Raw genomic sequence first — 55,190 nt, 5'->3', positions numbered from 1 at the left:
AGCGCGCCTGGAGCGTGGTGGCCGGATTGGCCGCCAGGAAGGCCGCGACCTTCTGTGGGTCGGGCTGGCCGGTCGCCGGGTCCGGACGCCGGGCCACAAGTCCGGCCACCATCGCCTCCGGCGTCGGCGCGCCGAAGATGGGGGCGGAGATATTCGCCATGTCCCAGATGTCGCCAGCCTGCGTCTCGAAGCGGATGGACAGGCTGCGCGTCGTCCGGCCGGTATCGGGCCCGGCCGGATTGCCGACCCCGACGCCGAAGCGGATGATCGTCGGCACGCGCTGCCCGTTGAAGACGGGCGCCACGGAAAAGCGGGCCCCCTCGGGCGTCGCGACGAAATGGCCGGCGGCGCAGGTGCCCTTGGCGTGGCTCGGGCGGCTGGTGCGGATCGGGCCGAGCACGCCTTCGAAGGCCTCGATGATGGCCTCGGCGGAGGGTGGCTCGGCACGGGCCTGCGGGCTGACGGCCAAGGCCGTTCCCAGCAGCGCCATGAAGGCGCAGGCGGCCGGCGCGACTCTCTGGAGCGAAGCTTTCATGGCAGGTTCCTCGGCAGCTTTTGCGGCGACGATCCGTTGCGTCGCCGCTGGGCCCGAGCATCCTTGGCGCAAACCCGGCTTGCAAGAACTTCTGTCGAGTCAGCCGGCCGGGAGGGCGGTCAGCCCGTCAGACGTGGAAACTCTCGCCGCAGCCGCAGCGGCCCTTCTCGTTCGGATTGGTGAAGGTGAAGCCGGCGGACATGGCCTTCACCTCGTAATCCATCACCGTGCCGATCAGGAACAGCGTCGCCTTGCGGTCGACCACCACGGTGACGCCCTTGTCGGTCACCACCTCATCCCCCGACCCCGGCCCGTCGACCCAGGACAGGTCATAGGCCATGCCGGAGCAGCCCTTGGTCTTCACCGCAATGCGCAAGGTCTTGCCGGCCTCGCCGGTGGCGTAGAGCCCGCGCAGCCGCTCCGCGGCGGCATCGGACAGCCCCATCAGCGGCGGCAGGGCGCGGCGTGGGCGGGCTTGGGTGGTTGTGCTCATCGCATGGCCTCCCTCAATACATGTTCAGCGCGAGGCGCGCGTCTTCGCTCATCCGGCTCTGGTCCCAGGGCGGATCCCAGACAACCTCGACCGTCACATCCGTCACGCCCGGCACGGCCCGCACCGCCTCCTCCGCCTGCACCGGCAGTTCCTGTGCCGAGGGGCAGGAGGGGGTGGTGAGCGTCATCTCCACCTTGACGTGCCCATCATCGCCGATCTCGACCGCATAGATCAGGCCGAGTTCGTAGATATCGACGGGGATCTCGGGGTCGAAGACCGTCTTGAGGACGGAAATCACGGCATCCTCGTTCACCCGCACCGGCGGCTCCGTGCCACCCTCGGGCGTCCAACTGCCATGCACCGGCGCATTCGGGGTCTCACTCACTGCTCGCCTCCTTCGCGCCGCCATCCAGCGCCGCGTTCAGCGTGTGCCAGGCCAGCGTCGCGCATTTCACGCGGCTCGGGAAGTCATGCACGCCGGAGAGCGGCGCCAGGCGCTCCATGTCCTCCGCGATGTCGCCGCCGCAGTCGGGGCAGACGCCCGTCATGGCCAGGGCGCGGAAATTCTCGCCCATCTTGCGCGCCTGGTCCTGCGTCTTGCCCTTGATCGTGTCCGTCATCAGCGAGGCGCTGGCCATGGAGATGGCGCAGCCGCGGCCCTGGAAGGCGGCCTCCTCGATATGGCCATCCTCGGCCAGCCTGACGAACAATTCCATGCGGTCGCCGCACATGGGGTTGTCGCCGCGCGCCGTGCGGTTGGCGTCCTCCAGCCGCTTGAAGTTCCGCGGCTTGCGGCCGTGGTCCAGGATGACCTCCTGGTACAGGTCGCGCAGATCGTCGAACAGGCCGCCGCTCATCGGAAGAACTCCCGCGCCTGGCCCAGCGCATCGGCCAGCAGATCGACCTCCGCCGGCGTGGTGTAGAGGCCGAAGGAGGCACGGCAGGTGCTCTCGACGTTGAAGCGCTGATGCAGCGGCTCGGCGCAATGGCGGCCGGAGCGCACGGCGATGCCGGCGCGATCCAGCAGCGTCGCCACGTCATGCGCATGGGCTGTGTCGATCGCGAAGGCGAAGACGCCGCCACGATCCTGCGCGCGGCCGAGCAGGGTCACGCCCTCGATCTGGGGCAGGCGGGCCATGGCGCGATCGACCAGCGCACGCTCATGCGCCTCGATCGCCGGCATGCCGATGGCCTCGACATAGTCGATCGCGGCGTGCAGGCCGATCGCTTCGATGATCGGCGGCGTGCCGGCCTCGAACTTCGCCGGATAGGGCGCCCAGACGGAGCGTTCGAAGGAGACTTCGGCGATCATGTCGCCGCCGCCGAGGAAGGGCGGCATCACCTCCTGCAGCGCGCCCTTGGCGTAGAGCACGCCGATGCCGGTCGGCCCGTACAGCTTGTGCCCGGTGAAGACATAGAAATCCGCGTCGATCTCGCGCACATCGACGCGCCGATGCACCGCCGCCTGGCTGCCATCGAACAGCACCTTCGCGCCGGCCTCATGCGCCATGCGCGCGATCTGCGCGGCAGGCGTGACGGTGCCGAGGACGTTGGACATGTGCGTGACCGCCACCAACCCGACCTTGCCGTCCGCCAGCTTGGCGGCGAGGTCATCCAGGTCCAGCTCGCCGCTGTCCGTGATCCGGCACACGCGCAGCTCGATGCCCACGGCGTCGCGCGCCATCTGCCAGGGCACGATATTCGCGTGGTGCTCCATCTCGGAAATCACCACCGCCTGCCCCGGCTTCATCACGCCGCGCCCATAGCTGTGCGCCACCAGGTTGATGGCGTTCGTGCTGCTGCCGGTGAAGACGATTTCCCGGGTATCACCAGCATTCAGGAAACGCGCCACGGCGCCGCGGGCGGCCTCATAGGCCTCGGTCGCCTGCTCGCTCATGTGGTAGGCGCCGCGATGGACATTGGCATAGGCCGTCTCCATCATCCGCACCATGGCGCCGATCACCTGCCGCGGCTTCTGGGCGGAGGCGCCGCTGTCGAGGAAGGTGAAGGCCTTGCCGCGCACCTTCTCCGACAGGATGGGGAAATCCGCGCGGATCGCGTCCAGATTCAGCGGCGGCGCCATGTGCCCGTCCATCACGCGGCCTCGATCCCACCCTGGATGCCCTGGCGCTGCCACCAGCCGGCGACGGCGCCCGTCAGTGCCTCGCGGATATGCTCATCCGCCACGGCCTCCACCGCCTCCGTCAGGAAGGCCTCGACCAGGATGGCCTTGGCCTGCTCCGCCGGAATGCCGCGGGAGCGCAGGAAGAAGATCTGCTCCGCATCCAGCTCCCCCACCGTAGCGCCGTGGCTGCACTTCACGTCGTCGGCGTAGATTTCCAGCTGCGGCTTGCTGTCGATCTCGGCTTCCGGCGAGAGCAGCAGCGCCTGGTTCATCTGGTAGCCATCGGTCTTCTGGGCGATCTGCCGCACCAGGATCTTGCCCTGGAACACGCCGCGCGACTTGCCCGAGAGCACCGTCTTGTAGGTCTGGCGGGAGGAACAGTCGGGCGCCGCATGGTCCAGCGCGGTCGTCGTATCCGCATGCTGCCCATCGGCCAGCAGCTGCACGCCGTTCATGTGGCACTCGGCCTTGGGGCCGCAGAGCGCGACATGGATCTCGTTGCGCGCCAGGCGGCTGCCCGCATTCATGGTGAAGTTGTCGTAGGTGCCGCCTTCCTGCACGCGGGCATAGACGGTGGACAGGAAGAAGGCCTCGCGCCCTTCCTGCTGCAGCCGGCCATGGTTCATCCGCGCGCCAGCGGCCACCTCGATCTCGAAGACCGGGTTGTGCAGGTAGCGCGCGCGCACCGGCCCGGCCGCCGTCTCGATCAGCGTCAGCGAGGCACCCTCGCCCAGCCGCACCAGGTGGCGCGGATGGAAGGCGGGCGCGCGCTCGCTCTCGGTGGCGAAGGAGACGAGATGCAGCACGCCGGCTGCCACGCCGTCCGGCACCGTCACCACCAGCCCATCCTCGAAGAGCATGCCGTTCAGCGCGGCTAGCGCCTGCTCCTCCGGCCGCACCAGCGCGCCGAGGCGCGTCTCCAGCGTCGGCAGCGCCCAGGCTAGGTTCTCGACCGTGTAGGACAGCCCCTCGAGGTTCGAGAGATCCGCGCGGAAGCGTCCATCGATGAAGACCGCGCGCGGGCCGGTCGCCGGCGGCAGGGCCAGCGCATCGTCCACGCCCGTCAGCGGCTCTCCGAAGACGCTGGTGTTGACAGCCGCGAGGTCCGTGTACTTCCACGCCTCAACGCGCCGTGTCGGAAAGCCCTGCGCCCGGAAGGCGGCGGCGCTGCGGTCACGCAGCGCCTCCACCCAGGGCAGCGACGCGCCGGGCAACCGCCCGCGCAGCCCCTCATGCCGCCCCAGGAAGGCGGCGGGCCCGGTGCCGTTCATCGCTGTCATGCCGCGGCCGCCTGGATCGCGCCGTAGCCGGAGGCTTCCAGCTCCTGCGCCAGCTCCGGCCCACCCGACTTCACGATGCGGCCGGCGGACAGGACATGCACCCGGTCCGGCACGATGTGATTCAGCAGCCGCTGGTAGTGCGTGATGACCAGCGCGGAGAAGGCCGGCCCGCGCAGGCTGTTCACCGTATCCGAGACCAGCTTCAGCGCATCGATGTCGAGGCCGCTATCGGTCTCGTCCAGCAGCGCCAGCTTCGGCGAGAGCAGCGCCATCTGCAGCATCTCGTTGCGCTTCTTCTCGCCGCCGGAGAAGCCGACATTCACCGGCCGCTTCAGCATGTCGTCCGGCATGTTCAGCACCTTCATGCGGGCGCGCGCCAGCTTGAGGAACTGGATGGCGTCGATCTCCGCCTCGCCCTTCGCACGGCGCACCGCGTTCAGCGCCGTGCGCAGGAAGTTGGCATTGCCCACGCCCGGCAGTTCCACCGGCGCCTGGAAGGCGAGGAACACACCGGCCACCGCACGCTCCTCCGGCTCCATCGCCAGCAGGTCGAGGTCACCGAAGGTCACGGAACCCTCCGTCACCTCGTAACCCTCGCGGCCCGCGAGCACGTAGCTGAGCGTGGACTTGCCCGAGCCGTTTGGCCCCATGATGGCGTGGATCTCACCCGCCGGGATGGTCAGGTTCAGCCCGTTCAGGATCTGCTTGCCGTCGATGCTGGCGTGCAGGTTTTCAATTTTCAGCATGATTTAGCCCACCGAACCTTCGAGACTGATCTGCAGCAGCTTCTGCGCTTCCACGGCGAATTCCATCGGCAGCTCCTTCAGCACCTCGCGGCAGAAGCCGTTGACGATCATGCCAACCGCATCTTCCTGCGACAGGCCGCGGGAGCGGCAGTAGAAGAGCTGGTCCTCCGCAATCCGGCTTGTGGTCGCCTCATGCTCCACCTTCGCCGTCATGCAGCGGTTCTCGATATACGGCACGGTATGCGCGCCGCACTGGTCGCCAATCAGCAGGCTGTCGCACTGCGTGAAGTTGCGCGCGCCGGACGCCTTCGGGCTGATCTTCACCAGGCCGCGATAGGTGTTCTGCCCACGCCCCGCGCTGATGCCCTTGCTCACGATCGTGCTGCGCGTGCGCTGGCCGATGTGGAACATCTTCGTGCCGGTATCGGCCTGCTGGCGGTTGTTGGTGATCGCCACCGAATAGAACTCGCCGACGCTGTCATCGCCGATCAGCAGGCAGGACGGGTACTTCCAGGTGATCGCGCTGCCGGTCTCCACCTGCGTCCAGGACACCTTGCTGCGCTTGCCGCGGCAGGCCGCGCGCTTGGTGACGAAGTTGTAGATGCCGCCCTTCCCCTCGGCATCGCCGGGGTACCAGTTCTGCACCGTGCTGTACTTGATGGACGCGTCATCCAGCGCCACCAGCTCGACCACCGCCGCGTGCAGCTGGTTCTCGTCGCGCATCGGCGCCGTGCAGCCCTCGAGGTAGCTGACCGTGCTGCCCTCATCCGCGATGATCAGCGTGCGCTCGAACTGCCCCGTGCTCTTCGCATTGATGCGGAAGTAGGTGGATAGCTCCATCGGGCAGCGAACGCCCTTCGGGATATAAACAAAACTGCCATCGGTGAAGACGGCGCTGTTCAGCGCGGCGTAGTAGTTGTCGCCCTGCGGCACCACCGAACCGAGATACTCCCGCACCAGCTCGGGATGCGTGTGCACCGCCTCGCTGATCGCGCAGAAGATGATCCCGTCCTTCGCCAGCCGCTCCTTGTAGGAGGTGGCGACGGAGACGCTGTCGAAGACCGCATCCACCGCGATCGGCATGCGCCCGCCTTCGGAGGGGCTGTCACCCGCGCCCTCGACGCCGGCCAGGATCGCCTGCTCCTTCAGCGGAATGCCGAGCTTGGCATAGGTCTTCAGCAGCTCGGGATCGACCTCGTCCAGCGACTTCGGGCCCTGCTTCGGCGCGGCGTAGTAGTAGGCGTCCTGGAAGTCGATCGGCGGATGCGACACGGCGGCCCAATGCGGAACCTCCATGGTCAGCCAGTGCCGATAGGCCTTCAGCCGCCATTCCAGCAGCCAGGCCGGCTCCTTCTTCTTCGCGCTGATGAAGCGCACGATGTCCTCGCTGAGCCCCTTGGGCGCGAAGTCCATCTCGATATCGGTCTCGAAGCCCCACTTGTACCCGCCGTCGGCGACGGACTGGACGGCTTCGATGGTCTCGGTGACGGCGGCCATATCGGCTGATCCTACTCGGCGACGAGAACGGGCTGCAGGGCGGCAGCGCGGCGGGGAACGGGCGGGGAGGCGATCTCGCTGACCATGATGGCCGAGAGTGCGCCGCGGATGGCGGAATTGACCGGGTCCCAGCGGCCGCGCACGGGGCAGGTCTGCTCCGCCTCGCACAGCCCGAACCCGCCATCGACGCAGGCGGTCAGCGCGATCGGGCCATCAATGGCCACGATCACCTCCGACAGGCCGAGCGAGGACAGCGGCCGCAGCAGCCGGTAGCCGCCGCGCGCGCCGCGCAACCCCTCGACAATCCCGGCCTGGGACAGCATCTTCAGCACCTTGGCGACCGTGGGCTCGGCGATGCCGGTGCCGGCGGCCAGGCCTGGCGCGGTCTGCACCCCGCCTTCCGCCTCAAGGCGCGAAAGCACCACCACGGCGTAGTCGGTGAATTTCGAGACCCGCAGCACGAGGCGGAAGCTCCCTCTACCGTGTTCAAAGGGGACCCAATGGGTCCGGATTGCAGATGCGCTCGCCCCCCCTTGGAGTCAAGGTATGGGCGGCTTGCGGCCAGGGGATTCGGGCGGCACCATCCCGCGCCAAACCTGGGATACCAACACCATGCCGATGCTGCAGACCGATGACGGGGTGAGCCTGCATTACGAGGAGGCCGGCAGCGGCACGCCGATGGTCTTCGTGCATGAATATGCCGGCGACCATCGCAGCTGGGAGGCGCAGATGCGCTTCTTCTCCCGCCGCTATCGCTGCGTCACCTATGCCGCGCGGGGCTATACCCCCTCCGAGGTGCCGAGCGACCCGGCGAAGTACAGCCAGGACCGCGCGACGGATGACATCGCGGCCGTCATCAACGGCCTCGGCCTCGGCCCGACGCATGTGGTGGGCCTGTCCATGGGCGGCTTCGCCACGCTGCATATGGGCCTGCGCCACCCCGGCCTCGCCCGCAGCCTGGTCGCCGCCGGCGTCGGCTATGGCGCCGCCCCGGGCAAGACCGCGCAGTTCCATGCCGAGACGGACGCCGCCATCGCCCGCATCCGGGCGGAGGGCATGGACAAGTTCGGCAAGACCTACAGCCGTGGCCCCACCCGCCTGGTCTTCGAGGAGAAGGACCCGCGCGGCTATGCCGAATTCCAGGCCCAGCTCTGCGAGCACAGCACGGAGGGCTCCGCGCTCACCATGAACGGCGTGCAGCGCCGCCGCCCCAGCCTGTTTGACCTCGAGGCGCAGTTCCGCGCCATGACGGTGCCCACGCTGGTGATCGCCGGCGACGAGGACGACCCCACGCTGGAAGCCAGCCTCTATCTGAAGCGCACCATCAAGAGCAGCGCGCTGCTGGTGATGCCGAAATGCGGCCACACCATGAACCTGGAGGACCCGGACGCCTTCAACCGCGCGGTGCTGGATTTCGTGACCCAGGTGGATTGTGGCCGCTGGACCAACCGGATCCCGGCCAGCCTGGCGGGCGGCATCATCGCGGCGTCGGAGAAGTAGCGGCCAGGAAGGCCAGCACCTTCGCGTTGAAGGCCTCGGGCTCCTCCCAGGCGATGGCGTGCCCCGCCTCCGGCAGCACGTCCCACTGATGGGCCCGCAGATGCGCCGCCCAGAGCTTCATCAGCGCGGGCGGCGCGTAGAGGTCGGCGCCCGCCGCCAGTACCAGCGACGGGCAGGCGATGGTGGCGATCTTGGCGTAGGTATTCGGCGTGCGCAGCGGCTGCGGCACGGCGTCCTTCTGGCGCGCATGGTGCTCGATCTCCACCCAGCGCGCCGTGCCCTCGGGGTCCGTGCCGCGATAGGTCGGGCCGACCTCCCGCAGCACGCCGGGCTGGCGCTGGAAGTCGGGGGTCGCGATGCGGGTGAAGAAGGCCTGGATCTCCGGCTCCATCACCTGGCCGTAGCTGGCGCCGACCACCAGGCTGCGGACCCGCCCCGGCTGCCAGGCGGCATAGTCCAGCGCCACGAAGCCGCCGCCGGCGACGCCGAGCAGGTGGAAGGGCGGCAGGTCGAGATGCGCCGCCAGCGCCTCCAGATCCTCCGCCACGCTGCCCGGCTGCGGGCCGCTGGTGGGGTCCGGGATGCTGCGGCCCCAGCCGCGGCGGTCGAAGGTGATCACGCGATAGCCGGCGGCGGCGAAGGCCGGCACCTGCTTCTCCCACACCTCGCCGGTGCCGGTATTGGGGTGCAGCAGCACCAGCGGCGGCCCCTCCCCGCCCGTATCCGTGACCCAGAGCGCGACGCCCGGCAGCGCGACGCGCCGACCCGCCTCGTAGAACCCCTCTTGGCCCATGCCCTGCCTCCCCCGCCTCGCCGCGCTTCTATGGCCGGTGGCGCGGCGGCGGAAGCCCGCTGCAAATCGGGTCTTGGGATTCCGGACGCCCGGGTGCAGCCTCTGCCGCACAAGTCGCATGCAAGCGACGGGACGGAGGACACCATGAGCATCACACTCGGACGACGCGGGCTGATGGCGCTGCTGCCGGCGCTGGGTGCCAGCCAGGCCCTGGCCCAGGGCAGCTGGCCCCGCGCCGGCGTGCGCTTCATCTTCCCCTTCACCCCCGGATCGGCCGTGGATGTGGTGGCCCGCCTGGTGGCGCAAGATCTTTCCGCCCGGCTCGGCCAGCCCTTCATCGTCGAAAGCCGCACCGGCGCGGGCGGCAGCATCGGCACGGAGGTCGCGGCCCGCGCCCGGCCGGATGGCGAGACCTTCCTGGTCGGCTCCCCCGGCAATATGGCGATCGGCCCGGCGATGATGCCGAACCTGACCTATGACGTGGCGCGGGATTTCGTCGCCGTCAGCCACCTCGCCACCTTCCCGCAGGTGCTGGTGGTCTCGCCCAGCCTGCCGGTGCGCAACCTGGCGGAGTTGGTGGCCTATTCGAAGGCCAATCCCGGTCGGCTCAACTATGCCTCCTCCGGCGTCGGGGCGACCAACCACCTGGCGATGGAGATGCTGCGCGCGGCCACCGGCCTCACCGCCACCCATGTCCCCTATCGCGGCGGGCTGGTCACGCTGCAGGCCATCCTGTCGAATGACGTGCAGATGTGCATCGAGGGAATCCTGACCCTGCCGCCCTTCCTGGCCGACAACCGCCTGCGCGCCATCGCGGTGACCGGCGCCGAACGCTCCGCCCTGATGCCCGATGTGCCCGCGGTGGCGGAGACGGTGCCGGGCTTCGATGCCGGTGCCTGGGTCATGCTCTTTGCTCCCGCCGGCACCCCGGCCCCGATCGTCGAGCGGCTGTCGGCGGAGGTCGCTGTTTCCCTGGCCAAGCCCGAAATCCGCGCCCGGCTGGCCGAGCTCGGCGCCACCGTCACCGGCGCCACGCCGGAACAGGCGGCGACCATCCACCGGCAGGAGCTGACGAAATGGCGCCGCGCGGTCGAGGCTTCGGGCGCGGTGGCCGGCTGAATGTCCCTGCTGTTCAGCCCGATCACTTTGGCCGGCCGCAGCCTGCGCAACCGCATCACCTTCGGCGCCATGAGCAGCCGGATGCCGCGGGAGGGGGCGGTGACGCCGGTGATGGTGGCGCATCTTACGGCGCGGGCCGCCGGCGGCGCCGGCATGGTGGTGACGGAGGCGCTGGCCGCCTGCCGCTCCGCCGCCGTGCCCGCCCGCGTCGCTGCCTGGGACGAGGCGCAGCTGCCCGGCCTGGCGCGGCTGGCGGAGGCGGTGGAGGGGAAGGGCGCGGCGCTGGTCGGCCAGCTCTGGCATGCCGGCAATGCGCATCGGGATGCCCGGGCGCTGAACGCCGTGGGGCCCTCCGCCGTGGTCGATGCGGCATCCTGGACCGTGCCGCGGGCGCTGACCTCGGCCGAGGTGGAGGGGCTGGTCGAGGAATATGCCGACAGCGCCCATCGGCTGCAGCGCGCGGGGTTCTCGGGGGTGGAGATCTCGGCGGCGCACGGCTTCCTGCCGCTGCAATTCCTCTCGCCGGTGACCAACCAGCGGCAGGACCGCTGGGGCGGCGACGCCCAGGGCCGCAGCGCCTTCCTGCGCGCCATTCTCGCCGCGGTCCGCGCCCGCTGCGGCGCCGGTTTCATCCTGGGCGTGAAGCTGCCGGCGGATGACGGCGTGCCGGGCTCGATCGACCCGGCAGAGGCGGCGCGGCTGACCGCCTGCGTGGTGGCGGAGACGCCGCCGGACTACCTGTGTTTCAGCCAGGGCAGCCACGGCCCCAGCCTCTGGATGCACGCGCCGGACATGCATGAGGCGCCCATGCCGTTCCGGGGCGCCTGGGCGCCGCTGCGGGCGGCGGCGGGCGGGGTGAAGCTGGCTGCTGTGGGGCGCATCACGGCGCCGGAGATGGCCGCGGCTTTGCTGGACTCCGGCGATGCGGACCTCGTCATGCTCACCCGCCCGCTGCTGGCCGATCCGGACTGGCCAGAGAAGGCGCGCAGCGGGCGTGTCGAAAAAATCCGGCCCTGCATCTATTGCAATGCCTGCTGGGGCGAGATCGACCGCGGCAATACCATCGCCTGCAGCGTCAATCCCCGCGCCGGCACGCTCGCCGATGCCGAGCCGCCGCCGGCCCCCGCCGCCCAGCCAAGGCATGTGGTCGTGGTGGGCGACGGCGTGGCCGGGCTGCAGGCGGCGGCGGTGGCGGCGGAGCGCGGGCATCGGGTGACGCTGCTCGGCCGTGGCGCGGAGCCGAGCGGCGCGGCACGTCTGCATGCGCGCCTGCCGGGCTGCGCCGATGTCGGCGCGTTCCTCGACCATCTGGTGGCCCGCGCGGCCGCCGCCGGCGTGGCGCGGACCCGTGGCGAGACGGCCGAGGATGTGCTGGCCCTGGCGCCGGACCAGGTGGTGCTGGCCACCGGCGCCGCCATGGTGCCGCTGCGCCACAACTGCCCCGGCGCGCTGGACCTGCGCAGCGCCCTGGCGGGGCTGATGGCGGAGGACCGGCGCCCGGGCGGCCTGGCCGTGCTCTTCGACCACGACCACACCGCCGCCACCTACGCCGCCGCCGAATTCCTGCTGGACCGCTTCGACCGGCTGCTGCTGCTGACGCCGCGGGATGCCATCGCCCGCGATGTGCCGGCGCTCTATGCCCAGGGCGTGCACCGGCGGCTTGCCGCCTTCGGCGCGCGGGTGGAGGTGCTGATCCACCGCGAACCCGCCGGGCTGGAGGGCGATGTGCTGCGCATCCGCCACCTGCTGACCGGCGCCGAGACCACCCGCGAAGGGGTCGCCCTGCTGGCCTATGCCACGCCGCGCCGCCCGGGGGCGGAGGCGCTGGAGGCGGCGCTGCAGGCCGCCGGCCTGCCCGTGCTGCGCGCCGGGGATGCGGTGGCGCCGCGGCTGATGATGTCCGCCGTGCGCGACGGGCAATGGGTGGGAGAGGCGGTGTAGCGCCACCCGCCCCGCTTGACCGGGATCAATGCCCGCGGCGGCGGACCGGGCCAGCCTGCCGGCGCATCATCCGCGCCGGAGGTTCCCATGCCCGCCCCCCTGCTGCGCCGCGCCATCCCTGCCCTGATGCTGTTCGCCGGGCCGCTGCAGGCGCAGGGCCTGCCGGGCGATCCGCTGGCGGGGCAGAGGCTGGCGCGGGAATGGTGCGGCGAGTGCCACCTGGCGGCGCCGGGCGCCGCCTCCGATGCCGTGCCCAGCTTCCGCGCCATCGCCGCCCGCCCCGGCACCACCGCCGCCACGCTGCGCGCCGCGCTGCAGGCGCCGCATGCGCCGATGCCACCGCTCGGCCTGTCGCGCGCGCAGATCGACGACCTGGTCGCCTTTATCCTGTCGCCGCCTTGACCTGTCGCAAGGCGCCGGCCTTCGCCCCGCCGCAGCATCCATCGCGGGCAGGGAGGAGGACCAGAAGATGCAGGATCGTCGACTGGACGAGATCATCCGGGACCAGAAGCCGCTCATGCTGGGGCCGCAGGCCACGCTGGCCGAGGCCTGCCGCGCCATGCACCAACGCCGCGTCGGCGCCGTGCTGGTGGTGGAGGAGGGGGACCGGCTGCAGGGCATCTTCACCGGCCGGGACGCGGTGCGCTGCCTGGCCGAGGGCCGCGACCCCCAGGCCACCCGCCTGCACCAGGTGATGACATGCCGGCCGGAGACGCTGGCGCCCCGGCAGCGGGCGATCGAGGCGCTGCGCCTGCTGGACAATGGCGGCTTCCGCCACCTGCCGGTCTGCGAGGACGGCCAGGTGCGCGGCATCGTCTCGCGCTACGATTTCCGCGCCATGGAGCACGCCCGGCTGGACGAGGAGACGGGCTTCTTCGAGAGGCTGCGCTAAAGCACTATCCGATAACACTGAATCAGTGTTCTCGGATTTCGTGCTTTAGAAACAATAACTCCTAGAGCACGAGATCCGTCCGAGAGGACGGATCGTGCTCTAGGGCCAAGGCCCTCAGAGACCGGTTGAGAATGCCGGCGGCTGAGGGACCGCAGGCGATTTTTCGTCCCTGCAAGGCGGGCGGCTTGCCGCCCAACCTGGCAGGGGCGGAAAAGCGCCGCGGAACCGACCCGTCCGGCATTCTCAAACGGTCTCTCAGTGCAGGGTTTGCGGCCCCAGGCTGGACGGGGTGGCCAGGGCGCAGGGCGGCGCCAGGGCCGGGGCAGGCAGCATGGCGCCGGCCCGCTGCAGCGCCGCGCCAAAGTCCCGCGCCGCGGCCAGCGCCGGCATCAGCGCGGGCTCGGGCAGCCAGTCCATCAGCACATCCAGCGCGGCGAAGGACTGGCCGGCCTGCACCGCCGCGGTCAGCTGCAGCAGGGCGGCCTCGTCCGGGCTCAGGCCGGGGCAGCGGCAGCAGCGCACATCCAGGCTGCGCCGTGCGGAATGCGCGAGCAGCCGCATGAGCCGGTCGAAGGCCTCCGCCCCCTCCGCCACCACGCCGCCCAGCGCCAGGTAGCGGCGCCAGTCCGGATGCCGGCCGGCGGGGGCCAGCAGCGGCGCGACCCAGGCCCGCAGGGCGCCGGCCACCAGCAGTTCCGCCGCTCCCAGCTCCTGCATCGGCCGCTCGCCCGGGGCCGGCAGCAGGTGGTCGCATTCGTAGCCGGGCATCGCGCCCCCCTTTATTGCGAATGATTCGCAAAATCATATGGCGAGCCACCCCGCTTTGTCGATGCCCGGCCGGGGCGGCTAGTCTGCCCGCATGATGGCGCTGCGCAGATCACCCTCCGCCCCCGGATGGCGCCCGCGAAGCTGGCTTTGGCGCCTGCTGCTGGTCCTTCTGCTGGCACCGCCGGCCCTGATCCTGGCCTATCGCGTCATCCCGCCCCCGGTGACGCCCCTGATGCTGATCCGCGCCACCCAGGGCCATGGCCTGCAGCGCGACTGGGTGGCGCTGGACCGCATCGCCCCCGCCCTCGCCCGGGCCGTCATCGCCTCGGAGGACAATCTCTTCTGCCGCCAGACGCTGGGCTTCGACTTCGGCGCGCTGCGGGCGGAGCTGCAGGAATGGTGGGAAGGGGACCGGCCGCGCGGGGCCAGCACCATCACCATGCAGACGGCCAAGAACCTGCTGCTCTGGCCGGGCCGCGACCCCTTCCGCAAGCTGGTGGAGGCCTGGCTGACGCCGCAGGTCGCGCTGCTCTGGCCGCGACAGCGGGTGATGGAGGTCTATCTGAATATCGTCGAATTCGGCCCGGGCATTTATGGCGCGGAGGCCGCCGCCCGCGCCTTCTTCGACAAGCCTGCCGCCCGCCTGACGCAGCGCGAGGCGGCCCTGCTGGCCGCGGTCCTGCCCAGCCCGCTGAACTGGTCCGCCGCCGCCCCTTCCCCAGCCACGGCGCGGCGGGCGGCGAATATCGAACGCCGCATCGGCCAGCTCGGCCCGCTGCTCGACTGCCTTGCCGAAAGCTGAGACAGAACCGCTGAGGGAACGAGGCGCCCCCGCGGCCCCCGCGCTGGACAATCCCGCCGGTTCGGGCCAAGAGGCGCGCTGACCTGAACGCCTTCTCGGCCCGGAGCCTGTTCCCCATGACGTCCCCGGTTTTCGACCGCATCGCCGATATCATCGCCGAGAACAGCGAAGTGCAGCGCGAGGCCATCACGCCGGAAGCGCATGTCATCAACGACCTGGGCATCGACAGCCTGGACTTCCTCGACATCGTCTTCGCCATCGACAAGGCCTTTGGAATCAAGGTGCCGGTCGAAAGCTGGACCCAGGAAGTGAATGCCGGCACCGCGCCCGCGGAGAAGTACTTCGTCATGGGCAACCTGGCCCAGCGGATCGAGGAGCTGGTGGCGGCGAAGCAGGCCAAGGCCTGACCAAGGACTGACGGGGCGCGCGCCATGCGGCTGGAATATTTCCAGATGGTCGATCGCGTGGTGACGCTGGGCGCGGACCACATCACGGTCGAAAGCCAGGTGCCGGAGGCCAGCCCGGTTTTCGAGGGCCATTTTCCCGGCCATCCCATCGTCCCCGGCGTGCTGCTGGTGGAGACCATGGCCCAGACCGCCGGCTGGCTGCTGCTGGCGATCGAGAAGCTGGAACGCATGCCCTTCCTGCTGAAGGTCAATGGCGCCAATTTCCGCGGCTTCGTCAGCCCCGGCGCGAAGCTGGTGGTGGAGGCGAAGCGCAGCCATGACGGATCCGGCTATGCGGTGGCCGAGGCGCGCATCCTGTCCGAGGGCAAGCGCATCGCCGATGCCGAGATCACCTTTCGGATCATGCCCTTCCCCGCCGAGGCGCTGCGCGCGGCCATGACGGAGACGGCGCAACGCATCGGCCTGCCCGGTTTTTCTGGGCCAGGTCACAGCTGATGGAGATCTGGATCACCGGCATCGGCCTGGTCTCGGCGGCCGGCGAGGGCCGCGCCGCGCATCTGGCCGCACTTGCCGCGAGCACCCCGGCGCCGGTGGATGCCGAAAGCCACGCCCCCTTCCCGCTGCATCCCGCCCCGGCGCTGGAGCTCGACCGGCAGATCCCGAAGAAGGGCGACCAGCGGCAGATGGAGCCCTGGCAGCGCCTCGGCACCTACGCCGCCGGCCTGGCGCTGGACGATGCCGGCGCCCGCGCCCTGGTCGCCGAGATGGACCTCATCGTCGCCGCCGGCGGTGGCGAGCGGGACATGGCGCTGGATGAAAGCGTGCTGGCGGCACTCGCCGCCCTGCCGCCGGCCGAGGCCGCCTTGCAGCTGAACGCCCTGCTGGCCGGCGGGCTGCGGCCGACGCTGTTCCTGGCGCAACTCTCCAACCTGCTGGCGGGCAATATCTCGATCGTCCATGGCGTGACGGGCGCGTCGCGCACCTTCATGGGGGAGGAACAGGCCGGGGCGGATGCGGTGCGCATCGCGGCCGCGCGGCTGGCCGAAGGCCGCGGCCAGGCCGCCCTGGTCGGCGGCGCCTTCGTCGCCGCGCGCTGGGATTTGATGGTGCTCTACCACTCGGCCGGGCTGCTGCGGCAGGGCGGCTTTGCGCCCGTCTTTGCCCGGGACGAGGCGCCGGGCGCGATTCCCGGCACGCTCGGCGCCTTCCTGGTGCTGGAGACGGCCGACAGCGCCCGGGCCCGAGGCGCCCGGGGGCTCGCGCGGGTGATGGGCGTGGCCTGCGAACAGGCGCGGCGCGACCAGGCCGATGGCAGCGCCGCCGCCGCCCGCCGCGCCTTGGACCGGCTGGCGCTGCCGGAGGGGCCGCTGGCGGTGCTCTCGGGCGCCACCGGCGGCGCCGTCCCCACCGCGGCCGAGCGCGAATTTTTGGCGGGTCTCGCCCGGGACGTCACGCTGCGCGCCGCCGGCAGCCGGCTCGGCTGGGGGGTGGAGGCAAGCTTCCCGGCCAGCCTGGCGCTCGGCGCGCTGATGCTGTCCGAAGGCGTGCTGCCGCCGTCGCTGGAGGCGGCCGAGGCGCCCTTCGAGGCGCCGCCGACCGACCTGCTGGTGACCGGCTTCGGCGCCTGGCGCGGCGAGGCGCTCGCGCATCTGCAGGCCATTCCGGCGGAGGAGCAGCCGTGACGGACGTTGATTCGCGCGGCCGCCCCATCGTCGCGGTGACCGGCATCGGCCTGGTCACCCCGCTCGGCTTCGGTGTCGCGAAAAACTGGGCGGCGCTGCTGGCCGGCACCTCCGGCATCCGCCGCATCACCCGCTTCCCCACCAACGACCTGCGCACCACCATCGCCGGCACGGTCGACCTGCCCGAGGAAGCCGAGGGCCGGGTGCTGACCGCCACGCCGCGCGTCACCCGCATGGCGACCCTGGCCGCGGAGGAGGCGCTGGCAGAGGCCGGCCTGGAAGGCGGCGCCTTCCCCGGCCCGCTGATGCTCGGCATGCCGCCGGTCGAGGTGGAGTGGCCGCACCGCTTCGAACTCGCCCGCCGCGTGGCACCGGACGCGGCCACCTATCCCGCGCTGACGCTGGCCGCGACCGGCTGGTCCGAACTCTATGAGACCGCCGCCTTCCAGACCGTCGGCGAGACGCTGGCTGCCCGCTTCGGCACGCGCGGCTCCCCCGTCGCCGTCACCACCGCCTGCGCCACCGGTGCGTCGGCCATCCAGCTCGGCGTCGAGGCGATCCAGCGTGGCGAGACGGAGGCCGCGCTGGCCATCGGCGCGGATGGCACGGTGCAGCCGGAGGCGCTGATCCGCTTCTCCCTGCTCTCCGCCCTGTCGACCCGCAACGACGATCCCACCGGCGCCTCCCGCCCCTTCGAGAAGAACCGCGGCGGCTTCGTGATGAGCGAGGGCGCCGCCTGCCTGGTCCTCGAAAGCCTGTCGCACGCCCGCGCCCGCGGCGCCCGTATCCTCGGCCTGGTGCGCGGCGCCGGCGAGAAGTCGGACAGTTTCCACCGCACCCGCTCCAACCCCGATGGCAGCGCGGTGATCCGCGCCATGCGCAACGCGATCGAGGATGCGGGGCTGACGCCCGCCGATATCTCCTACGTCAATGCGCACGGCACCGGCACGCCGGAGAACGACAAGATGGAGAACCTGGCCATGCGCGCCGTCTTCGGGGACGCCGCGCCGCCGATCTCCTCCAACAAGTCGATGATCGGCCATACGCTATCCGCCTCCGGCGCCATCGAGGCCGCCTTCAGCCTGCTGGCGATCCGCGACCAGATGCTGCCGCCGACCATCAACCATGTGGAGCCGGACCCGGCCATCACGCTCGACGTGGTGCCGAACGTGGCCCGCGCCGCGAAGGTCGAGAACGTGCTGTCCAACAGTTTTGGGTTCGGCGGCCAGAACGTCTGTCTTGTCCTCAGTGGAGCACCCAACTGATGCGCGCCCTGCGCCTGCATGGCGACCGCGACCTGCGGCTGGAAGAGATCGACGCGCCGCCGCCGCCCGCCGAGGGCGAGGTGCAGCTGCGCATCCGCGCCGTCTCCCTGAACCACATCGATGTCTGGGGCTGGCGCGGCATGGCCTTCGCCCAGCGCACGCTGCCGCTGGCGGTGGGCGCGGAGGCCTCGGGCGAAGTCGTCGCGGTGGGTGCCGGCGTCACCGGCTGGAAGGCGGGCGACCGCGCCGTGCCCTATGGCGCCCGCACCTGCGGGCATTGCGCCGCCTGCCGCGAAGGCCGCGACAATTTCTGCGAGAACGTTTCAGGCGTCGCCGGCTTCCATATCGACGGTTTCGCCCGCGAGCTCGCCAATGTGCCCGCGCGGCTGCTGGTGCGCGTGCCCGATTCCGTGCCCTTCGAGGAAGCGGCCTGCGCCACCGTCACCTTCGGCACGGTCGAGCACATGCTCTTCGACAACGCCCAGCTGAAGCCGGGCGAGACCATCCTGATCCAGGCCGCGGGATCCGGCATCGGGTCCGTTGCCATCCGCGTCGCCAAGGCGCTGGGCTGCACCGTGATCGCCACCGCCGGCGATGACGAGAAATGCGCCAAGGCACAGGCGCTCGGCGCCGACCATGTGGTGAACTACAGCGAGAAGAATTTTTCGACGGTGGCCCGCCGCGTGACGGGCAAGCGCGGCGTGGATGTCGTGTTCGAACATGTGGGCGCCACCACCTGGGCGGGGTCGCTGCTGTCCCTGCGCGCCGGCGGGCGGCTGGTGACCTGCGGCAGCACCTCCGGCGTCTCGGCCGAGACCAACCTGATGATGATCTTCCAGCGCCAGCTCCGCATCTTCGGCAGCTTCGGCTGCGCCATCCGCAATGTGGGCGACGCGCTGGGCAAGATGTCGCAGGGCATCCTGCCGGTGCTGGATACCGTCGTGCCGCTGGAGCGCTTCACGGAAGGCCTGGAGCGGCTGGAATCGCGCCGCGTCTTCGGCAAGATCGTCGTGAAGTTCTGAATTGAAGGCGACCCTGAAACGCGCCGGCGAGGAGGCGCTGGCCGCCCTGATCCGGGGCGGCTTCGCCATGGTGCGCGCGCTGGGACCGGACCGCGCCGGGCGCATCGGCGCGGCGGTGGCCCGCACCCTCGGCCCACTCACATCGGCCAACCGCATCGCGCGGGAAAACATCGACGCGGCCTTTCCGGAGAAGTCGGCGGCGGAACGCGAAGCGATCCTGCGCGAGAGCTGGGAGAATCTTGGCCGCACCGCCAGCGAATACGTCCATCTCGGCGATCTCTGGGATTTCGACCCGGAACGCCCGAATACCGGCCGCATCGAGCTGGATGTGGACAGCATGGCGCGCTTCGAGCGGCTGCGCGACGACGGCCAGCCCGCCATCATCTTCGCCGCCCACCTCGCCAATTGGGAATTGCCGGCCGTCGCCGCCATGCGCCATGGCCTGCCGGCAGCCGCGCTCTACCGCACGCCCAACAATGCCGCCGTGGCGCGGGACATCCTGGCGCTGCGTCGCGGCGTGATGGGCACCCTGATCCCCGCCGGCCCCGCCGCCCCCATCCGCATGATGGAGGCGCTGGATGAGGGCCTGCATCTCGGCATGCTGGTCGACCAGCGTTTCGGCCGCGGCCCGAAAATCCGCTTCTTCGGGCGGGAGGCGACGGCCATCCCGATCCTCGCCCGCCTGGCGCGGCGCTTCGACTGCCCCATCCACGGCGCCCGCGCCATCCGCCTGCCTGGCGGCCGCTTCCGGCTGGAGCTGACGGAGGCGGTGCAGCTGGTGCGGGACGCGAAAGGCCAGGTGGATATCCAGGCCGCGACCCAGCAGGTGAACGACATCGTCGAGGGCTGGGTGCGCGAACACCCCGGCCAATGGCTCTGGCAGCACCGCCGCTGGCGGATGTAGGCCTCAGCCCAGCGGCAGCGTCCGGTACAGCGCCACACGCAGCCCGCCATGCGGCACCGGTGCCGTATTCGGCAGGAAGGGCAGCCGCGTCGCATGCGCCAGCTTCGGCTCGCTGGTCACCATCCCGACGCGCCAGCCGCCAAAACGCCGCAGCATCACCTGGCCGAAGGCGGCGTAGAGCGGCGCGAGGTCCGTCCCCTCCCCCATCCGGCTGCCATAGGGCGGGTTGACGATGACGAGCCCCGGTGGGCCTTCGGGCGGCGTCAGCTCGCTGATCGGCGCCTGGGCGAAGTCGGTGGTTTCCGCCACGCCCGCGCGTTCCGCATTGGCGCGGCACATCGCGACGGCGCCGGCGTCGCGGTCCCGCCCGTAGCAGCGCGCGGCGGAGGCCGGCTCGCGCCGCACCGCGCGCATCGCCTGCCAGGCGGCGTCGTCGAAGCCGGCCAGCCGTTCGAAGGCGAAGGCGCGGGCGCGGCCGGGGTTCAGCCGTGCCGCGATCTCCGCCGCCTCGATCACGAAGGTGCCGGCGCCGCACATCGGGTCGACCAGCGGCTCCCGCCCCTCATAGCCGCAGGCCTGCAGGAAGAGCGCGGCCATCGTCTCCCGCAGCGGCGCCGGGTTCACCGCCTGCTTGTAGCCCCGCTTGTGCAGCGGCTCGCCGGAGGTATCGACGCTGATGGTGCACTGGTCGTTTTCCAGCCGCACCATCACCAGCACGCCATCCTCGGCCTGACGCGCGCCCAGCGTCTCGCGGATCGCGGTCTCGATCCGCTGCGCGGCGGCGCCGGAGTGGTAGATGCGCGATCCGGCGCAACTCGCCTCCACCCGGAAGGGCACATCGGCGCGCAGCACGCTGGCCCAATCGACGCGACGCGCCTTGGCATCCAGCTGCGCCAGGTGCACGGCGCGAAAGCTGTCGATGCGTGCCAGCACGCGCCCGGCGCCACGCAGCCAAAGATTGGCGCGCCAGACATCGGGCCAGCCGCCCTGGATGGCGACACCGCCCGGCACCGCCTTGGGCCGCCGGAAACCCTTGGTCCGCACTTCCTCGAACAGCAGGGGCTCCAGCCCCGGCGCGGTCGCGACAAAGATCTCGAAGCTGTCGCTCACACGTTGAACCGGAACAGCAGGACGTCGCCGTCCTTCACCACGTATTCCTTGCCCTCGATGCGCATCTTCCCGGCTTCCTTGGCGCCCTGCTCGCCGCCGAGCGCGACATAGTCGTCATAGGCGGTGGTCTCGCTGGCGATGAAGCCGCGCTCGAAGTCGCCATGGATGACGCCCGCCGCGCCGGGCGCCTTGGTGCCGCGGGTGATGGTCCAGGCCCGCGTTTCCTTCGGCCCCACGGTGAAATAGGTGATCAGCCCCAGCAGCTCGTAGCCCGCGCGGATGATGCGATCGAGGCCGCTATCGGCCAGGCCGAGCGATTCGAGAAAATCGGCGCGGTCGGCCTCCGGCATCTGGCTGATCTCGGCCTCGATGGCGGCGGAGACGATCACCGCCTTGGCGCCCTGCGCCTTCGCCATGGCGAAGACCTTTTCCGCATGCGCATTGCCGGTGGCGGCGGAGGACTCCTCCACGTTGCAGACATAGAGCACCGGCTTGCTGGTCATCAGCTGAAGCCGGCGCACCGCCTCCTCCTCCCCCTTCGGGATGGCGGTGCGGGCGGGCTTGCCATCGGCCAGCGCGGCCATGATGGGTTCGATCAAGGCGAGCTGCGCGGTGGCTTCCTTGTCGCCGCCGCGGGCGCGCTTGGTCAGCCCATGGGCGCGCTTCTCCAGGCTGTCGAGGTCCGCCAGCATCAGCTCGGTCTCGACCGTCTCCGCATCCCGCACCGGGTCGACATTGCCCTCGACATGGGTGACGTCGTCATCCTCGAAGCAGCGCAGGACATGGACGATGGCGTCCACCTCCCGGATGTTCGCCAGGAACTGGTTGCCCAGCCCCTCGCCCTTGGAGGCGCCGCGCACCAGGCCCGCGATATCCACGAATTCCAGGCTGGTCGGCACGATCTTCTGGGACTTGCCGATCTTGGCCAGCGTGCCCAGGCGCGGGTCGGGCACCGCCACGCGGCCGACATTCGGCTCGATCGTGCAGAAGGGATAGTTCGCCGCCTGCGCCGCCGCCGTCTGCGTCAGCGCGTTGAAAAGCGTGGACTTGCCGACATTGGGCAGGCCGACGATGCCGCAGTTGAAACCCATGGGAGGTGATCCGTTCAGGAAGTCGCAGCGTCGAGCAACGCGCAGAGGTCGGTGGCAAGGGTGGAGGCGGCGATGCGGGCGGCCGCGTCATCGGTCCGGAAATCCAGCGCCGCGCTGCGCAGGAAGGGGGCGAGGGTGGCGGGCGGCAGGCCCACCTTCTTCGCCGCCTCCGCGATGCGCGCGGCCTGTTCGGCCGGCGCCCGGGATTCGGCCAGCAGGGCGGCGGCATCCAGCGCCAGGGCGGCACGCAGCGCGGCCTCGCCGGCGGTGTGCAGCACCATGCGCTGGCGGCGGATATCGGAGACCGGCTCGCCGCCCGGCACGCCCGGCGGGTTCGGCGCGGCGGTGGCGCGCAGCGCGGCGGCGGCCTGGGCCAGGCCCTGGGCTTCCCGGATCAGCCCGGCGGCCAGCGCCGCGGCGCCATTGGCAAAATCCTCCGGCCCCGGTCCGCCGAAGCCGCCGTCGAAGACGCTGTCATCGTCCAGCCCGCTCATCGGTCAGCTCTCCTGCGTCAGCAGCGCAACGCGCGTCATGAAGGCCTCGTGCTGGCCTTCCGCCAGCAGCGGCGCGGCATCGGCCACGGCGTCCAGCAGCGGCTCCACCCAGGTTTCCACCTTGGCAAAATTACCCAGCACATGGCCGGTGACGCGGTCCTTGTGGCCCGGATGCCCGATGCCCACGCGGACGCGCCAGAAATCCGCATTGCCGAAGGCGCGCTGCATGTCGCGCAGGCCGTTATGGCCGGCGGTGCCGCCGCCCTTCTTCACCTTGAGCTTGCCGGGTGCCAGGTCCAGCTCGTCATGAAAGGCCCAGATATCGGCCGTGCCGAGCTTCAGGAAGGCGGCGGCCTGCTGCACGGCGTCGCCGCTGGCATTCATATAGGTCTCTGGCTTCAGGGCCAGGATCTTCTGGCCAGCCAGCACGCCCTCCGCCACCTGCCCCTTGAAGCGCTTGCGCCAGGCCGAAAAGCCGTGGCGGCGGGCAATGGCGTCCATCGCCATGAAGCCGATGTTGTGGCGCTGCCGCGCATGTTCCTGCCCCGGATTGCCGAGGCCGACCCAAAGCAGCGCCACCGCAAGGGACCCCTTTTGCGAATAAGTCGGTTTGGCGAAGGGGGTTCTGCTTCTGCCTGAAGCCAAGGCCGGCCGTGCAGCCCCCCCTCACCCAACCCTCTCCCCCCGTTGGGGGGAGAGGGCTTGCTGGAAGAAAATTACTTCTTCTTGGCGGGTGCGGCCGGGGCGGCGGCGGCGGCCGGCTTGGCGGCACCCTTGGCCGGCGCCTTGCCCTTGCCCTTGGCGGGCTCCGGCGCCGCCACGGCGACCGGGGCCAGTTCCTCATCCACCGTCGGCGCGGCGATGGAGGCGATCATGAAGTCGCGGCCGACGATGCCGGGGCGCGCGCCGAAATTGTCCTTGATGGAGGACCAGCGCAGGCTGTCGCCGATCTTGGCCTCGGCCAGGTCGATCTCGAAGTGGTCCGGCACCTTGTCGGTCTCGGCCAGCACCTCGACCTCGCGGCGGACCACGTTCAGCACGCCGCCGGCCTTGATGCCGGCCGAGGTGTCCTCGTGCAGGAAGACCACCGGCACGCGGACGCGGATACGCGCACCGGGCGCCACGCGCTGGAAATCGATGTGGATGGGGCGATCCGTCACCGGGTGGAACTGCACCTCGCGCATGATGGTGCGCTCGGTCGGGCCGTCCTTCACCGCCACCTCATAGAGGTGCGACTGCCAGCCGCCCTTGGTGAGTTCCTTCATGATGTCGCGCGGGTCGAAGGCCACCAGCGTCGCCGCCTGCTTCGCACCATACACCACACCGGGGACCAGCCCCTCCCGCCGGGTCGCGCGCGCTGCCCCCTTACCTGCATCTGCGCGCGCCACGGCTTCGATCCGCACTGTCTGGACCATTGCCAGGCTCCTTCAATGAAACTTGCGCCGGCCGCCGGCTTTCGCCGGGCCGGGCGCAAAGAAAATGCGCCGGCCTCCAGGGGTGCCGACGCAGCGGGGACGCCTAGCCCAAACGCGGGGGGAAGTCCAGCGCGGAGGGGGGCCAACCCCCTCCGCGCGCCGGCCTCAGCCGGTCTGCTGGATGGCCGAGAGGCGCCAGGCCTCGCCGGGGAAGCGGGTGTAGGTGAGGATCTCCGTCACCTCCTGCGCCTCGCTCGGATGGCCTTCCACCACCTTGCCCGAGGCGTCCGTCGTCACGTCCACGATGGAGTAGCGCATGGCCACCGTCGCGAAGTGCTGGCCGTTCTCCTGCCAGGCCTCGGACAGGTCGCCCGAGAGCAGGCGGGTGCCGCTGGTCACATTGGTCCAGCCGCGGGCGCGCAGGTCCTTCAGGTCCTGGGCGAAGTAGTTGGTCATCTCCGGGGTGGAGAGCCGGCGCAGCGCCTCCAGGTCCTGGCGCGACCAGGCGTCGTTCACCGCATGCAGGTTCTGCTCGAATTCCTGGTAGTCGGATTCGCCGATCTGCAGCGGCTGGGTCGCCACCGCGGGGGTGGCGGCCATGGCGCCGGGCACCGGGCCGCGCGGGGCGCCCATGCCGCCCATGGCGGAGGCCATCTGGGGCCGCGGATTGGCACCCTGCTGCATGTCCCGCGCATAGGCGTTGGGCGGGCCACCGGCCGTCGCCTCGCGCCGGCCGCGGATCATGCGCATCACCAGCCAGATCACGCCGCCGATCAGCGCCACCTGCAGCAGCAGGCCGAGGATGGAGGCGAAGCCGCCGATGCCGCCGAACAGGCCGGCGCCCAGGAACATGCCGATCAGGCCGGCGCCGAGCAGGCCGCCCATCAGCCCGCCGCGCATGCCGGTGCGTGCAGCGGCAGCGCCGGCCGCGGCCGTGCCGGCCGTCGCGGCACCCGTCGTGGCGGCGGAAGGCGCGGTCTGGGTGCGCTGCATCTGCGTGGCGCCACCCGGGGCGGTGGTGGTGGGAGGGGGCGCCTGGTAGGTGCGGGTGCCCCGGCTGCCGGAGGAGAAGCCCCCGCCGCGGCGCGCTTCCGCAAGCGCGGGGGCCAATGCCAGCGCCACAACGGCGATGGCGGCCATGAAAGATGCTTTGCGGCGCATGATGGGGTCCGTGGCTCCGATCTGGGTTTCCTGGCTGTAATATAGGGAGCCCTTTGCCGAATTGCGAAGGCCCGTTGCTCAGTTCCCACCAGGCCACCACCGCCCCTGCGTTACGCTTGCGTCACCAGGGGCCGCGGGCCACCCTGTGGCCAGGCAGACAGGGGCTGATCATGCGACGACGGGGACCGGGACTGGGATGGGGTCTGGCGGCGGGCTTCGCCCTGGTGGCGCAGGTGGCGGCGGCCCCGATGGCGGCGGCCCAGGGCAGCGGCCAGGGGGCGGGCCAGGCGGCGGCGCCGCGGCTGTTCCGCATGGCCACCAGCGTGGATGCCGCGACGCTCGACCCGCATGCGACCAATGCGCTGTTCACCTATCTGGTGGTCAGCCAGGTCTATGAGACGCTGACCCACCGGGCCGACGACCTGAAGGTGCAGCCCGGCCTGGCGCTGGCCTGGGAACAGGCGGAACCCACCCGCTGGCGCTTCCGGCTGCGCCCGAATGTCCGCTTCGCCGGCGGCGAGGCCTTCAACGCCGACGACGTGGTCTTCAGCATCACCCGGGCGCTGGCGCCGACCTCGAACTACGGCATCTATGTGGATACCGTGGCCTCCGTCGTCGCGGTGGACGATCTGACGGTCGATGTCATCACCCGGGTGCCGGACCCGGTGGTGCCGGACAAGCTGACCCGCGTGCTGATGATGGATCGCGGCTGGTCCGAGGCGAACCGTGCCGCCGTGCCCCAGAACTTCGCGCAGCGGGAGGAAAGCTTCACCGTCCGCAACGCCAATGGCACCGGCCCCTATGTGATCCGCACGCGGGAGGTCGACCAGCGCACCGTGATGGTGCGCAATCCCAGCTGGTGGGGCGCCGGGGAGACGCGCGGCAATGTCGGCGAATACCACCACGTCACGCTGAATTCCGATGCGACGCGCGTCGCCGCCCTGCTCTCGGGCGAGGTGGACATGGTTCATGTGGTGCCGGTGCAGGATGTGGCCCGCATCCAGCGCGACCCACGGCTGCGGATTCTCCAGGGGCAGGAGAACCGGACGGTCTGGCTCGGCCTGCGCCAGGATGTGGCGGAGCTAGAGGGCTCCGACGTACGCGGCCGCAACCCCTTCAAGGATCTGCGGGTGCGCCAGGCGATCGCGCATGCGCTGGACATGGAGGCGATGCGCCGCACCACCCTTCGCGGGCAGGGCGTGCCCACGGCCAGCATGTGGACCCAGTTCGTCAATGGCTGGTCGGAGGAGGCGGACCGCCGCCTGCCCTACGACCCGGCCAAGGCGCGCGCCCTGCTGGCCGAGGCCGGCTACCCCAACGGCTTCTCCGTGCCCTTCGAATGCCCGACCGGCACCTATGACGAGGCCTGCCAGGCGGTGGCCGGCATGCTGGCCCGGGTCGGCATCCGGGCGCAGCTGAACATCCAGCCCAATGCCCAGTTCAGCCAGCGCATCCGGCGGCAGGAGCCGATGATGTATGCCCTGTCCTGGGGCGTGCCGACCTTCGATGCCAGCTACACCATCCGGGCGGTGATGGCGTCTCGTGCCGTGGGCGGGGCGGCGACCTGGAATGCCGGCGGCTGGTCGAATGCGGAATTCGACGCGCTGATCCCGCGCATCGACGCCGAGCAGGACCCGGAGGCGCGGCGCGGCCTGATCCGCCAGGCGCATGCCCTGCACAATGCGGACCTCGGGCATATCCCGATGTACCACATGATGATTCCCTGGGCGCACCGGGCGGGTGTGGCGGTGACGCACCGTGCGGACAACCAGGTGCAGGTGCGGGAAATCCGGGTGGATTAGGCTGGGAGGAGGGCGACGCCTTCGAGCGGCGCGGCGCGGATCAGCGCCGCGTCGCGGGTGGCGAGGGGCAGGCGGCGGCGCGAAGCGAGGTCGAGATAGGCGGCGTCGTAGGGTGTCAGACCATGCCGCCGCGCCAGGTCGTGCAGGCGCCGCGCCAACAGGCCAAGCTCCGGCGCTTCGGTGGTGATCGCCATGGCGGCCAGGCGATCGTAGACCCGGTTGGCGAGGTCCTCCGTCAAGCGCGATCGCCGCTCCGCGCTGCGCAGGATGCTGGCGACCTCGAAGTGCCAGATGGCCGGCACCAGCGCCCCGCCTTTCCCGACCCGCAGCAGCAGGGCGTCGGAGGCCGCATCAGCCTCATCGATCAGGAACCAGGGCGCGGTGGCGGAGGCGTCCAGCAACAGCGCGCTCACAAGCCCCGCTTGCCCTCATCCTTGATGTCGGCCCAGCGCAGGCCATGCAGCTTCATCTCGCTGCGCAGCGCCGCGAAGTCCTGCACCAGCCGCTCAGCGGCCGCGGTATCACCCTGCGGCGGCGCCTCCGCCGGCGCCAGCGTGGCCACCGGTCGACCGCTTTCCGTGATGGTCAGCGTCTCACCCCGCCGGACGCGGTCCAGCAGGTCGGAGAGCTCGGGGCGTGCCTCGATGGTGCCGTCCATGTCACCAGACTAGGCCCCGCCGCCCCCCCGCTTCAAGCACCGGCCAGCGTCAGCCCCTCGATCCGGATGGTCGGCGCATCCATGCCGCGCCGGAAGACCAGATCGTTCGCCGCCGTCAGATTGAGGAAAATGTCGCGCAGGTTGCCGGCGATGGTGATCTCACTCACCGCCTCCGCCAGCGCCCCGTTGCGGATCATGAAGCCGGCGGCGCCGCGGCTGTAGTCGCCGGTCACGCCATTCACGCCCATGCCGATCAGGTCGACCACGTAGAGGCCTTCCTTGATATCCGCCATCAGTTCCACCGGCGTGACGCTGCCCGCCTCCAGCCACAGGTTGCTGGCCGCCGGGCCGGGCGGGCCGCCGGTGCCGCGGCTGGCATGGCCGGTGCTGGCGAGGCCGAGCTGCCGGGCGCTGCGCCAGTCCAGGATCCAGGTGGTCAGCACGCCATCCTCGACGATGGCGCGCGGCGCGCCGGCCATGCCCTCGCCATCGAAGGGGCGGGAGCGCAGGCCGCGCGGGCGGGTCGGGTCGTCCCGCACCGTCAGGCCGCGGGCCAGCACCTGCTTGCCCATGCTTTCCGCCAGGAAGGAGGTGCCGCGCGCCACCGAGGCGCCGTTGATCGCCCCCAGCAGATGCCCGAGCAGGGAGGAGGAGACGCGCGGGTCGAACACCACCGGGATGCGCGCCGTCTTCGCCCGCACCGGGTTCAGCCGGGCGATCGCCTTCTCCGCCGCGCGCCGGCCGATCGCCGCGGGGTCTTCCAGATCCGCAAGGTGGACGACGGAGGAATAGTCGTAGTCCCGTTCCATCGCCGTGCCCTGGCCGGCCAGCGCCGTGCAGGACAGGCTGTGCGAGGTGCGGGTGTAGTGCCCGGCGAAGCCGGCGCTGGTGGCCAGCGCGATGCGGATGCGGCCCCAGCCGGCGTCCGCCCCCTCGCTATTGGTCACGCCCTTCACCGCCAGTGCGGCCTCCTCGGCCGCCGCAGCGCGGGCGATCAGGTCTTCCGCCGTGGGTTCGGTCGCATCCTCCAGATCCAGCGGCCCCGCCTCGCGCGGCCCGTCGAAGCGGTCGGCCAGCCCGCCGAAGGGATCCTCCGGCACCACCTTGGCCATGGCGACGGCGCGCTCCGCCAGCGCGGCGAAGCCGGCGGGGTCGGCGACCGTGGTCGAGACGATGGCCTGGCGCTTCCCGACAAATACCCGAAGCCCGATGTCGAACCCCTCGGACCGCTCCAGCTGCTCGATCCGTCCCAGGCGGCGGGAGACGCTCAGCGAGGCGTTCTGGACATGCAGCGCATCGGCGCTGTCCGCGCCCGCGCGCCGCGCGGCGGCGACGAGGTCGGAGAGCAGGTCCAGCTCGCTCACGCCGCCAGCCTCTCGATGATCGAGGGCAGCCCCGGCACCTTGCCCGCCGGGCCCAGCGCCGCCAGCGTCGGCGCGCCCCGGAAGGCCATGGCGGCGGCTTCCTGCACCTCGGCCACCGTCACCGCCGCAATCTTCGCCTTGGTTTCCTCGGTCGGGATGATGCGGCCATGCACCTGCAGCTGGCGGGCCAGCTGCTCGCAGCGGCTGCCGGTGGATTCCAGGCTCATCAGCAGGCTGGCGCGCAGTTGGGCCTTGGCGCGGGCCAGCTCGTCCTCCGTCACGTCGGTCTGCACCCGGCGCAGCTCCTCCAGCGTCACCGGCACCAGCTCCTCCGCCTGGTCCTCGCCGGTGCCGGCATAGATGCCGAACAGCCCACCATCCTGGAAGGGCGAGGCGAAGGAGTAGATGGAATAGACCAGGCCCCGCTTCTCGCGGATCTCCTGGAAGAGGCGGGAGGACATGCCCCCGCCCAGCAGGGTGGACAGAAGCTGCGTCGCCATGTGCAGCTTGTGGTTGGCGGCGACGGAGGGAAAGCCGAAGCACAGGTGAACCTGGTCCAGGTCCCGCTCCTCGCGGAACTCGCCGCCGGTGTAGCGCGCCGGCTCCGGCAGCGCCGCGACGGCGGTCGGCAGATCGGAAAAGTGGCGCTGGGCGAGCTCCAGCAGATCCTCATGCTCCAGCGCGCCGGCGGCGGCCACCACCATGCGGCTCGGGCCGTAATGGCGGCGCATATAGCCGGTCAGCGCCTCCCGGCTCATGGCGGAGACGGTTTCTTCGGTGCCCAGCACCGGGCGGCCCATCGCCTGGGACCCGTAGGCGGTGGCCTGGAAATGGTCGAAGACGATATCGTCCGGCGTGTCGTTCGCCTGGCCGATCTCCTGCAGGATCACGCCGCGCTCGCGCTCCAGCTCCTCCGGCACGAAGGTGCTGTGGGACAGGATGTCGCCGAGGATGTCGGCGGCGAGGCCAACGTCCTCCTTCAGGATCTTGGCGTAATAGGCGGTGTTTTCGCGGGACGTGTAGGCGTTCAGGTGGCCGCCGACATTCTCGATCTCGCGCGCGATGGCCGCCGCGTCCCGGCGCTCCGTGCCCTTGAAGGCCATGTGTTCCAGGAAGTGGGAGACGCCGTTCTCCGGCGCATCCTCGTGCCGGGTGCCGGCATCGACATAGGCGCCGATCGAGACGGTCTCGACCCGCGGCATCTTCTCGGACACCACGGTCAGGCCGCTGGGCAGCCGGGTCAGGCGGATCGCGTCGTTCATGTCTGTCCTTCGCCGCCGGTCAGGCGACGTTGCGGAGGGTGTGGCGTCGCACGAAGGCCTCGACCTGGCCGAGATCGGCCGGCAGGCGGGAGAAACGCTCGGGACGCTCATATAGGTCGGCCAGGCGCGAAGGCAGGGGGGCCTCGATGCCCGTCGCCTGCCGCACTGCATCCGGGAATTTGGCGGGATGCGCGGTGGCGGCGACCACGATCGGGATGGCGGGGTCGCTGGGCGGGCTGGCCATGGCGGCCGCCGTGCCGATGGCGGTGTGCGGATCCGCCAGGTAGCCCTGCCTATGCAGCCGCCGGATCTCGGCCAGCGTCCCGGCATCGTCCAGCGCAAAACCCCGGAAAACCTGGGTCGCGCTGCGCCAGGCGGCATCCGGAACCGGCATACGGCCCTCCGCCCGGAAGCGGCGCATGGTCTCCGCCGTGGCCGCCGCATCGCGGCCCAGCAGCTCGAAGAGCAGCCGCTCGAAGTTGGAGGAAACCTGGATATCCATCGACGGGGAGAAGGAGGGCTCGACCGTCCGCATGGTCATGTCATTGCCCGACAGGAAGCGGGCCAAAATGTCGTTGCGGTTGGAGCCGATCAGCAGCTGCGCGATCGGCAGCCCCATCCGCCGCGCCGCCCAGGCCGCCAGAACATTGCCGAAATTGCCGGTCGGCACCGAAAAGGCCACCTCCCGGTCCGGCGCGCCGAGCGCGAGCGCCGAGGCGACGTAATAGGGGATCTGCAGCGCGATCCGCGCCCAGTTGATGGAATTCACCGCCGAGAGGTGCATGTCCTGGCGGAAGGGCGCGTCGGCGAACATGGCCTTCACCAGGTCCTGGCAATCGTCGAAGGACCCTTCGATGGCCAGGTTCGCGACGTTCGGCGCCAGCACCGTGGTCATCTGCCGGCGCTGCACCAGGCTGGTGCGGCCCTCCGGATGCAGGATGACGATGTCGATGGCCGCCCGGTCTCGGCAGGCCTCGATAGCGGCGGAGCCGGTATCGCCGGAGGTGGCGCCGACGATGGTCACCCGCTCCCCCCGCCGCGCCAGCACATGGTCGAACAGCGGGCCGAGGGCCTGCATCGCCATGTCCTTGAAGGCCAGCGTCGGGCCGTGGAACAGCTCCAGCGCGAAGACCCGGGCATCCAGCTGCACCAGCGGCGCCACCGCCGGATGGCCGAAGCCGGCATAGGCCCGGCGCAGCATCGGCAGCAGCGTGGCATGGTCCGGCTGGCCGCCGGTGAACAGGGAGACGATGCGGGCGGCGAGGTCCGCATAGGGCAGGCCGCGCAACTCGCGCCATTCGGCGCTGGTCAGCACCGGCCAGCTCTCCGGCACGAAAAGCCCGCCATCCTCGGCCAGGCCGGCCAGCAGGACGCCTTCGAAGTCGCGCGACGGGGCTTCGCCGCGGGTGGAGATGTAGCGCATCCCTCCAGGATAGCCCGCCGGGGCCCCTGCCGCGAGGGGGTGGCCGCCATTGCGGTGGCCATCGCCGCGTTGACATCCGGCTGGGCCACCCCGAACAATCCCGCCCGCGCCGGCCGAACCGGGCGTCACAGGGCGCCGCCGCCCCTGGAGGCCCGCCCGCCCCCCAAAGGAGACGTCCCATGAAGCTGCCCAGCCATGGTCGCTACGCGCCCAGCGCCATCCCGACGCGCCCCGACTATCGCTGGCCGAATGGCGCGCGCCTCGCGGTGGTCGTCTGCAACAACATCGAGCACTTCGCCTATCGCGCCGGCCTGGGCAGCGACAGCGCGCAGCCCGGCGCGCCGCAATCCTTCCGCAACTACGCCTGGCGCGACTACGGCAACCGGGTCGGGCTGTGGAACATGCTGGAGATGCTGGACGAGCTGGAGATCCCCTCCGCCCACAACGTCAACAGCGCCGCGCTGGACTACATGCCCGAGATCGCGCCGGCCCTGCTGGCGCGCGGCGACGAATTCATCGGCCACGGCCGCAGCAATGCCGAACGCCAGGACATATTGTGGGAGGAGGATGAGCGGCGCCTGATCGTGGAGACGCGCGACGCCATCACCCGCCATGCCGGCACCCCGCCGCGCGGCTGGCTCGGCCCCTACCTGGCGCAGAGCCATGCCACGCTCGACCTGCTGCGGGAGGAGGGTTTCCGCTACATGATGGACCTGCCGGCGGACGACCAGCCCTTCTGGATGGCGACGCGCGCCGGCCCGATCCTGTCCGTGCCCTATTCGATCGAGCTGAACGACAGCCCGGCGATGGTCTTCCGCCAGCACAGCGGCCGCGAATTCGCCGAGATGATCATCGACCAGTTCGACGAGATGCTGGCGCAGTCGAAGCGCCGCCCGCTGGTCTGCAGCATCGTGCTGCATACCTTCGTCGTCGGCCAGCCCTTCCGGCTGCGGCCGCTGCGCGAGGCGCTGCGCCATATCCTGCGCCATCGCGACGATATCTGGCTGACGCGCCCCGGCACGCTGGCGGACCATGTCGCCGGGATGCCGCGCGGCCTGGTGCCGGGTTCCGAGATGCTGCCCGAGCCGGGCTGAGCAGCCGAATGTCCTGATAAATCAGAGCTGCGCCTCGGTGCGGATCTCGGCCTCCGCGATGAACTGGAAGCGGTCGCCGTGGAAGCGGACGAAGCCGCAGAGCACCGGCACGCCGGAGGCCAGGCGATAGACATGCTCGCTTTCCAGCAGCGGCGTGCCGCGCTTGACCGCAAGCAGCCGCGCCATGCGGACATCGGCCGGCACGCTGCGGACGATCAGGCGCATGCGCTTCGGCGCCTCTCCCATTGCCGCGCGCAGCAGCGTGTTCACCGGCTGGCGTTCCAGCATGCGCGCGGTGACATGGCGGCCGATATGGGTGGGCAGGTAGCGCAGCTCATGGCCGAAGACCTCTCCGTCCAGCAGGCGCAGGCGCTCCACCAGGTCCACCTCCGCGCCCGGGGCCAGCGCCAGGGCATCCTGCACGGTGGGCGGCGCCAGGATGGTGCGACGCTCCAGCACCTGGAAGGAGATGCGCTTGCGCGCATGGCGCGCCTCATCCTCGAAGGCCAGGCTCAGATCGTGGTCCAGCCGGCGCGGTGCCACGAAGGTGCCGCGGCCACGGCCGCGTGTGATGAGGCCCTGCGAGGCGAGCTGCGCCATGGCCTGGCGCACGGTCGGCCGGCTGATGCCGAAATGCGCCATGCATTCGCTTTCGGTGGGCAGCGACTGGCCGACCAGCGCATCCCGCCCCTGCCCGATCAGCGCCGCGAAACGCTCCGCCAGCTGCAGATAGAGCGGCACGGCATGCGCGGTGTTCAGCGGCGCGACGCGGCTGAGCACGAAGGCCCGCGCCGTGCCGCGCGTCCCGGCCGGCGGCGAAAGCTGCGGCGACGATGGCGTCGGCACGGCACGCAAGCCCCGTCGGGCGGGAAGGGTCACGGATCTGGGCTCCTGGAGCGTCGCGCGGCAAGACTAGCCATGGCTTCCACAAGGGGGGAAGTGGTCGGGAGGCTTTCGCAACGATGGAAAAATGTCAGGACATTGCCGGCGAGACCCCACCTGTCCGCCGTGCGAATCAGGGTGGCCGCGCGCGACTCCTGATTCCATCTCCGCCTTTCAGGACCACACATCTTGCATGCCAGGATGCAAGCGGGCGAAGTGGCGCATGGGAGGCGCGGATGCCCCGGCGGCGCCATCCATTTCGTGACCGCGGGCCGCGGCCCGCTTGCGGCTTCGGCCCGCTTCGCACCGTAATGGGTGCATCCAGGAACGGCACCGAAGGGCGCCGCCCCTGCCAGAGGAGAGACAGAGCAGGCCATGGAACCGGACTTCGATCTCTGCCAGGTGGTGGGCGAATCGGCCGATCGGCTGGTCTCCGCCCAGGTCTTCATGTCCGGCGGCGGCGCGGATATCACCAGCCGCAACATCACCAAGGAACTCTATGAGGCCGCACGCGCCCTGCAGGGCGCGCCGCTGTCATCGCTCGCTGCCCGCGCGCTGGTGGAGCGCGTGCGGCCGCGCGACGTGGTGCTGGTCTGCGCCGGCTTCTTCGACCCGCCGGCAATGATCTCGGAAGCCGATGGCCCGGTGGGCGCCGCGCTGCTCGGCCGCGCTTTGGCCGTCGCGCTGGATGCCACGCCGGTCTTCCTGACGGAGGTGACGAATATCGCGCGCATGGAGGCGCTGGTGCGCGCCACGGGGCTCGAGGTGATCGGGCTGGAGATGGCGGTGACCACCCCCTTCAAGGCCGCCATCCTGCCGCTGCCGATCGACCCGGTGCGCGCCGCGACGGAAGCCCTGCATTGCTTCGACGCCACCGGCGCCAAGGCGATGGTCTGCATCGAGAAGCCGGCACCCAATTTCTCCGGCACCACGCATACCGGCCCGGGCCTCGATGTCACCGACGTGGTCGGCAAGGTCGAGTTGTACATCGAGGAAGCCAGGCGCCGCGGCGTGCTGACCATCGGCATCGGCGATGGCGGCAACGAGGTGGGCATGGGCCGCATCCCGGATGCGGTGCGCGATGTGGTGCCGACGGGCCGGCTGATCGGCACCTGCGTCGAGACCGATATCCTGGTGGTGGCGACCATCGCCAATTGGGGCAGCTACGCCATAGAGGCCTGCCTTGCCGCCGCGCTGCATTTGCCGGAGGCGCTGCATTCGCGCGAGGTGGAACGCCGCCTGGCGGATGCTGCGGCGCGTGCCGGCTTCATCGACCCCACCTCCGGCATGGCGCATGGCTGGGTGGATGGCACGCCGCCGATCGCGGGCGAATCCATCCTGGAGCTGCTGCGCTGCATGGTGGAGCTGCGGTTGGACCGCAAGCGCCGGCCGCATGGCCTGTCCGGCTTCGGCCGGCGCTGGCAGGAAACCGGCCGCGCGGAGGCCACCGTGGCGCTCTGGGCGAAGCACCTGGCGGCGGAGGAGGCCGAATTCTTCAGCCGGCCTGAACGCGGCGGGTGAAGGCCGCGAGGTCGGCGTCGAAGCGCGCCGGCTCCTCCAGAAAGGGCGCGTGGCCGCTGGCCTCATACAGGCGGAATTCAGCATCGGGCAGCAGGCTGGCGATGTGGCGGCCGGCCGCGGGCAGCAGCACTTGGTCCTGCGCGCCATGGATCACCAGCGCCGGCACGTCGAGGCTCGGCAGGATGTCGTCATGGTCCACCTGCCAGCCCATCATGGCGCCGCGCACGGCGGGCGGCGCCATGCCGTTGGTCAGGTCCATCAGCCGCTGCAGATCGGCCGGCAGCGGCGCGGCGGTGCAGGCGCGGATGAAGCGCAGCGTGGCGTCGGCGGCCACCGCCATCTCGGTGGAGGCCATGGCCGCCTGGATCGGCCCTGTGGTGCCGCGGAAGCGCGCCGCATCCGGCACGCCGCCCTTGCTGATGGATCCCACGAAGACCAGGCCGGCGAAATCCGCGACGCCATGCCGTCGCGCCACCGCGCCCAGCACCCGTCCGCCAAACGACCAGCCGGCCAGGACGGGCCGGCGCAGATCCAGCGCCGCGATCACCGCCGCCACGTCATCCGCCCAGAGATCGGCGCTGCGATAGGCCTCCACCGCCTCGGGCTTCTGGGAGTTGCCATGGCCGCGCAGGTCGAAGGCGATCAGCCGAAACGCCCGCGCCAGGTCACCGGTGAACTGGCGCGTCCAGCACAGGGCGGCCTGGGAGAAGCCGTGGATGAACAGGATGGGCGGGCCATCCGCGCGGCCGCCCTCCACCACCGCCAGCCGCACGCCGCCGGCGCCCTGCACGAAGCGCGTGGTCGCGCCGCCCATCCAATCCTGGGTCCAATCCTGGGCTGGATCAGCAGGCGGTGCGGTCATGACGAGATTCCCCCGGTTGCCGGCCGAGGCTGCGGCAAGCCCTGCGCCCCGGCAAGCTGGCACGCCCCTTGCTGCGCAATCCGGCCACCCTGCCCCCGCCACACTTCCATGGAGCGCGCATGACCCAGCCCCCCTTCGATGCCGAGTCCTATGCGCGCCAGGCTGCCGCGCTGATCGCCCTGCCGATCGCGCCCGCGCATCTGCCGGGCGTGGTCGCCAATCTGCAGACGGCGGCCGCCATGGCGGCGCTGGTGCAGGCCTGGCCGCTCGGCATCGCCGACGAACCCGCGCCGGTCTTCGTGGCCCAGGGCACACAGCCGGGAAGCCAGAAGTGAACGCCGCCGCCACCGCCGCCGCGATCCGCGCCGGCCAGCTTCGCGCGACCGAAGTGACGGAGGCCGCGCTGGCCGATATCGCCGCGCGCAATGTCCGCACCAATGCCTTCACCGAGGTCACCGCCGCCCGCGCCCGGGCCGAGGCCGCGGCGGTGGATGCCGCGCGCGCCGCGGGGCGCGATCCCGGCCCGCTGGCCGGCGTGCCCTATGCGGTGAAGAACCTGTTCGACCTGGAAGGCGTCACCACGCTGGCGGGCGCGAAGATCGAGCGCGGCCGGCCGGCGGCGGCGCGCGACGCCTTCCTGGTGCAGCGCCTGCGGGCGGCCGGCGCGGTCTGCCTGGGCGCGCTGAACATGGATGAATACGCCTTCGGCTTCACCACGGAGAATGCGCATGACGGCGATTGCCGCAATCCGCACGACCCGGCGCGCGTCGCCGGCGGCTCCTCCGGCGGCCCGGCGGTCGCGGTGGCGGATGGGCTGGTGCCGCTGACGCTGGGCAGCGACACCAATGGCTCGATCCGCGTGCCCGCCTCGCTCTGCGGCATCTTCGGGCTGAAGCCCACCTATGGGCGGCTGTCGCGGCAGGGCAGCTATCCCTTCGTCACCTCGCTGGACCATCTCGGCCCCTTCGCGCGGGACGTGACGGATCTCGCTTTGGCCTATGACGCGCTGCAGGGTTTCGACCCGCAGGACCCGGCGCAGCAGCAAAGGCCGGCGGAGCCGGTCGCGCCGTTGCTCGGCGCCGGGCTGGAGGGGCTGCGCATCGCGGTGGCGGACGACCACTTCGCCCGCAACGGCCATCCGGAGGCACTGGCTGCCGTGGCGGTGCTGGCGCGCGCGCTGGGCACCACGCGCCGCGTGACGATCCCGGAGGCCGCGCGCGCCCGCGCCGCCGCCTTTCTCATCACCATGGCCGAAGGCGGCAACCTGCACCTGCCGGACCTGCGCGCGCGGGCGGAGGATTTCGACCCCGCGACGCGCGACCGCTTCCTGGCCGGCGCGCTGCTGCCCGCCACCTGGCTGGTCCAGGCGCAGCGCCTGCGCGCCGCCTATCGCGCCGTGGTGCTGGCGGTGTTCGAGACGGTGGACGTGATCCTCGCCCCCGCCACGCCCTTCGTGGCGCCGCCGATCGGCCAGGCGATGACGGAGATCGATGGCCGCATCCTGCCGATCCGCCCCAATCTCGGCGTCTATACCCAGCCGATCTCCTGCATCGGCCTGCCGGTGCTGGCGGTGCCGCTGGCCGACCCGGGTACGGCCGGCACGCCGCACGACCTGCCGATCGGCGTGCAGCTGATTGCCGCGCCCTGGCGGGAGGATGTGCTGTTCCGCGTCGCCACCGCGCTGGAACGCGCCGGCATCTGCGGCGCGCCCCCGGTGCCGGCCTAGCCGCAAGGCTTGAAAATGCTCCGGTCGGCGGATCGGCGGGCGGCGCGCCCGGCCGCCGCAGGGGATCAGCCGGCAGCCTCGCAAAATTGGCATTGCTGCCATCCAGGCCAGGGCGTCGGGAGGCGATGCCAAGGCTTTCAAAAGCCTGCCGGCCGTCCTGCCCTCGGCGCGGCAGGCGCCGCCCGGAAGCGGTGTTTCGGGCCACCCCGTCGTTCTTGATTTGTTCGGATCACTCGGCCATCGTCGGCGCGATGCAGCCCCCACCGCCTCTTCCCGCCCCGCCGGATTCGGCCCCGCTGGACCAGCCCACGGTCCTGGCCGCCCTGCGCGCCCGGGTGGCGCGGCTGGAGGGGGTGGGCCGTGCCCGGCATGGCACGGATCCGATTCCGGTGGCGGAGGGAATCCCCCTGCCCGGCGGTGGCCTGGCGCGGGCGGCGATGCATGAGGTGGCGGCCGTCTCCCCCGGCGCGGCCGCGGCCTTCTGCGCCGTGCTGCTGGCCCGCAGCGGCGGCACCGTGCTGTGGATCGCCGCCGGCGGCAGCGAGGGCCTGCAGGCCTGGCCCCCCGGCCTCGCCCGCTGCGGCCTGTCGCCGGCCAACCTGGTGCTGGTGCGGGCGGAACGCTGGGCCGACGCGCTCTGGGCCATGGAGGAGGCGCTGCGCTGCCCCGCCGTCACTGGCGCCCTGCTGGTGGCGGAGGACACGGCCCGGCTGGACCTGACCGCGACGCGCCGCCTGCAGCTGGCCGCCGAGACCGGCGGCGCGCTCGGCCTGGTGCTGCGGCGGGATGCGCCGAATCCGGACCCCAGCGCGGCCGCCAGCCATTGGCGCGTCGGGCCGCTGCCCTCCGGCGGGGCGGGGCACGGGCTGGCGGATCCGCGCTGGCAGCTGGAATTGCTGCGCGCACGTGGCGGCCGGCCGGGCGGCCCCTGGGCGGTGACCTGGCGGGCGTCCTCCGGCACGCTGGATCTGGAGGAGGCGGAGGCGCCGGTCGTGGAGACGCGGCGCGCCCGGCGCGGCCGATGAGCCGGCGCTTCCTGGCGCTGCACCTGCCGGACCTGGCCACGGCGCGCATCCGCCGTGCGGAGCCCGATCTGCCGGAGGCGCCGCTCGCCACCTGGGAGACCAGCGGCAGCCGGCGCCTGCTGGCGGCGGTGGATGCGGCGGCCGCGGCGATCGGCCTCGCGCCCGGCCAGGCGCTGGCCGATGCCCAGGCCATCGCACCGAACCTGCTGCTGCGCCCGGCGGACCGGGAGGGTGATGCGCGGGCGCTGCACGGCCTGGCGCTGTGGGCGCGGCGCTACACGCCGCTGGCGGCGTTGGACCCGCCGGAGGGGCTGATCCTCGACATCACCGGCTGCGACCATCTGTGGGGCGGCGAGGCCGCGCTGCTGGGCGATGCGCTGGATCGGCTGCGCCGGAATGGCCTTTCCGTGCAGGGCGCCATCGCAGGGGCCGCGGCCACCGCGGCGGCGCTGGCGCGGGCGCGGGCCGATGCGCCCATCGCCGTCTCCGGCATCGAGGCCGCGCTGGCCGCGCCGCTGCCGCTCGGCCCGGCGCTGCGGCTGGGGGCCGCCGAGCTGGAGGCGTTGGCCCGGCTCGGCCTGCGTCGCGTAGGCGACCTGCTGGACCAGCCGCGCGGCCCGCTGGCGCGGCGTTTCGGCAAGGCGCTGCTGGATGCGCTGGATGCCGTCACCGGCCGCCGGCCGCATTCCATCCAGCCGGTGCAGCCGCCCCCCGAATTGTCCGAGACGCTCGACCTGCTGGAGCCGCTGATCACCCGCCCTGCCATCGAGGCCGCGCTGGACCGGCTGCTGGCCGGGCTCTGCACGAAGCTGCGGCTGGCGGGGCTGGGGGCGCGCCGGCTGGCGCTGCTCGCCTGGCGGGTGGATGGCGCGGTGCAGGAGGTGGCGATCGGCACCGGCCAGCCGAATCGCACGCCCGCGCATCTGAAGCGGCTGTTCGCCGAGGGACTCGGGCGGCTGGAACCCGATCTCGGCTTCGAACGCATGGCGCTGGAGGCCCGCGCCACGGACCGGATGGAGACCGGCGCGCAGGTCAGCCTGGGACTCGGCGCGCGACGGGACATGGCGGCGCTGGCCGAATTGCTGGACCGGCTCGGCCAGCGGCTGCGGGTGCGACGCGTGGCGCCGGTGGCGAGCCATTGGCCGGAGCGCAGCGTTTCGGCGCTGGACCCGCAGGCGGTGCCGCCGCCGCCACCGCCTGGCTGGGCGCATCCTGGGCAGCCTGTGCTGCGCCTGCGCCGCCCGAAACCGCTGGAGGTGGTGGCCCTGCTGCCGGATGCGCCGCCCGCCAGCCTGCGCTGGCAGGGCCGATCGCAGCGCGTGCTGGCCGCGGAGGGGCCGCTGCGGCTGGAGCCGGAATGGTGGCGCGCCCAAGGGCGTGAGGTCGCTGGCGCGGAGCGGCGCGATGCCTATCGGGTGGAACTGCCCTGCGGCACGCGGCTGCTGGTGTGCCGCGGCGGCGCCTCCGGCTGGCGGCTGCATGGCCATCTGCCGTGAGCACTTATGCGGAGCTCGCCGCGCGGTCGCATTTCTCCTTCCTCGACGGCGCCTCCCACCCCGCGGAGCTGGCGGCAACGGCGGCGCGGCTGGGGCTGGCGGGCATCGGCCTCTGCGACACCAACAGCCTGGCCGGGGTGGTGCGCGGCCATGTCGCGGCGAAGCAGGAAGGGCTGCGCTTCGTGGTGGGCTGCCGGCTGGTGCTGACCGATGGCAGCGCCTGGCATGCCTGGCCCACCGATCGCGCCAGCTATGGCCGGCTGACGAAGCTGCTGTCGCAGGGGCGCATGCCGGCGCCGAAGGGCGAATGCTGGCTGACGCGCGAAGACCTTTTTGCCACCGCCGAGGGATTCGTGCTCGCCGCGATTCCCCCCGCGGATTTCGATGGCCAGCAATGGCGCGCGGATGCCGCCGCCTTGCGCGACCGGCTCGCCATGCCGCTGCTGCTCGCCGCCTCCTGCCCCTATCTCGGCCGCGACCAGCAGCGGCTGGATGATCTCGGAGCCATCGCGGGGGAGTCGCTGCTGGCCACCGGCGATATCCGCTACCACCACCCGGATCGCCGCCGCCTGGCCGATGTGCTGTCCGCCATCCGCCTGCGCACCACCGTCGATGCGCTGGGCCATGAGGCGGAGCCGAATGGCGAGCGCCACATCAAGCCGCCCGCCGAGATGGCGCGGCTTTTCGCCCGCCACCCGCAGGCGCTCGCCAATACGCTGCGGGTGCTGGAGGCCACCGCCGGCTTCTCGCTCGACCAGCTGCGCTACGAATATCCGGAGGAATTGCTGGAGCCCGGCCGCACGGCGCAGCAGACGCTGGAAGCCCGCGTGGCGGAGGCGCTGGCGGCGCTGCCCTACGGCGTCACCACCAATCTGCGCGACCGCATCGCGCATGAATTGGACCTCATCGGCCGCCTCGGCTACGCGCCCTATTTCCTGACGGTGCATGAGATCGTGCGCTTCGCGCGCAGCCAGGGGATTCTGTGCCAGGGGCGCGGCTCGGCGGCGAATTCCAGCGTCTGCTACGTGCTCGGCATCACCGCCGTCGATCCCGACAAGCACGACCTGCTGTTCGAACGCTTCGTCTCCGCCAGCCGCGGCGAGCCGCCCGATATCGACATCGATTTCGAGCATGAGCGGCGGGAGGAGGTGATCCAGCACCTGTATCACCGCTACGGCCGCCACCGCGCCGCCATCTGCGCCACCATCATCCGCTACCGCGCCCGCAGCGCGATCCGCGAGGTGGGCCGCGCCATGGGGCTGACGGAGGATGTCACCGCGCGCCTGGCGAAAGCCAGCTGGGGGCCGGGGCGGGAGATCGGGCTGGCGCAGCTGGCGGAAAGCGAGGGGCTGGACGTCAGCGACCCGCGCCTCGCCATGACGCTGGAGCTGGCGGAGGAATTGCAGGACGTGCCGCGCCATGCGGCCACCCATGTCGGCGGCTTCGTCATCACGAGCGGCCCGCTGACGGAGCTTGCGGTGGTCACCAATGCGGCGATGGAAGACCGCACCGTGCTGGAATGGGACAAGGACGATATCGAGGCGCTGGGCATCCTGAAGGTGGATGTGCTGGGCCTCGGCATGCTGTCCTGCATCCGCCGCGCCTTCGGCCTGATCCGGCAGCATCTGCACAAGGACCACACGCTGGCCTCGCTGCCGCGCGAATGCGCCGAGACCTATGCCATGCTGCGCCGCGCGGATTCGGTGGGCGTCTTCCAGGTGGAAAGCCGCGCGCAGATGAACATGTTGCCGCGGCTGAAGCCGCGCGAATTCTACGACCTGGTGGTGCAGGTGGCGATCGTGCGGCCGGGGCCGATCCAGGGCGACATGGTGCATCCCTATCTCCGCCGCCGGCAGGGCATCGAGAAGCCGGAATACCCCTCCCCCGGCCCCCAGTACCCGCAGGATGAGTTGAAGAAGGTGCTGGAGAAGACGCTGGGCGTGCCGCTGTTCCAGGAACAGGCGATGAAGCTCGCCATCGTCGCCGCCGGGTTTTCGCCGGATGAGGCCGACCTGCTGCGGCGGTCCATGGCCACCTTCAAGATGACCGGCGGCGTCTCGAAATATCGCGACCGCCTCGTCTCCGGCATGGTGGCGCGTGGCTACAAGGCGGAATTCGCCGAGCGTGTCTTCAGCCAGATCGAGGGGTTCGGCAGCTACGGCTTTCCGGAAAGCCATGCGGCCAGCTTCGCGCAGCTCGTCTATGCCTCCTCCTGGATCAAGTGCCACCACCCCGGGGTCTTCGCCTGCGCCCTGTTGAACAGCCAGCCCATGGGCTTCTACGCGCCAGCGCAGATCGTGCGCGATGCGCGGGAGCATGGGGTGGAGGTGCGCCCGGTCGATGTGAATGCCAGCGACTGGGACTGCACGCTGGAAGCCGCCACGGCCAGCCCGGATGGCCTGGCGCTGCGGCTCGGTCTTCGGCTGGTGACGGGGCTGGCGGAGGCGGAGGCGCGGGCGATCGTCGCGGCGCGGGAAGCCCGCAACGGCGCGCCCTTCACCTCGGTCGAGGACCTGGCCTGGCGCAGCGGCGCCGGCAAGCGGGCGCTGGAGGTGCTGGCGGCGGCCAATGCCTTCGCCCAGGCCGGGACGGGCCTCGCGCGGCGCGAGGCCGCCTGGGATGCGCGCGGCGTCCCCTCCGGCCCGCGCGACCTGCCGCTGTTTGCCATCGCGCAGGATTCCGTCGCCGCCGCGCTGACGGATGAGGCGCCGATGCTGCCCGAGGCCACGCCCACCCTGCCGGCGCTGACGGAAGGCGAGGCGGTGGTGGGCGACTACCTGGCCACCGGCCTGACGCTGCGCCGCCACCCGCTGGCCCTGCTGCGCGGCGAATTGGCAGCCCGCGGCTGCGACGATACGCGCCGCCTGGAGCACGCGCGGGCCGGCACGCGGCTGCGCCTGCCGGGCCTGGTGCTGATGCGCCAGCGCCCCGGCTCGGCCAAGGGCGTGGTCTTCCTGACCATCGAGGATGAGCACGGCAACGCCAATATCGTGGTCTTCCAGGACGTCTCCACCCGCGACCGCGCCGCTTTGGTCGCCGGCCGCCTGCTGCTGGTGGAGGGCGTGCTGGAGCGCGAGGACACGCATGCCGAGATCCCCATCCTGCATGTCATCGCCCGCCGGCTGAGCGACTGGTCCGCGCTGCTGGACAGCCTGCCGCAGCAGCAGGGCAGCTCCGCCTGGGCGGAGCGGACGCTGGGCCGCGCCGATGAGGTGCGGCGGCCGGAGCCCGGCGCCCGCGCGCCGAAGCGCAGCGGCCTGCCGCCCAGCCGCGATTTTCGCTGAGCCCGCCGGTCGCTGGCGGCCTTGCAGCCCGGCCGCGCCCGGCGCGATCATGCCCCCACGCGGCCCTGAGAGGCCCGCATCCGGGGAGAAACCAGGTCATGAAGCGCCGAACATTCCTGCAAGCCGCCACCGCGGCGCCGCTGCTGGCGGCCCCCGCCACCTTGCGCGCCCAGACCTTCACCCAGCCGCTGCGCCTGGTCGTGCCCTTCAACCCGGGCGGCACCAGCGACATCCTGGCCCGGCTGATCGCACCCTCGCTCAGCCAGCGCATCGGGCAATCCGTGGTGGTGGAAAACCGCGCCGGCGCCGGCGGCAATATCGGCGCCGACCTGGTGGCGAAGTCGCGGCCCGATGGCCATACCATGGTGCTGCTGGACATCTCCGTCCTCGCCACCAATCCGCACCTGTTCCCGCGCCTGCCCTTCGACAGTCTGCGCGACCTGGCACCGGTGCAGATGGTGGTCTACGCGCCCTATATCCTGGCGGTGAACAACCAGCTTCCGGTGCAGAACGCGCAGGAACTGGCCGCCTATGCCAAGGCCAATCCGGGCAAGCTGAATGCCGGCAATTCCGGCACCGGCACGCTGTCCCATCTCGTCGCCGCCTCGTTGGCCAATGCCTGGGGCGGGGCGGTGACGCATGTGCCCTATCGCGGCGGCGCGCCCGCGCTGACGGCGCTGGTGACGAACGAGGCGAACTTCACCGTCGCCGGCGCCACCCAGTCCCAGACCTTCGTGGTGAACAACCAGATGCGCGGCATCGCCGTGACCGGCAGCAAGCGCCTGGCCGCCCTGCCCAACCTGCCCACCTTCCACGAACTCGGCTGGCCGGAGCCCGATTCTGGCACCTGGCAGGGCATCCTGACCCAAGGCAATACGCCCCCCGCCACCATCGCGCGGCTGGAGCAGGAAATCGCCGCCGTGCTGAAGGAGCCGAACATCGTCCAGCGCATCGGCGAGATCGGCGGCGAGGTCCGCGCCGAGGGCGCCGCCACCTTCCGCCGCATCCTGACCGAGCAGACAGAGAGCTACGGCCGCATCATCCGCGCCAACGACATCCGGCTGGAGTGATGCGCCTCCATGCCCATGTGAACCCGGCCTCCCCCCTCGCCGCGATCTTTTTCGAATCCCGCATCCAGGCGGCGCTGCCCGACGGGGTGGCGCTGAGCTTCAGCGCCTCGCCCGAGGGGCTGGAGGAGGGGCTGGCCACGGCGGAGGTGCTGCTGCTGGTGGGCCAGGCGCCGCTGCAGGACCTGCCGCGGCGAGCGCCGCATCTGCGCTGGATCAGCTATGCCAGCGCCGGCGTGGAATGGCTGCTGCAGGCGGGACTGCCGGATGGCGTCACGCTGACCAATGCCAGCGGCACGCATATTTCGAAGGCGGCGGAATTCGCGCTGCTTTCCGTGCTGATGCTGCACAACCGCCTGCCCCACTTCGCCACCGCGCAGCGCGCGCATCGCTGGGCGCCGCAGCCGGTGGGGACGGTGGCGGGGCGGACGGTGCTGGTGCTCGGCATGGGCGCGCTCGGCGGCGCAGCGGCCACCGCGCTGGCGCGGCAGGGGATGCGCGTCATCGGCAACAGCCAGTCCGGCCGGCCGCATCCGGATGTGGCGGTGATGACGCAAGGCGACGGCTTCCGCGCATGGCTGCCGCAGGCCGATGTACTGCTCATCGCCCTGCCGCTGACGCCGGCGACGCATGGGCTGATCGGCCGGGCGGAGCTGGACCTGCTGCCGCCGCATGCGGGCGTGGTGAATATCGGCCGCGGCGAGATTTTGGATGCCGAGGCGCTGGCCGCGAAGCTGCAGGAGGGCAGCCTGTCCGGCGCGGTGCTGGACGCGCTGCCGCAGGAACCGCTGCCGGCGGACAGCCCGCTCTGGGACACGCCGAACCTGGTCATCACGCCGCATTGCGGACTCTACGACCCAGCTGAATACGCCCCACGCTGCCTGGACGCCTTCGCCGCCAACCTCGCCCGCTTCCGCGAGGGCGAGGCGCTGCACCAGGTGGTGGACCGCGCGCGCGGCTACTGAGCCGCCTGCAGCACCGCGGCGACGATCCCGTCATAGCCGGTGCAGCGGCACAGCTGCCCGGCGAGGCCGGCCCGAACCTCCGCCGCGGAGGTCGCGCGTCCGCGCAGGATCAGGTCCCGCGCGGCGACCAGCATGCCGGCGGTGCAGTAGCCGCATTGCAGTGCGTGGTGCGCGGTGAAGGCTTCGCGCAGGCGGATCATCACGGGATCGTCGCGCAGGCCTTCCAGGGTGGTGACGGCCTGGCCTTCCGCCAGCGCCACCGGCACCAGGCAGCCGCGCACCGGCACGCCGTCCAGCAGCAGATTGCAGGCGCCGCAGCTGCCATGCTGGCAGCCGATGCGCGTGGCGGTCAGGCCAAGGCGATCGCGCAGCACGCCGGCCAGGCTGTCCCGGTCCTCGCAGGCCAGGTCGTGGGTTTCGCCATTCACGCAAAGCCGGGTCATGCGCCGGCCCGCCGGATGGCGACGTCGCGCAGCCGCGCCAGATGCGGGTCGTCGGGCGGCGGCGCCTCGGGCATCAGCCGGGCACCGGCGGGGCTCGCGACCGCGATGCGCGGCGCGGCGCCGGGGGCGTGCAGCACGCCGGCCAGGGCTTCCGCGAAGGCGCCGGGGGCGGGGGCGAGCTTGCACCAGCCGAAGCGCGTGCCGGTGGCCGGGATCGGGATGGTCACGGCCTCGATCACCTCGCCTGGTTGCAGCGCCGTGGCGAAGGCGCCGGTGCAGAATTTTTCGACAAGCAGCACCCGCCGCATGTCGCCCTGGCGCAGAACGGCGCTGGCGCCCAGCGCCAGCAGCGCCACCGGCCAATCCGAAGCCGGGTCGTGCAACGCCAGGCTGCCGCCGAGGGTGCCGAGGTTGCGCACGGGGCGATAGGCGATGCCCGACGCCACCAGCGAGAGCCATTCGCGCAAGGGCACGGGGCCGATGCCGTCCTCGATCCGGGCATGGGTCACGCCGGCGCCGATCCACAGCGCGCCGTCGCGCTCGGCAATCTCGGAAAGGCCCGGCAGGTCACGCAGCGGCACCAGCGCGGCCGGTTCCGCCAGGCGCAGCGCCAGCAGCGGCATCAGCGACTGGCCGCCGCCGAGGGGCAGCGCGTCTTCCAGCAGCGCGGGCAGCGCGTCCCAGTCCGCGGTGCGGCGCAGGGTGAAGGGCGCCGGGATCATGGCAGCACGCTCAGCACGCGGCGCGGCGTCACCGGCGTGGCCGTCACCACCATGCCGAGGCCGAGCGCCTGTTCCACGGCGGAGGCGATGGCGGCCGGCGGGGCGATCGCGCCACCCTCCCCCACGCCCTTGGCGCCATGCACCGTGCAGCGCGCGGGCGTCACCAGGTGCAACACGCGGATCTCGGGCAGGCTTGGCGCGTCGGGCAGGCGATAATCCGCAAAAGTGGTCGAGAGCGGCTGGGCCTCGGCATCGAAGCGCAGTTCCTCGGTCAGCGCGGTGCCGATGCCCTGCACCACGCCGCCCTTCACCTGGCCGTCGACGATCATCGGGTTGATCATGGTGCCGCAATCCTCGGCCACGCAGTAATCCTCCAGCGCCACCGCGCCGGTCTCCGCATCCACCCGCACCACGGCGGCATGCACGCCATAGGAGAAGACGCCGGCATCCTCGGGCGGGCAGTAGTCGGCGGTTGCCTCCAGCCCCGGCGGCTCGCCGGGCGGCAGGCGTTCCTGGCGCATCGTGGCGGCATGGGCGAGGTCGACCAGCGGGAGGGAGGCGGCGCCCGCCCAGGCGCGCCCGCCGCGCAGCTCCACCAGCGCCAGATCCGCCTGCAGGAAATGCGCGGCGATGCGCCGCAGTTTTGCCCCCAGCATTTCGGCCGCCGCCTTGGCCGCGCCGCCGGCGAAGACCAGGGAACGGGAGGCAAAGGTGCCGAAGCCGAATGGCGACAAGCCGGTATCGCCGTGGCGGACGGCGATGGCCTCGGGGTGCAGGCCGAGCTCCTCCGCCACGATCTGCGCCAGCGTCGTCTCCAGCCCCTGGCCGTGATTGTGGATGGCGGTCAGCAAGGTGAGGCTGCCATCGGGGTGCATGCGGAGCGTCGCCGTCTCATGCCCCGGCACCACCCGCGCCTTGCGCCCGGCCCATTCCGCGGTGCCGTGGCCGGATTGCTCGGTGTAGATGGCGAAGCCGACGCCGACCCTTTCGCCCGCCGCGCGCCGGGCTTCCAGCGCGGGCAGGTCGAGCATCCCGACACAGGCTTCCAGCGCCGCCGGGTAGTCGCCGGTATCCAGCGTCATCCCCGCCGCCGTCACATGCGGCAGCTTCGCGATCAGGTTGCGGCGCCGGATTTCGTAGCGCGAGACACCGACCTCATCGGCCAGCGCATCCATCAGCCGCTCGATCGCGAAGCAGGCACCCGTCCGCCCGACGCCGCGATAGGGGCCCATCGGTGGCTTGGTGGTCGCCACCGTGTGGTGCCGCACATCCAGATGCGCGATGCCATAGGGCCCGCCGAGGTTGCGCGCCGCCATCCCGGCCTCGGCAAAGGCGCCGGTCGGCCACAGCGCATAGGCGCCGGCATCGACCCAGAGCTCGCCCTCGATCCCCAGCGCGATGCCGTCCCGCGTTGCATGCAAGGTCAGATCATACAGGTGTTCGCGCGCCTGGGCGCCGGCCATCAGATGCTCGCGGCGGTCCTCCACCCAGCGGATCGGGCGGTCCAGCTTCAGGGCGAGGGCGCAGGCCACCACCTCCTCCGGCATCAGGCGGTTCTTGGCGCCGAAACCGCCGCCGACATCGGGCGCCACCACGCGCAGCCGCGATTCCGGCAGGCCGAGCATCGCCGCCAGCGCATGCCGCAGCACATGCGGCCCCTGGGAGGAGATATGCAGCACCAGCTCCCCGGTGCGTCGGTCCGGCACGGCGATCAGCGCGCGCGGCTCCATCGGCGCCGCAGATTGCCGGCCGAGGCCAAGCTTCCGGCGGATGCGGATCGGCGCATCCAACCCCGCCACATCGCCCGCCTTCACATGGCCCGAGCCGTAGCGGTTGTCCGCCCAGCCCGGATGCAGCACCGCCGCCCCCGGCGCCAAGGCCGCCGGCACATCGGCGAAAGCGGGCAGCGGCGCAATCTCCACCTCGCAGCGCGCGCACAAATCCTCCGCCGCGCCACGGGTGGCCGCCAGCGCCGCCAGCACCGGCTGGCCGACGAAGCGCACCACGCCATCGGCCAGCGGCGGATAGGGCGCCTGCCGGAACCCCGGCATGTCCGGCCCCGCCGGCAGCAGCGTCACCGGCCCGATCTCGCCTGCCCCAAAAACCCCCGCCGGCCGCGTCACCGCGCCAATCCGCCCATGCGCCACCGGGCTGCGCCAGAAGGCCAGCTCCAGCATCCCCGGCGCCGTCACATCCCCCGCGAACACCCCCTGGCCGAGCAGATGCCGCGCATCCTCCCGCCGCGGCACCGAGGCGCCGATCCATCCCTTGGCTTCCATGGCCACCATCTTGCATCCCACCCGCGCCCAGGCCTACCTGCCCGCACGACCGGAGTTGCCGATGACCGACGCCGCCACACCCCTTCTGCTCACACCTTACGCACTGCGTGGCGTCACCCTGCGCAATCGCATCGTCGTTTCGCCCATGTCGCAATACCGCTCCGACCCCGGCGGCATCCCCGGCGACTGGCACCTGGTGCATCTCGGCAAATTCGCCCTCGGCGGCGCCGGCCTGGTCTTCTGCGAGGAAACCAGCGTCTCCGAACGCTCCCGCAAGACCTACGACTGCCCCGGCATCTATACCGACGAACAGGCCCGCGCCTGGCGCCGCATCACCGACTTCCTCCGCGCGAACGGCAGCGCCGCCGCCATGCAGATCGGCCACGCCGGCCGCAAGGTCGCCACCCGCGCCCCCTGGGACGGCTTTTCGCCCCTCACCGAGGAAGACGCCGCCAACGGCCGCCCGCCCTGGTCCGGCCTCGCGCCCAGCCCCATCCCCTTCAAGCCCGGCGCCATGATCCCGAAGGAGATGGACGCGGACGACATCCGCCACGTCATCCAGCTCCACGCCGATGCCGCCAAGCGTGCCGACGACGCCGGCTTCGACATCCTCGAAATCCACGCCGCTCACGGCTACATCATCCAGCAATTCCTCTCGCCCATCACCAACCAGCGCAGCGACGCCTACGGCGGCGACCGCGAAGGCCGCATGCGCTTCGGCCTCGAACTCGTCGAAGCCGTCCGCGCCGCCTGGCCCGCCACCAAACCCCTGCTCATCCGCCTGTCCTGCGTCGACGGCCGCGGCGGCGGCTGGCACATGGAAGACACACTCGCCCTCTGCCACGAACTGAAGCCCCGCGGCATCGACCTGATCGACTGCTCCTCCGGCGGCATCGAAGGCCCCCTCACCCTCGCCGTCGTCCCCCGCACCCCCGGCTACCACGTGCCCTTCGCCGCCGAGATCCTGCGCGAAACCGGCCTCCCCACCATGGCCGTCGGCCTCATCACCGACCCCCACCAGGCCGAATCCTACCTGCAGGCCAACTCCTGCCACCTCATCGCCCTCGCCCGCGAAATGATGTGGAACCCCAACTGGCCCACCCACGCCGCCCAAACCCTCGGCCAAAACCCCCTCCCCCTCCTTCCCCCCTCCTACGCCTGGTGGCTCGAACGCCGCGACGAAGTCCGCCGCCGCTTCCCGACCGGGCAGGAGACGGCTGCGGAGTAGGCGGCCGGGTCAGCGCTGGCTGATTGCAAGGAGGGCTCCGCCCTCCCTGCACCCTCCCGCCAAGGGGCAGTGGCCCCTTGGAACCCTTGAATCATGAGCAGGAATGGAGAGGGGGCCGGAGCGACCGCATGGTCTGCGGTACCGCTGGCCCCCTCTCCATTCCTGCTCAAAGTCCTGTGGTCCAGGAGGCCTCTGCCTCCTGGCAGGGGGTGCAGGGGGACAGCGTCCCCCTGCAAGCCACCAGCGCCGTCCAGCCCCTACCCCCGCAGACGGCGCTCGGCCGCGCTCGGCAGGAAGCGGCCGTCGTAGATTTCGATGTTGGGGGGCGTCGATGTCAGGCCGAAGCCGTCTTTCACCAGGGCGATGGTTTCGGTGAGGCGGGCTTCGCTGAGGGTGCCGAGGCCGTCGGCTTGGGTGCGTGGGGTGATCATCAGGCGGTCGCGCAGGTAGATGATGCGTTCGGCTTCGATGGGTTCTTCGAGCAGAGGGAATTGGCGTTTGAGTTCGGCGGCGGCCTTGGCGGGGTCGGCCATGACGTCGTGCCAGCAGCGGGTGGAGGCGGAGAGGAAGCGGCGGAGGGCGTCGGGTTTTTCGGCGATGAAGCTGCGGCTGGCGAGCATGGCGTTGCCGGGGAAGTCCATGCCGTAGTCGGCGTAGCGAAGGGTGTGGATGTCCTCGGGCTTGGCGCCGTTGGCCTTGAGGTTGAAGAAGACGGTGTAGTCGAAGCCGGTGACGGCATCGACCTGGCGGGTCATCAGCATCTGGTCGCGAAGCGCGGGGGTGACTTGTTGCAGCCGCATCCGGTCCATGGGGATGTTGTTGATGCGGCAGAAGGCCGGGAACATGCGGGAGGCGCCGTCGGCCGGGCCTTGGCCGATGGTGCGGCCGGCGAGGTCTTCGGGCTTCAGGATGCGGGTGCCGCCGAGGCTCATGATGGCCTGGGGGGATGAGTCGTGGAGCGCCATCACCACCTTGGGCGCGGCGGCGGGGTTGCGGGCCTGGAATTCGATGAGGGTGGCGATGTCGCCGCTGCCCATCTGGTAGTTGCCTGAGGCGACGCGGGTGATGGCGTCGCCGGAGCCGGAGGAGCCGTCGATGGTCACCTCCAGCCCGGCCTCGCGGTAGTAGCCGCGCGAAAGGGCGAGCAGGTAGCCGGCGGTGCCGCCATCGGGCCGGAAGTTCAGCACGAAGCGGATGCGTTCGGGTGCCTGAGCGAGGGCGGGTGCGGCGAGCATGCCGGCGGTGGCGCCGAACAGGGTGCGGCGGGCCAGGGTCATGCGGATCCTCCGATGGGGTGCGTTCAGGGTGCCGGCCCTTGGAAGCAAGAGCGATGCCACTGGGATACCACCCTGCGGGCGGGGGTGGTGCGGGCGCTCGGCCCGGCGCGGGGCAAGGTTTTGCTTTGGCCGGGCGAAAAAGCGGAAGCATCAGCACAGATAGACGAGAAGCCGATACCGTTGGGCTGCGTGACATGCGGCGGGGGGATGAAATTTTTACAGCTGAGTGGCCGGATGCCATGCTTTCGGCTGGTGCAAAGCCGTTGCATGGCGGGGCCGTGACCGGACCTGCTCCAGCTTTCCTGGCGTTCATTGCGATTCCTACATTGAAGCAGGCGGCGGGTGACCTATACTGACGCCCAGGCCGATGCGGGCCAGGCCACCTCCCCGGGCTCGAATCCACGAGACGGCGGGGCCGGATATGTCCGCGGCCGAACAGGCGAGTCCAGAGATGACCAATACGCACGACTGGCGGCGAGACCGCAAAGCCCGCAGCAAGCGAGGCTTCGACGACGACATGCCCCAGGAGGGCGGATGGGCACCCCCCCCACCCCCAGCTATGCGCCCTCCGCCGCGCCGCGCCGTGCCTCGGCGCCGGTGGCTTCCGGCCCGGAGGTCAGCGCGGTGGTGAAGCGCTTCGATCCGGAGCGGGGCTTCGGCTTCGTGGCGGTCGAGGGTGGCGGCGGCGATGCCTTCCTGCATATCAGCGTGCTGCAGCGCGCCGGCGCCGATACGGTGGCGCCGGGCACCAAGCTGCGCGTGCGCACCGGCCAGGGTGAGCGTGGCCCGCAGGTGACCGAGGTGCTCGAGGTCGGGCCGGTCGGCGAGATCCCGCCCTCCCCGCCGCGCGGCGGCATGGGCGCCGGCCCCCGTCCCGGCCCCGGCGGCGGCGGCGCGGGCTTCCGCACCCCCCATCCGCCGGGTGCGGGCGAGGAGGTGCAGGGCACCGTGAAGTGGTACAGCGCCGAGAAGGGTTTCGGCTTCGTCACGCCGAGCGATGGCGGCAAGGACGTGTTCGTCCATGCGACCGCGCTGGAGCGCAGCGGGCTGCGCCCGCTGACCGAGGGCCAGGCCGTGACGCTGCGCGTGGTGCAGGGCAAGAAGGGGCCGGAAGCGGCCTCCGTCACCGCTTCCTGATCCTGCCTATCGGATCGATTTGAAGGGGCGGCTCCCGCAGGGGGGCCGCCCTTTTTAATGGGTTCAGGCCTCGGCCAGCAGGGCGTCGCGGATGGTCTGGGCGATGCGGTCGATCTCCGCCGGGGCCAGGATCAGCGGTGGGGAGAGTACCAGCATGTCGCCAGCGGCGCGCACCAGCACGCCGGCGGCGAAGCAGCGATCCGCCACGGCAGGGCCGCGGGTGCCGCCGCGGGGGGCCAGTTCGATCGCCCCCAGGATGCCGATGGTGCGGATATCCACCACATGTGGCGCGTCCCGCAGGGCGTGCAGCGCCTGGGCGAAGGGCTCCGCCATCGCGGCGGCATTGGCAAAAATGCCCTCCTGCTCATAGGCCTCCAGCGCCGCCAGGCCGGCGGCGCAGGCGAGCGGATGGCCGGAATAGGTATAGCCGTGGAACAGCTGCACGGCTTCCGGCGGGCCGGCCATGAAGGCCTCGTAGATGCCGGCGGAGACCAGGGTGGCGCCCATCGGCACCGCGCCATTGGTCAGCCCCTTGGCGCAGGCGATCAGGTCGGGGGTGACGCCAAAGGCCTGGCTGGCGAAGCAGGTGCCGAGGCGGCCGAAGCCGGTGATGACCTCGTCGAAGATCAGCAGGATGCCGTGCTTCGTGCAGATCTCCCGCAGCCGTTCCAGGTAGCCCTGCGGCGGCGGATAGACGCCGCCGGAGCCGGTGACGGGCTCCACGATCACCGCGGCCACGGTGGAGGGGTCCTGCACCGCCAGCAGCGCCTCCAGGCTTTCGGCATAATCGGCGCCGACGGCGGGGCGGCCGTTGGGGAAGCCCATGCGCGCCGGATCATAGGGCAGCGGCAGGTGGTACACGTCGGGCAGCAGCGGCCCGAAGTCGCGCTTGTGGCGGCCGATGCCGCCCACCGACAGGCCGCCGAAGCCGACGCCGTGATAGGACTTGGCTCGGCCGACCAGCTTGGTGCGGCCGCCCTCCCCGCGCACCCGGTAATAGGCGCGGGCGATCTTCAGCGCGCTGTCCACCGCCTCCGATCCGGAATTGCTGAAGAAGACATGGTCCAGCCCCTCCGGCGCCGCCGCGGTCAGCCGCTCGGCGAAGGCGAAGGCGCCGGGATGGCCCATGCGGAAGGAGGAGACGAAGTCGAGCTGACCCGCCGCCGTGCGGATCGCCTCCGTGATGCGCGGATGGCCATGCCCGGCATTGACGCACCAGAGCCCCGCCATGCCGTCCAGCACCCGCCGTCCGCCGGATTCCAGGTAGTGCATGCCCTCCGCGCCCACGAACATCATCGGCGCCTCCCGGAAGGCGCGGGCGGCGGTGAAGGGCATCCAGTAGGACTCGGACAGGGCATTGGGACGCGGTTGGACGGTCATGCAGGGCTCCGGGGGGTGGACCGCTCCAGCCGGTCCCGCAGCCGGAACCAGACGCTGCCGGCGGCGGCGTAGATTTTCTTCAACTGGTGCAGCGGAATGGGGCGGAGGGGCTCCACGGGCGGCAGGGCCAGGCTTTCGCCGCCCGTCAGCACGGTGGCGAGCTCCGGCCCCGTGGCGGTGCACCAGGCGATGCCCTTGCCGTTGCAGCCAATGGTGGCGAAGACGCCGTCCTCCAGCCGGAACAGGCGCGGCAGCCGGTCCAGCGTGATCGCCACCTGCCCGCCCCAGCCGAATTCCACCGGCGCCTCTGCCAGCTGCGGATAGAGCCGCGCCAGCATGTGCCGCTGGGTGGCGAAATCGCCGAGGTCGCGCGGCGCCCGCAGCCTTCCCTTGCCGCCCACGACCAGCCGCCCGTCCCGGTCCGCGCGGAAGTAGCGCAGCACGCGGCGGGTGTCGGAGACCACGGGCATGCCCGCCGGCACCGCGCCGGGCTGGGTCGCCACCTGGAAGCTCCAGACCGGGATCATGGTATCCGCGAGCCCCGGCCAGAGGTCGCCGGGCAGCGCGTTGGTCGCAATCAGCACGCGGCGCGCGCGTAGCTGCCCCTGCCCCGTCTCCACCCGCCAATCCGCGCCCTCGCGCCGGATGGCTGTGGCGCGGGTGGGGGCGTGGATCACGGCGCCGGCCGCCATCGCCGCGCGGGCCAGGCCGCGGGCATAGGACAGGGGCTGCACGCTGCCGCCCCCGGCATGGAGCCAGCCGCCAAGATAGGCCTTCGTCCCCGCCAGCGCCGCGGCCTCCTCGCGCGACAGCCAGTGCACCGGCGCGCCGGCGCGGCGCCAGGCGGCCAGGCGCGCCGCCATCGCCTCCAGCGCCGCCGGCGTATCGCCGAGCTGCGCCCAGCCGTTCTGCGCCGCGTCGCAATCGATGCCGTGGCGGGCGATCAGCGCGAAGGTCTCGGTGGCCGCGCGGGCGCCCAGCGCATGCATCGCGGTGCCGCGGGCTTGGCCATAGACGGCGATGGCATCGGCCACGTCATGCTTGAAGCCGGGGATTACCTGCCCGCCATTGCGGCCGGAGGCGCCGGCGCCCGGTGCCACCGCCTCCAGCACCGTCACCGCCACGCCGCGCTCGGCCAAGGCGAGGGCGGTGGAAAGGCCGGAATAGCCGGCACCGATGATGGCGACCGCGGTCTCGGCCGGCCCGCGCAGCGGCGCGAGGATGGGCGCCGGCGCCGCCGTCGCCTCCCAA

54 protein-coding genes (2 of these 54 running past the window's edge) are annotated in these 55,190 nt (G+C 71.4%); 24 read left to right on the top strand and 30 right to left on the bottom strand.

Annotation, left to right across the window (positions count from 1 at the left end):
* From J3S20_RS25440 to J3S20_RS25400, 9 genes are all read right to left on the bottom strand, one after another.
* Positions 1 to 535, bottom strand: the 5' portion of a protein-coding gene (locus J3S20_RS25440) for a catalase family peroxidase (protein WP_216839723.1). 476 nt of this gene lie to the left of the window's left edge; 535 of the gene's 1,011 nt are visible here — the first part of the coding sequence; it begins with the start codon at positions 533 to 535; its stop codon lies beyond the left edge, outside the window.
* Between the two features lie 127 nt (positions 536 to 662).
* Complete coding sequence (locus J3S20_RS25435) at positions 663 to 1,028, bottom strand: HesB/IscA family protein (protein WP_216839722.1); 366 nt, start codon at positions 1,026 to 1,028, stop codon at positions 663 to 665.
* Positions 1,029 to 1,041: 13 nt separating this feature from the next.
* Entirely contained in the window at positions 1,042 to 1,437 is a 396-nt protein-coding gene (locus J3S20_RS25430) for an SUF system Fe-S cluster assembly protein (protein WP_216839721.1), read from the bottom strand.
* On the bottom strand, positions 1,406 to 1,885 hold the full coding sequence (gene sufU, locus J3S20_RS25425; RefSeq protein WP_456305710.1) for a Fe-S cluster assembly sulfur transfer protein SufU: 480 nt from the start codon (positions 1,883 to 1,885) through the stop codon (positions 1,406 to 1,408). Before sufU ends, J3S20_RS25430 begins: the two co-directional genes overlap by 32 nt.
* Entirely contained in the window at positions 1,882 to 3,111 is a 1,230-nt protein-coding gene (locus J3S20_RS25420; RefSeq protein WP_379793834.1) for an aminotransferase class V-fold PLP-dependent enzyme, read from the bottom strand. The genes sufU and J3S20_RS25420 overlap by 4 nt, the downstream gene beginning before the upstream one ends.
* A gap of 11 nt (positions 3,112 to 3,122) precedes the next feature.
* Positions 3,123 to 4,433 (bottom strand): Fe-S cluster assembly protein SufD, encoded by a 1,311-nt coding sequence (gene sufD / locus J3S20_RS25415; RefSeq protein WP_216839720.1) that lies wholly within the window; start codon positions 4,431 to 4,433, stop codon positions 3,123 to 3,125.
* Positions 4,430 to 5,179, bottom strand: a complete 750-nt coding sequence (gene sufC, locus J3S20_RS25410; protein WP_216839719.1) for a Fe-S cluster assembly ATPase SufC — start codon at positions 5,177 to 5,179, stop codon at positions 4,430 to 4,432. The genes sufD and sufC overlap by 4 nt, the downstream gene beginning before the upstream one ends.
* Before the next feature lie 3 nt (positions 5,180 to 5,182).
* Positions 5,183 to 6,676, bottom strand: a complete 1,494-nt coding sequence (sufB, locus tag J3S20_RS25405) for a Fe-S cluster assembly protein SufB (RefSeq protein ID WP_216839718.1) — start codon at positions 6,674 to 6,676, stop codon at positions 5,183 to 5,185.
* A gap of 11 nt (positions 6,677 to 6,687) precedes the next feature.
* The gene (locus J3S20_RS25400; protein WP_216839717.1) at positions 6,688 to 7,137 is read right to left on the bottom strand and encodes an SUF system Fe-S cluster assembly regulator; all 450 of its coding nucleotides are present in this window, start codon (positions 7,135 to 7,137) and stop codon (positions 6,688 to 6,690) included.
* A 151-nt stretch (positions 7,138 to 7,288) separates the two neighbouring features.
* Between J3S20_RS25400 and J3S20_RS25395 the strand changes: the two genes are divergently transcribed.
* Positions 7,289 to 8,176 (top strand): alpha/beta fold hydrolase, encoded by an 888-nt coding sequence (locus tag J3S20_RS25395; protein ID WP_246603257.1) that lies wholly within the window; start codon positions 7,289 to 7,291, stop codon positions 8,174 to 8,176.
* Here the strand turns inward: J3S20_RS25395 and J3S20_RS25390 are convergent.
* The gene (locus J3S20_RS25390; protein ID WP_216839716.1) at positions 8,154 to 8,969 is read right to left on the bottom strand and encodes an alpha/beta fold hydrolase; all 816 of its coding nucleotides are present in this window, start codon (positions 8,967 to 8,969) and stop codon (positions 8,154 to 8,156) included. The two genes, J3S20_RS25395 and J3S20_RS25390, sit on opposite strands and share 23 nt — an antisense overlap.
* Before the next feature lie 144 nt (positions 8,970 to 9,113).
* Here J3S20_RS25390 and J3S20_RS25385 point away from each other — a divergent pair, with 144 nt between their 5' ends.
* The 4 genes from J3S20_RS25385 to J3S20_RS25370 all read left to right on the top strand — a co-directional run bounded on the left by J3S20_RS25385 (position 9,114) and on the right by J3S20_RS25370 (position 12,921).
* On the top strand, positions 9,114 to 10,088 hold the full coding sequence (locus J3S20_RS25385) for a Bug family tripartite tricarboxylate transporter substrate binding protein (RefSeq protein WP_216839715.1): 975 nt from the start codon (positions 9,114 to 9,116) through the stop codon (positions 10,086 to 10,088).
* Positions 10,089 to 12,029 (top strand): oxidoreductase, encoded by a 1,941-nt coding sequence (locus tag J3S20_RS25380; protein WP_216839714.1) that lies wholly within the window; start codon positions 10,089 to 10,091, stop codon positions 12,027 to 12,029.
* A gap of 87 nt (positions 12,030 to 12,116) precedes the next feature.
* Complete coding sequence (locus tag J3S20_RS25375; protein WP_216839713.1) at positions 12,117 to 12,431, top strand: c-type cytochrome; 315 nt, start codon at positions 12,117 to 12,119, stop codon at positions 12,429 to 12,431.
* A gap of 67 nt (positions 12,432 to 12,498) precedes the next feature.
* Positions 12,499 to 12,921, top strand: coding sequence for a CBS domain-containing protein (locus tag J3S20_RS25370; protein ID WP_216839712.1), 423 nt, complete (start codon positions 12,499 to 12,501; stop codon positions 12,919 to 12,921).
* A 255-nt stretch (positions 12,922 to 13,176) separates the two neighbouring features.
* On the opposite strand, the gene J3S20_RS25365 is transcribed toward J3S20_RS25370, so the two are convergent.
* Complete coding sequence (locus J3S20_RS25365) at positions 13,177 to 13,689, bottom strand: hypothetical protein (protein ID WP_216839711.1); 513 nt, start codon at positions 13,687 to 13,689, stop codon at positions 13,177 to 13,179.
* A 91-nt stretch (positions 13,690 to 13,780) separates the two neighbouring features.
* Between J3S20_RS25365 and mtgA the strand changes: the two genes are divergently transcribed.
* The 7 genes from mtgA (at position 13,781) to J3S20_RS25330 (ending at position 19,771) form a co-directional block, all read left to right on the top strand.
* The gene (gene mtgA, locus J3S20_RS25360) at positions 13,781 to 14,491 is read left to right on the top strand and encodes a monofunctional biosynthetic peptidoglycan transglycosylase (protein ID WP_456305709.1); all 711 of its coding nucleotides are present in this window, start codon (positions 13,781 to 13,783) and stop codon (positions 14,489 to 14,491) included.
* 116 nt (positions 14,492 to 14,607) lie between these two features.
* Complete coding sequence (locus J3S20_RS25355; protein WP_216839710.1) at positions 14,608 to 14,898, top strand: acyl carrier protein; 291 nt, start codon at positions 14,608 to 14,610, stop codon at positions 14,896 to 14,898.
* Between the two features lie 24 nt (positions 14,899 to 14,922).
* The gene (locus tag J3S20_RS25350; protein WP_216839709.1) at positions 14,923 to 15,393 is read left to right on the top strand and encodes a 3-hydroxyacyl-ACP dehydratase FabZ family protein; all 471 of its coding nucleotides are present in this window, start codon (positions 14,923 to 14,925) and stop codon (positions 15,391 to 15,393) included.
* Positions 15,393 to 16,580 carry a beta-ketoacyl-ACP synthase gene (locus J3S20_RS25345; protein ID WP_216839708.1) on the top strand — a complete coding sequence of 396 codons (1,188 nt, stop codon included), beginning with the start codon at positions 15,393 to 15,395 and terminating at the stop codon, positions 16,578 to 16,580. The genes J3S20_RS25350 and J3S20_RS25345 overlap by 1 nt, the downstream gene beginning before the upstream one ends.
* A complete protein-coding gene (locus J3S20_RS25340) occupies positions 16,577 to 17,845 on the top strand; it encodes a beta-ketoacyl-ACP synthase (protein ID WP_216839707.1) in 1,269 nt (422 codons plus the stop codon). Before J3S20_RS25345 ends, J3S20_RS25340 begins: the two co-directional genes overlap by 4 nt.
* Positions 17,845 to 18,867 (top strand): zinc-binding dehydrogenase, encoded by a 1,023-nt coding sequence (locus tag J3S20_RS25335; protein ID WP_216839706.1) that lies wholly within the window; start codon positions 17,845 to 17,847, stop codon positions 18,865 to 18,867. The genes J3S20_RS25340 and J3S20_RS25335 overlap by 1 nt, the downstream gene beginning before the upstream one ends.
* A gap of 1 nt (position 18,868) precedes the next feature.
* A complete protein-coding gene (locus J3S20_RS25330; RefSeq protein WP_216839705.1) occupies positions 18,869 to 19,771 on the top strand; it encodes a lipid A biosynthesis lauroyl acyltransferase in 903 nt (300 codons plus the stop codon).
* Positions 19,772 to 19,774: 3 nt separating this feature from the next.
* Here the strand turns inward: J3S20_RS25330 and J3S20_RS25325 are convergent, their stop codons facing one another.
* From J3S20_RS25325 to J3S20_RS25300, 6 genes are all read right to left on the bottom strand, one after another.
* Positions 19,775 to 20,881: a THUMP domain-containing class I SAM-dependent RNA methyltransferase gene (locus J3S20_RS25325; protein WP_216839704.1), complete on the bottom strand. Its 1,107-nt coding sequence runs from the start codon at positions 20,879 to 20,881 to the stop codon at positions 19,775 to 19,777.
* Positions 20,878 to 21,972 (bottom strand): redox-regulated ATPase YchF, encoded by a 1,095-nt coding sequence (ychF, locus tag J3S20_RS25320; RefSeq protein WP_216839703.1) that lies wholly within the window; start codon positions 21,970 to 21,972, stop codon positions 20,878 to 20,880. The genes J3S20_RS25325 and ychF overlap by 4 nt, the downstream gene beginning before the upstream one ends.
* A 14-nt stretch (positions 21,973 to 21,986) precedes the next feature.
* The gene (locus tag J3S20_RS25315; RefSeq protein WP_216839702.1) at positions 21,987 to 22,466 is read right to left on the bottom strand and encodes a hypothetical protein; all 480 of its coding nucleotides are present in this window, start codon (positions 22,464 to 22,466) and stop codon (positions 21,987 to 21,989) included.
* Between the two features lie 3 nt (positions 22,467 to 22,469).
* Entirely contained in the window at positions 22,470 to 23,039 is a 570-nt protein-coding gene (pth, locus tag J3S20_RS25310; protein ID WP_216839770.1) for an aminoacyl-tRNA hydrolase, read from the bottom strand.
* Positions 23,040 to 23,182: 143 nt separating this feature from the next.
* Entirely contained in the window at positions 23,183 to 23,881 is a 699-nt protein-coding gene (locus tag J3S20_RS25305) for a 50S ribosomal protein L25/general stress protein Ctc (RefSeq protein WP_216839701.1), read from the bottom strand.
* A gap of 165 nt (positions 23,882 to 24,046) precedes the next feature.
* Positions 24,047 to 25,021 (bottom strand): Tim44 domain-containing protein, encoded by a 975-nt coding sequence (locus J3S20_RS25300; protein ID WP_246603256.1) that lies wholly within the window; start codon positions 25,019 to 25,021, stop codon positions 24,047 to 24,049.
* 191 nt (positions 25,022 to 25,212) lie between these two features.
* Between J3S20_RS25300 and J3S20_RS25295 the strand changes: the two genes are divergently transcribed.
* Positions 25,213 to 26,844 (top strand): ABC transporter substrate-binding protein, encoded by a 1,632-nt coding sequence (locus tag J3S20_RS25295; protein ID WP_216839699.1) that lies wholly within the window; start codon positions 25,213 to 25,215, stop codon positions 26,842 to 26,844.
* On the opposite strand, the gene J3S20_RS25290 is transcribed toward J3S20_RS25295, so the two are convergent.
* The 5 genes from J3S20_RS25290 to thrC are packed head-to-tail and all read right to left on the bottom strand — an operon-like array spanning position 26,841 to position 31,551.
* Positions 26,841 to 27,257 carry a type II toxin-antitoxin system VapC family toxin gene (locus J3S20_RS25290; protein WP_216839698.1) on the bottom strand — a complete coding sequence of 139 codons (417 nt, stop codon included), beginning with the start codon at positions 27,255 to 27,257 and terminating at the stop codon, positions 26,841 to 26,843. The genes J3S20_RS25295 and J3S20_RS25290 overlap by 4 nt on opposite strands.
* Entirely contained in the window at positions 27,254 to 27,502 is a 249-nt protein-coding gene (locus tag J3S20_RS25285; protein WP_216839697.1) for a type II toxin-antitoxin system Phd/YefM family antitoxin, read from the bottom strand. Before J3S20_RS25285 ends, J3S20_RS25290 begins: the two co-directional genes overlap by 4 nt.
* Before the next feature lie 32 nt (positions 27,503 to 27,534).
* Positions 27,535 to 28,866: a TldD/PmbA family protein gene (locus J3S20_RS25280; protein WP_216839696.1), complete on the bottom strand. Its 1,332-nt coding sequence runs from the start codon at positions 28,864 to 28,866 to the stop codon at positions 27,535 to 27,537.
* Positions 28,863 to 30,128, bottom strand: coding sequence for a M16 family metallopeptidase (locus J3S20_RS25275; RefSeq protein ID WP_216839695.1), 1,266 nt, complete (start codon positions 30,126 to 30,128; stop codon positions 28,863 to 28,865). The genes J3S20_RS25280 and J3S20_RS25275 overlap by 4 nt, the downstream gene beginning before the upstream one ends.
* Before the next feature lie 19 nt (positions 30,129 to 30,147).
* Entirely contained in the window at positions 30,148 to 31,551 is a 1,404-nt protein-coding gene (gene thrC / locus J3S20_RS25270) for a threonine synthase (protein WP_216839694.1), read from the bottom strand.
* A 179-nt stretch (positions 31,552 to 31,730) separates the two neighbouring features.
* Between thrC and J3S20_RS25265 the strand changes: the two genes are divergently transcribed.
* Positions 31,731 to 32,645 (top strand): polysaccharide deacetylase family protein, encoded by a 915-nt coding sequence (locus J3S20_RS25265; protein WP_216839693.1) that lies wholly within the window; start codon positions 31,731 to 31,733, stop codon positions 32,643 to 32,645.
* Between the two features lie 21 nt (positions 32,646 to 32,666).
* Here the strand turns inward: J3S20_RS25265 and J3S20_RS25260 are convergent, their stop codons facing one another.
* Positions 32,667 to 33,524: a GntR family transcriptional regulator gene (locus tag J3S20_RS25260; RefSeq protein ID WP_216839692.1), complete on the bottom strand. Its 858-nt coding sequence runs from the start codon at positions 33,522 to 33,524 to the stop codon at positions 32,667 to 32,669.
* A 378-nt stretch (positions 33,525 to 33,902) separates the two neighbouring features.
* Here J3S20_RS25260 and J3S20_RS25255 point away from each other — a divergent pair, with 378 nt between their 5' ends.
* The gene (locus J3S20_RS25255) at positions 33,903 to 35,048 is read left to right on the top strand and encodes a glutamate cyclase domain-containing protein (RefSeq protein WP_216839691.1); all 1,146 of its coding nucleotides are present in this window, start codon (positions 33,903 to 33,905) and stop codon (positions 35,046 to 35,048) included.
* Here J3S20_RS25255 and J3S20_RS25250 read toward each other — a convergent pair.
* Positions 35,023 to 35,910, bottom strand: a complete 888-nt coding sequence (locus tag J3S20_RS25250) for an alpha/beta fold hydrolase (protein WP_216839690.1) — start codon at positions 35,908 to 35,910, stop codon at positions 35,023 to 35,025. The genes J3S20_RS25255 and J3S20_RS25250 overlap by 26 nt on opposite strands.
* Before the next feature lie 119 nt (positions 35,911 to 36,029).
* On the opposite strand from J3S20_RS25250, the gene J3S20_RS25245 reads away from it, so the two are divergent.
* The 7 genes from J3S20_RS25245 to J3S20_RS25215 all read left to right on the top strand — a co-directional run bounded on the left by J3S20_RS25245 (position 36,030) and on the right by J3S20_RS25215 (position 45,473).
* The gene (locus J3S20_RS25245; RefSeq protein WP_216839689.1) at positions 36,030 to 36,245 is read left to right on the top strand and encodes an AtzG-like protein; all 216 of its coding nucleotides are present in this window, start codon (positions 36,030 to 36,032) and stop codon (positions 36,243 to 36,245) included.
* Positions 36,242 to 37,636: an AtzE family amidohydrolase gene (locus J3S20_RS25240; RefSeq protein ID WP_216839688.1), complete on the top strand. Its 1,395-nt coding sequence runs from the start codon at positions 36,242 to 36,244 to the stop codon at positions 37,634 to 37,636. The genes J3S20_RS25245 and J3S20_RS25240 overlap by 4 nt, the downstream gene beginning before the upstream one ends.
* A 251-nt stretch (positions 37,637 to 37,887) precedes the next feature.
* Positions 37,888 to 38,661 (top strand): ImuA family protein, encoded by a 774-nt coding sequence (locus J3S20_RS25235; protein WP_216839687.1) that lies wholly within the window; start codon positions 37,888 to 37,890, stop codon positions 38,659 to 38,661.
* Positions 38,658 to 40,157, top strand: coding sequence for a Y-family DNA polymerase (locus J3S20_RS25230; RefSeq protein WP_216839686.1), 1,500 nt, complete (start codon positions 38,658 to 38,660; stop codon positions 40,155 to 40,157). The genes J3S20_RS25235 and J3S20_RS25230 overlap by 4 nt, the downstream gene beginning before the upstream one ends.
* Entirely contained in the window at positions 40,154 to 43,441 is a 3,288-nt protein-coding gene (locus J3S20_RS25225; RefSeq protein ID WP_216839685.1) for an error-prone DNA polymerase, read from the top strand. Before J3S20_RS25230 ends, J3S20_RS25225 begins: the two co-directional genes overlap by 4 nt.
* A 98-nt stretch (positions 43,442 to 43,539) precedes the next feature.
* The gene (locus J3S20_RS25220; protein WP_216839684.1) at positions 43,540 to 44,511 is read left to right on the top strand and encodes a Bug family tripartite tricarboxylate transporter substrate binding protein; all 972 of its coding nucleotides are present in this window, start codon (positions 43,540 to 43,542) and stop codon (positions 44,509 to 44,511) included.
* Positions 44,511 to 45,473, top strand: coding sequence for a D-2-hydroxyacid dehydrogenase (locus tag J3S20_RS25215; RefSeq protein WP_216839683.1), 963 nt, complete (start codon positions 44,511 to 44,513; stop codon positions 45,471 to 45,473). Before J3S20_RS25220 ends, J3S20_RS25215 begins: the two co-directional genes overlap by 1 nt.
* On the opposite strand, the gene J3S20_RS25210 is transcribed toward J3S20_RS25215, so the two are convergent.
* The 3 genes from J3S20_RS25210 to J3S20_RS25200 are packed head-to-tail and all read right to left on the bottom strand — an operon-like array spanning position 45,467 to position 48,917.
* Entirely contained in the window at positions 45,467 to 45,916 is a 450-nt protein-coding gene (locus J3S20_RS25210) for a (2Fe-2S)-binding protein (RefSeq protein ID WP_216839682.1), read from the bottom strand. The two genes, J3S20_RS25215 and J3S20_RS25210, sit on opposite strands and share 7 nt — an antisense overlap.
* A complete protein-coding gene (locus tag J3S20_RS25205; protein WP_216839681.1) occupies positions 45,913 to 46,638 on the bottom strand; it encodes an FAD binding domain-containing protein in 726 nt (241 codons plus the stop codon). Before J3S20_RS25205 ends, J3S20_RS25210 begins: the two co-directional genes overlap by 4 nt.
* Entirely contained in the window at positions 46,635 to 48,917 is a 2,283-nt protein-coding gene (locus J3S20_RS25200) for a xanthine dehydrogenase family protein molybdopterin-binding subunit (protein WP_216839680.1), read from the bottom strand. Before J3S20_RS25200 ends, J3S20_RS25205 begins: the two co-directional genes overlap by 4 nt.
* Here J3S20_RS25200 and J3S20_RS25195 point away from each other — a divergent pair.
* On the top strand, positions 48,916 to 50,145 hold the full coding sequence (locus J3S20_RS25195; protein WP_246603255.1) for an NADH:flavin oxidoreductase/NADH oxidase: 1,230 nt from the start codon (positions 48,916 to 48,918) through the stop codon (positions 50,143 to 50,145). The two genes, J3S20_RS25200 and J3S20_RS25195, sit on opposite strands and share 2 nt — an antisense overlap.
* A 257-nt stretch (positions 50,146 to 50,402) precedes the next feature.
* Here the strand turns inward: J3S20_RS25195 and J3S20_RS25190 are convergent, their stop codons facing one another.
* Positions 50,403 to 51,422, bottom strand: coding sequence for an ABC transporter substrate-binding protein (locus tag J3S20_RS25190; RefSeq protein WP_216839679.1), 1,020 nt, complete (start codon positions 51,420 to 51,422; stop codon positions 50,403 to 50,405).
* Positions 51,423 to 51,956: 534 nt separating this feature from the next.
* On the opposite strand from J3S20_RS25190, the gene J3S20_RS30990 reads away from it, so the two are divergent.
* Positions 51,957 to 52,559 carry a cold-shock protein gene (locus J3S20_RS30990; protein WP_216839678.1) on the top strand — a complete coding sequence of 201 codons (603 nt, stop codon included), beginning with the start codon at positions 51,957 to 51,959 and terminating at the stop codon, positions 52,557 to 52,559.
* 63 nt (positions 52,560 to 52,622) lie between these two features.
* On the opposite strand, the gene J3S20_RS25180 is transcribed toward J3S20_RS30990, so the two are convergent.
* Complete coding sequence (locus tag J3S20_RS25180) at positions 52,623 to 53,939, bottom strand: aminotransferase class III-fold pyridoxal phosphate-dependent enzyme (RefSeq protein WP_216839677.1); 1,317 nt, start codon at positions 53,937 to 53,939, stop codon at positions 52,623 to 52,625.
* A protein-coding gene (locus J3S20_RS25175; RefSeq protein WP_216839676.1) for an NAD(P)/FAD-dependent oxidoreductase crosses the window boundary here: on the bottom strand, positions 53,936 to 55,190 show its 3' portion. Its footprint extends 11 nt past the window's final position; the window shows 1,255 of its 1,266 coding nt (coding positions 12-1,266); its start codon lies beyond the right edge, outside the window; the stop codon is at positions 53,936 to 53,938. The genes J3S20_RS25180 and J3S20_RS25175 overlap by 4 nt, the downstream gene beginning before the upstream one ends.

The sequence above is a fragment of the Falsiroseomonas tokyonensis genome (genome assembly GCF_019024325.1).
GTDB classification, from domain to species: Bacteria; Pseudomonadota; Alphaproteobacteria; order Acetobacterales; family Acetobacteraceae; genus Falsiroseomonas; species Falsiroseomonas tokyonensis.
The sequence above is the reverse complement of the archived record's forward strand: the minus strand, read 5'-3'. Positions and strand labels throughout refer to the sequence as shown.

Bases quoted from the DNA above. Each gene is read 5' to 3' on its own strand.
- J3S20_RS25305 (WP_216839701.1), bottom strand. From the start codon at position 23,881: ATGGTCCAGACAGTGCGGATCGAAGCCGTGGCGCGCGCAGATGCAGGT.
- J3S20_RS25230 (WP_216839686.1), top strand. From the start codon at position 38,658: ATGAGCCGGCGCTTCCTGGCGCTGCACCTGCCGGACCTGGCCACGGCG.
- J3S20_RS25180 (WP_216839677.1), bottom strand. From the start codon at position 53,939: ATGACCGTCCAACCGCGTCCCAATGCCCTGTCCGAGTCCTACTGGATG.
- J3S20_RS25265 (WP_216839693.1), top strand. From the start codon at position 31,731: ATGAAGCTGCCCAGCCATGGTCGCTACGCGCCCAGCGCCATCCCGACG.
- J3S20_RS25205 (WP_216839681.1), bottom strand. From the start codon at position 46,638: ATGATCCCGGCGCCCTTCACCCTGCGCCGCACCGCGGACTGGGACGCG.
- J3S20_RS25395 (WP_246603257.1), top strand. From the start codon at position 7,289: ATGCCGATGCTGCAGACCGATGACGGGGTGAGCCTGCATTACGAGGAG.
- J3S20_RS25295 (WP_216839699.1), top strand. From the start codon at position 25,213: ATGCGACGACGGGGACCGGGACTGGGATGGGGTCTGGCGGCGGGCTTC.
- J3S20_RS25430 (WP_216839721.1), bottom strand. From the start codon at position 1,437: ATGGCGGCGCGAAGGAGGCGAGCAGTGAGTGAGACCCCGAATGCGCCG.
- J3S20_RS25200 (WP_216839680.1), bottom strand. From the start codon at position 48,917: ATGGAAGCCAAGGGATGGATCGGCGCCTCGGTGCCGCGGCGGGAGGAT.
- sufC (WP_216839719.1), bottom strand. From the start codon at position 5,179: ATGCTGAAAATTGAAAACCTGCACGCCAGCATCGACGGCAAGCAGATC.
- J3S20_RS25195 (WP_246603255.1), top strand. From the start codon at position 48,916: ATGGCCACCATCTTGCATCCCACCCGCGCCCAGGCCTACCTGCCCGCA.
- J3S20_RS25215 (WP_216839683.1), top strand. From the start codon at position 44,511: ATGCGCCTCCATGCCCATGTGAACCCGGCCTCCCCCCTCGCCGCGATC.
- J3S20_RS25365 (WP_216839711.1), bottom strand. From the start codon at position 13,689: ATGCCCGGCTACGAATGCGACCACCTGCTGCCGGCCCCGGGCGAGCGG.
- J3S20_RS25285 (WP_216839697.1), bottom strand. From the start codon at position 27,502: ATGGACGGCACCATCGAGGCACGCCCCGAGCTCTCCGACCTGCTGGAC.
- J3S20_RS25370 (WP_216839712.1), top strand. From the start codon at position 12,499: ATGCAGGATCGTCGACTGGACGAGATCATCCGGGACCAGAAGCCGCTC.
- J3S20_RS30990 (WP_216839678.1), top strand. From the start codon at position 51,957: ATGGGCACCCCCCCCACCCCCAGCTATGCGCCCTCCGCCGCGCCGCGC.
- sufB (WP_216839718.1), bottom strand. From the start codon at position 6,676: ATGGCCGCCGTCACCGAGACCATCGAAGCCGTCCAGTCCGTCGCCGAC.
- J3S20_RS25255 (WP_216839691.1), top strand. From the start codon at position 33,903: ATGGAACCGGACTTCGATCTCTGCCAGGTGGTGGGCGAATCGGCCGAT.
- J3S20_RS25420 (WP_379793834.1), bottom strand. From the start codon at position 3,111: ATGGCGCCGCCGCTGAATCTGGACGCGATCCGCGCGGATTTCCCCATC.
- ychF (WP_216839703.1), bottom strand. From the start codon at position 21,972: ATGGGTTTCAACTGCGGCATCGTCGGCCTGCCCAATGTCGGCAAGTCC.
- J3S20_RS25350 (WP_216839709.1), top strand. From the start codon at position 14,923: ATGCGGCTGGAATATTTCCAGATGGTCGATCGCGTGGTGACGCTGGGC.
- J3S20_RS25210 (WP_216839682.1), bottom strand. From the start codon at position 45,916: ATGACCCGGCTTTGCGTGAATGGCGAAACCCACGACCTGGCCTGCGAG.
- J3S20_RS25315 (WP_216839702.1), bottom strand. From the start codon at position 22,466: ATGAGCGGGCTGGACGATGACAGCGTCTTCGACGGCGGCTTCGGCGGA.
- sufU (WP_456305710.1), bottom strand. From the start codon at position 1,885: ATGAGCGGCGGCCTGTTCGACGATCTGCGCGACCTGTACCAGGAGGTC.
- J3S20_RS25385 (WP_216839715.1), top strand. From the start codon at position 9,114: ATGAGCATCACACTCGGACGACGCGGGCTGATGGCGCTGCTGCCGGCG.
- J3S20_RS25390 (WP_216839716.1), bottom strand. From the start codon at position 8,969: ATGGGCCAAGAGGGGTTCTACGAGGCGGGTCGGCGCGTCGCGCTGCCG.
- J3S20_RS25245 (WP_216839689.1), top strand. From the start codon at position 36,030: ATGACCCAGCCCCCCTTCGATGCCGAGTCCTATGCGCGCCAGGCTGCC.
- mtgA (WP_456305709.1), top strand. From the start codon at position 13,781: ATGATGGCGCTGCGCAGATCACCCTCCGCCCCCGGATGGCGCCCGCGA.
- J3S20_RS25250 (WP_216839690.1), bottom strand. From the start codon at position 35,910: ATGACCGCACCGCCTGCTGATCCAGCCCAGGATTGGACCCAGGATTGG.
- J3S20_RS25380 (WP_216839714.1), top strand. From the start codon at position 10,089: ATGTCCCTGCTGTTCAGCCCGATCACTTTGGCCGGCCGCAGCCTGCGC.
- J3S20_RS25220 (WP_216839684.1), top strand. From the start codon at position 43,540: ATGAAGCGCCGAACATTCCTGCAAGCCGCCACCGCGGCGCCGCTGCTG.
- J3S20_RS25355 (WP_216839710.1), top strand. From the start codon at position 14,608: ATGACGTCCCCGGTTTTCGACCGCATCGCCGATATCATCGCCGAGAAC.
- J3S20_RS25190 (WP_216839679.1), bottom strand. From the start codon at position 51,422: ATGACCCTGGCCCGCCGCACCCTGTTCGGCGCCACCGCCGGCATGCTC.
- J3S20_RS25275 (WP_216839695.1), bottom strand. From the start codon at position 30,128: ATGAACGACGCGATCCGCCTGACCCGGCTGCCCAGCGGCCTGACCGTG.
- J3S20_RS25435 (WP_216839722.1), bottom strand. From the start codon at position 1,028: ATGAGCACAACCACCCAAGCCCGCCCACGCCGCGCCCTGCCGCCGCTG.
- J3S20_RS25345 (WP_216839708.1), top strand. From the start codon at position 15,393: ATGGAGATCTGGATCACCGGCATCGGCCTGGTCTCGGCGGCCGGCGAG.
- J3S20_RS25235 (WP_216839687.1), top strand. From the start codon at position 37,888: ATGCAGCCCCCACCGCCTCTTCCCGCCCCGCCGGATTCGGCCCCGCTG.
- J3S20_RS25375 (WP_216839713.1), top strand. From the start codon at position 12,117: ATGCCCGCCCCCCTGCTGCGCCGCGCCATCCCTGCCCTGATGCTGTTC.
- J3S20_RS25335 (WP_216839706.1), top strand. From the start codon at position 17,845: ATGCGCGCCCTGCGCCTGCATGGCGACCGCGACCTGCGGCTGGAAGAG.
- J3S20_RS25300 (WP_246603256.1), bottom strand. From the start codon at position 25,021: ATGGCCGCCATCGCCGTTGTGGCGCTGGCATTGGCCCCCGCGCTTGCG.
- thrC (WP_216839694.1), bottom strand. From the start codon at position 31,551: ATGCGCTACATCTCCACCCGCGGCGAAGCCCCGTCGCGCGACTTCGAA.
- sufD (WP_216839720.1), bottom strand. From the start codon at position 4,433: ATGACAGCGATGAACGGCACCGGGCCCGCCGCCTTCCTGGGGCGGCAT.